Below are 57,671 nucleotides of genomic sequence, written 5' to 3'. Positions count from 1 at the left end.
ATATTCATCTCTTCGGGTGATCTCTTTAAACTTCTGTCGATCCAGACAGTCCAGACTTACATTGATATCCTTGACCCCAAGTCTTTCCAGCTCATCCAAATGTGGACGGATCAATGTCAGGTTAGAGGTAATGCTGATTTTTTCCAGATAGGGCTTTTTAGACAGCTCATTAATGAAATACATCAGATCTGCTCGAACGAATGGCTCTCCCCCTGTCAACCTAATTTTATTAATGCCCATTTCACCCATCAAATCAGCGAGCTTCAGCAACTCCTCATAGGATAAAATATGTTCTTTGGGCTCGAACACCATTCCCCGTTCCGGCATGCAATAAGTGCACCGTAGATTACATCGGTCGGTCACCGATAGCCGGAGATAATTAATCTCCCTTCCAAATTTGTCTTGCAGCTTCTTCATCTTACTACTCGATTTAAAAAGCCTGAATACCTAAACAAAAAACCGTCATTCAGAGGCTTTAGCAAGGAATATGGGCTGGAAAGCCGTAGGAATCTCCCGAATAAGGGGACTCCACGCCCTCTTTTCTTACAGCTCTTTGAGGGTAAGAGGGCTCTGAGTGACGAGATAACGGTTTTTTGTGTTTGCTTCATGGCACTCAGGTAATTCAAGGTGTAGGTGAAACCCAATGACTACTGTCGGTAAAAAATTCCTTCTTCCAGATGGGAACCGATTTCTTCAATTCATCAATCAGAAACTGACAGGCCGGAAAGGACTCTTTGCGATGTGAGGAAGCCACTCCTACCACTACAACAGGCTCCCCAACTTCCTTCTTGCCTATTGCATGGATCATAACTGCTTGATGCAGTCCCCATTTTTCGATGGCTTGTTGCCGAATCTTTTCCATTTCAGCCAGTGCCATTTCATCATACGCTTCAAAACGCAAATCAGTTACCTCCGCATCTTCGCGTTGCGGGGTGTGGTTTCTCACCGTACCCACAAATACACACGTACCCCCTGCTTTTGTATCAGCAAGCAGCTTATACACCTCATTAAGGTCAATATGTTCGACTAATTGTACCAATGTTTTACCCTCCGGATACTGGTGGTATCAGGGCGATTTCATCGCCGGGGCTAATGGGGTCCGGATCCTGCACATACCGCTTGTTTACGGCTATCGCAACCGTGGACCATACAATGGTGGGGTACTCGTTACCTAAGTAATCTCGCAGTGATTTTACATCGATCAACTCCCTATTTACCAACAACTCAGATCCCAATACCTCCTTCACATGACCAAAAGCTTTCACCACTATCATATAAAGTAAAAATAGACATTTACTTTATAAACAACATCCCAATTCCCTTGCGATGCAAGGGACGAGCGAGACTTGGGAATCCCATGATTCAAATCTCCATTAGAAGAGAACAGACATCAAGCGTCGGAACAGGCGCTCCCGCTATCCGTTGTATCTTTTGCATCTCCCACTCCCCAACCCAAATGCAAAAGGATGCCACTCCTATCGGGTCTAGGTGGAAAGAGTGGTGCTTCGAGCGATTGTTAAAATAATCCCAATTCCCATGCGAGCAAAGTATGAGCGAGACTTGGGAATCTTAATGAACTTTACTTCTATCCTTCAAGAGATTCCCATGACTCAAATGGCTGGCGCCATTTTCCCAAGGGAATACCGAGAAGAAGAAGGGGCACCATATAACCACTTCCCCTATTCCCTTGCGAGTGAGGCACGAGCGAGACTTGGGAATCTCATAACCATTTAGACAATCAAGGAGATTCCCATGACTCGACCTCCTTTCTGTCGGTCTCCCAAGGGAATACTGTGCTTATTGCAGATCACTTACCTCCTCAAAAAGATCTTTAAGAGTTGGATTAAAATCTTTAATTAATTTGTCCTTCCAAGCACGATTCCACTTTTTGATCTTATGCTCCCGCTCCCTTGCTATTTCAATACGTTCATAAAACTGATAATAGATTAGGTCTGTACAGTTATACTTTTTCGTAAACTCCGAACCAAAACCATTTTTATGTTGGTAGGCTCGGTTGTAAAGATTATCCGTGGAGCCGACATAAACCACACTTCGACTCTTGTTCGACATGATATAAACGTATCCACCTTTAACCATTTGTATCCTAAAACTAAAAATTCTTTCCTTTATTCCATTGTGAAAACATGTCCCTATTCCCTTGCGAGCGAAGTATGAGCGCGACTTGGGAATCTTAAAGTCTTATATCCCTGTATAAAGGGATTCCCATGACTCAAATGGCTGGCACCATTTTCCAAGGGAATACGGTGAAGAAGAAAGGGGCACCATATAACCACTTCCCTCATTCCCTTGCGAGTGAGGCACGAAGGAGACTTGGGAATCTCATCATCCAGACTTAAGAGATTCCCATGACTCGACCTCCTTATAGTCGGTCTCCCAAGGGAATACGGATATTTGACAGACTCTCCCCAAGGATTCCTATCTTTATATCCAATGCCAACTCACAACCATATACACATAAAAGACAAACCCAAAGTCTCTGTCGGACCAACATCAGTGGCCAACGCCAGCAGGATGATCCTGAAAGCTATGCCGCCTTGGAAAGCACTGAAACTGTTGCGAAAACTGAACCAAAAAAGGGGTATTGACTGTCCCGGATGTGCCTGGCCTGATCCTGATAAGCGATCGAAATTGGGCGAATTCTGCGAAAACGGGGTAAAAGCCATCGCTGAAGAAGCGCAACATAAGCTGGCGGGTGAGGCATTCTTTAAACAGTATACCATTGAGTCTCTCAGAAAGCAAAGCGATTACTGGCTGGGTCAGCAAGGCAGACTTTCCCAACCGATGATCAAAAAAGAAGGAAGTACCCGGTACGAGCCTATTGAATGGAATGAAGCTTTCAATCTTATTGGTGAACATCTAAAATCTCTCCCACATCCCGATGAAGCTGTTTTCTACACCTCCGGAAGAACAAGCAATGAAGCTGCTTTTCTCTACCAGCTCTTCGTTCGAAAGTTTGGAACCAATAACCTCCCCGACTGCTCCAACATGTGCCATGAATCCAGTGGCGTGGGACTGACTGAAACCTTAGGCATAGGCAAAGGAACGGTGACCCTTGAGGATTTTGAGCATGCAGAAGTCATTCTGATCTTCGGTCAAAATCCTGGCACCAATCATCCCCGAATGCTGAGTTCGCTGGAGAAAGCGAAGCGAAATGATGCCAAGATTATAGTCATCAACCCTTTGAAGGAAGTGGCTTTGATGAAGTTCAAAAACCCTCAGAAAATCAAGAGTTGGATCAGCAAGGGAACCGATATCGCTGATCTTTATCTCCAGATCAAAATCAATCAGGATGTTGCCTTACTCAAAGCCTGGCTGAAGCTGCTTTTGGTAGATAAAAGATGTTTGGATCGAAAATTCATTGCTGCTAACACCGAAGGATTTGAAGCTTTGAAAGCTGACCTGGAGCAGTATTCATTGGATGATCTGATTAGTCAAACTGGACTCTCTAAAGAAGATGTACTCTTAAGTTCTCATTGGCTGGCAGCCAGTAAAAAGATCATCGCCTGTTGGGCCATGGGGCTCACACAACATGTCAATGCGGTGGATAACATCCGCGAGATTGTAAATCTGCTTTTACTGAAAGGAAGCATTGGTAAAAAAGGAGCTGGCACCTGTCCGGTCAGAGGACACAGCAATGTACAGGGTGACCGAACCATGGGTATCTGGGAGCGTCCAACAAAAGCGTGGACCAATAAGTTGAGAGACACCTTCAACTTTGATCCACCTGAGTCACCCGGATATAATGTGGTGGAAGCCATTGAGGCCATGAATGATGGAAAAGTGAAGTTTTTCATGGCACTGGGTGGGAATCTCCTTCCTGCAGCACCAGATACTTTGCTCACGGAGCAGGCCTTAAAAAAATGTGACCTGACCGTTCACATCAGCACTAAGCTTAACCGAACACATTTAGCTCCCGGCAAAACCTCGATGATCTTACCTTGTCTCGGTCGAACGGACAAACACATTCAGAATGGAAAGGAGCAAGTTGTGACTGTAGAAAACTCCATGGGTATTGTTCATGGTTCGCATGGCAGCCTTACTCCTCCATCTAAACATTTAAAGAGTGAGCCGGAAATTGTGGCTTCTATGGCAGCAGCTACATTGGGTAACGATGATATCAACTGGTCGGGATTGATTGAAGACTATGACAACATCCGTGATTTAATTGCGAAAGCCATTCAGGGATTCGAGAATTATAATGAACGACTAAAGAACGATAACGGCTTTGAGCTACCGAATGGTGCTCGAAAAGGAGAATTCAATACGCCTTCTAAAAAGGCTGTTTTCTCTATCAATCAACTAGCAGAATCCATTCCGGAAGGACATAAATATGTGATGATGACGATCAGAAGTCACGATCAATTCAATACCACTGTGTATGGATTAGATGATCGCTATCGTGGCATCTTTGGCGGACGAAATGTAGTCTTCATGAACGAAGAGGATATGAAGGCAGAAGGACTTGAAAAAGAAGATGTCGTTGAACTTTCCAACCATTACGGGTTGGAACGGAAGGTCGCCGGATTTACCGTAGTGCCTTATGAAATACCGCAAGGTTGTGTGGCAACCTACTTCCCTGAAGCCAACCCATTGGTACCGCTACACTTGACCGCCAGAAAAAGTCATACACCGGCATCTAAGTCGGTGGGAGTGAATATTCGAAAGATCGTCAAATGACAAAAGGTGACATTTTTATAGTTGGAGTTATTACCATTTGTATTGGGATAATAATTTGGGCGAATACTATTAAAGAAGAAACTAAGCTGATTTTTGTGGATTGTAGTGTCACTTTTGATACAGTATTAGTTACAAAAGACTGGACTAGAGGTGCCTATCCACATCTAATTAGGGATTCTATTATTCTTTCGGCAGGCTATAAAGCATTTGATACAACCTACTGTCATCAATCTTTGACCAAGAAATACAAACCCTTCATCCTGACTGAAGGAGTCATTTACTATTGTGATTTGGGTGATCTATATCCTCCATTTAAAATATACAAAAAGCACTCTATCGGATACACTCACTGTCGTAAAGAATGAGAAAGTTTTGTATTTCCAAATACCTTCAAATGATGATAGTGGATGGTAGTTATTGCTATTGTCATGATATGGTAGAAGTTATACACTCGATCAAACAATTGATTTTAATATCATAAGATTTGACATGAACGAACTAGTTCTAAAGATTGCAGATGAATCCGACTTGCCAGCTATGATAAAAGCTGGAGATTCGCTGTTTGATTATCTAATCAAACTCGACAGAGCAAAGGAGTTTTTACAAGACCCAAGACACCATTTAATCTTGGCATATTTTGATGAAAAACTGGTCGGCATGGTGTCCGCTTTTGATTATGTTCACCCTGATAAAGATCCGACACTATTTATCAATGAAGCAAGCGTTTTAGAAGATTTTCAAGGACAGGGTATTGGTAGAAAGCTTATTAAATCCATGTGTGAACATGCTAAATCAATCGGATGTAAAGAAGCCTGGGTTGCCACTGAAAAATCGAACATGGCAGCCAGAAAAGCTTATGTAAACGCCGGAGGTAAAGAAGACGCAGAAGATGTTGTGCTGATTGAATTTGATCTAAATAGTTGATTCAGGCCTGATTCCCATATCCGATCTGATCGCCATCGTTATCAAATAGGTTATAAGCCGGCCCATCTTTTCTGATTCCGTGTGAAGTGAGATTACCATCCATGTTATAAATATTAAAACGATGTTTATCAATCATTTTCCCATAACCTAACTGATTTCCCTCCTGATCATAAACGTTTAATTTCTGATCTTCGATCATGCGGATATAGGAGACAAAATCTCCGTCCATATCATAATTATTGTATCGTTCTCCGGTTTTCATCTGATCTATTAGAGAGTTATAACACTAAAATCAAAAAATAAGGAGAATAAAGATATGAGCTAAATCAGTTCTTTAGCTCATTTATTTCATCTGAAGGTTTTATCAACCAATTATCAGAGTGACCGCAAGTATTGCTAAATAGACAATTAATAGTATCTGTTTTGCCTTCATGAGTTTTCGTTTTTTAGTCCTGTTTATGTGTCTTTCTAATACGAAAACCACCAAAAGAGTTTCATTTTTATTTTGAAAGGTTGATAACACCGGTAATCTGTCTGCTCCACATAAGCAGACTTGAATTATTATGAAAGTGCACTTCACACTTCATCACGTGTTATTGCGAAGAATAAAACTATCCACAGTATTTCAAAATGGAAAAATCACCTTCTTTCGATTATCACATTCATTTCTGGCATCATTTTTTCCTATATCATAATCAATAGGTCAAATGTTTCACCAAAAATGAATCACAATGAAAAGGCTATATATACTCTTACTTTTTGCATTAATCGGACTTTCAAGTTGCTACCGTGGAGAAGGCATACCCGGCCCAAGAGGATATGATGGAAGAGACGGAATTGATGGGCTAGATGGTGAAGAAAGCTATGCATTTGAATATGAATTCAGCTTCACAGCGCCTGAATATAGTGTTCTATTGAATCTTCCTAACGATTTTGAAATGCTAGATTCAGATGTGATGATGGTCTACTTTCTGTGGGAGGTCACCAATGACGGAGTAGAGGTCTGGCGGGCATTGCCTCAGACACTTTTCTTCACTGACGGCATGCTCCAATACAATTATGACTATACAAAGTTTGATGCCCAGGTATTTTTAGATGGGACAGTAAATCTTAATGGATTGGGTGCAGACCTTACAGATAATTGGATTGCTCGCGTGGTGGTAATCCCTGCTCAATTTTCAGGAAGATCAGGCATTGATTTAACAAATTATGATGAAGTAAAAGCTTATCTGAATCTTTCTGACTCAAGGCTAGCCACCAAAAATTATCGTAAAAGACCCTCCGAATAAAAAATATTAGGCGGAAATCAAGTCATTTGATTTCCGCCTATATAACATTCAATCAGCCTTCACGTTCATTTTTCAATGAATCGCTTAAAAGAATTTTTCTGGCTATGTGCCGGAGTGAATAAATCCATCTTGTCCAACTGCCCCTCTGAATCCAGCAAATATGTGGGCATTGGAGCTACTATCTTTTTCACCGGTGTATTTGCAGCGCTGGCCGGCGGTTATGCGCTTAACACCATTTTCGATAACTATTGGATTGCTGCAACATTCGGCATTATCTGGGGACTGATGATCTTTAACCTTGATCGGTTCATCGTATCCAGCATGCGGAAGAATGGTGATGTCAAACAGGAATGGATCAGTGCCATCCCACGACTTATCCTTGCCATTATCATTTCCGTTGTGATCGCTAAACCACTTGAACTTAAAATTTTTGAAAAGGAAGTGGAAGCAGAAATATCTCATATGATCCAGGAGGACTTAGCTGCACAGGAACAAACAGTGAAAATGCGATTCAATGAAACAAGGGAACGGTTGAATGCTGAAATTCTAGTGCTTAAAAACGAGATAGCTGAAAAAGCTAATAAAAGGGATGAATTGAGAAAAATCGCTCAGGAGGAGGCTGATGGAACCGGAGGGTCAATGCAGCGTAATGCCGGGCCTATCTATCAAATCAAAAAAGCTGATGCAGACAAAGTAGAAGCTGAGTTGAAGGAATTGACGGCTTCAAATGGGCAATTGATCAATGAAAAAGAACTGGCGTTGGCGGAGTTGGACGAACAACAAAAAGCAGCTCTTGGAGAAATGAAAGAAAGTCAGCTAACAGGATTAGCCTCGCGAATCGAAGCACTGGATCGACTGACAGATAAAAGCAGTGCAATACGGGCCGCTCATTGGTTTATCATGCTTCTATTTCTTGCAGTAGAAACTGCTCCCGTGTTTGTGAAGCTTATTTCTCAAAGAGGCCCTTATGATTTTGTGCTCAAGAAAGAAGAGTATGGCTATGAAGCAGCCTACTACGAAGACCTGGCAAAAGTCAATGCAGTAATCAAAAAACGATCATCCCGACTTACAGAAGAAGAAAATGAATATGTTCAAAATCGTTTGCAGCTAAGTCTTGAAAAAACTTAATTGGGCATTGAGATGGTCTTTCCTGCTTACCTTTAATAGAAATAAGATCTTCTCACCATGAAAAAGCTCGACAAAAAAGACATTGACCCTAAAGTATTTAAGCTCTATGATGATTATGCTCACAATCGGATGGAGCGAAGAGAGTTTATTGAAAAGCTTTCACTTTATGCTGTTGGAGGACTGACGCTCACTTCACTCATGAGTTCAATCATGCCTGATTATTCCGCCATTCAGGTTTCCCAAGACAACCCTAAGCTAAAGACAGAAACAATATCATACGATTCACCTAAAGGTGGCGGAACGATCAATGCTCAACTTTCCCGACCGAAAGACGCGAAAGGAAAACTACCCGGTATTGTCGTAGTTCATGAAAATCGAGGACTTAACCCACACATTGCTGATGTTGGGAGAAGAGCGGCCATGGCCGGTTTCATTTCAATTTCGCCGGATGCATTAACTCCACTGGGTGGCTATCCGGGCAATGATGATGATGGCAGAACTATGCAGCGAAAAAGGGATCGAAATGAGATGTTGGAAGACTTCATTGCAGCATTCGAATATTTAAAGGATCATTCGGAGTGTACAGGGAATGTGGGAGTTGTTGGGTTTTGCTTTGGTGGGTGGATTTCTAACATGATGGCAGTGAAGGTGCCTGAACTGAAAGCGGCAGTCCCATTTTATGGAGGACAGCCTTCAGCTGACATAGTTCCAAATATCAATGCTCCATTACTGCTTCATTTCGGAGAATTGGATGAACGAGTAAATGCCGGATGGCCGGCTTATGAAAAGGCTTTGCAGGAAAATGATAAAAAGTACAAGGCCTACATCTATCCGAATGCAAATCATGGATTTCACAATGATACCACTGCGCGTTACGATGAAAAAGCGGCAAATCTAGCCTGGGAAAGAACGGTAGCTTTCTTTAATGAACATTTGAGGTCGTAAATCAATAGAGAACATCCGAAGTATCAGACTGCCAATATTCTTTGGTGTCAATATCCATAATGGTCAGTTTACCATTCCAACCAGCACCGGTATCCAGATTCCAAAGATTAAACGCCTGCATTGGACTCTCCTGACTCCACTTGATTGTTGGAGTATGACCAATAAATACTTCATTGAATTGTGAAAGCAAATCCGGTTGCTGCCCAACTTTTAGTGCGTCTAAAGAATGCATCCATAAACTCCTATCCCAATAGCAATTACTGGATGGTTCTTCGCTTGCCGGTCCATCCGAATGTGTAAATCCTGCATGAACAAATACGCGGTTTTGATTATCAATGTGAAAGTTCTTTTGACTCTTCAAAAATTGTAAATGTTTTTCCCTATCAATTGAATCAGCAGCGTCTACATATGATTGAACCGTTGGTATTCCTCCATTTTCAGCCCATCCTGCTTGCATGCTATTGGTTTTCAACCAATGAGAGAGCCATGGATCATGATTCCCTCTTATAGCTATAAGCTTTGGGATTGACAATAGTCTTTCTATCACTTGAGCTGTGTCCGGATGCCGATCACCGACATCACCCAATTGGATCAAAACATCTTCCTCTCGATTGAACTCACTTCTTTCGAGGCATTGATTCAATGCTTTCAGATTACCATGAATATCACCCATTACCAGGTTTCTGCCCCGCTTCTCTTTGGCCATTTTGTACCTCCCTGAAACAATTTCTGACTATTTGTCCTTATTAAAAGGTAAGCAAACAAATCTTATCCTATGGAACATAAAGTAGAAATTACAGATATATTATCTCTCACCCACGATGTGAAACGGATTACCACCACTAAGCCTGAGGGATACACATTTGATCCGGGACAGGCAACAGAAGTGGCCATCGATCTCCCAGATTTTAAAGATAAAAAGCGTCCATTTACATTCACTTCACTACCTCAAGATGACCACCTGGAATTTATCATAAAATCATACAGAGACCATGATGGTGTTACCAACGCACTCGATTCATTAGTATCAGGAGGTTCGCTAATTATAGGTGATGCATGGGGAGCTATAAGCTACAAAGGAAGGGGTACATTCATTGCAGGGGGTGCAGGCATCACCCCATTTATTTCCATTCTAAGAGACCTTGCTGGTAAAAACGAACTGGTAGGAAACAGCCTATTCTTTTCTAATAAAACCGGCAAGGATGTCATTTTAGAGTCTGACTTGCAAGAAATGCTAGGAGATGATTTTACATCTGTACTAACGAGGGAAAAAGTAGAAGGTCACGAACATGGTCGTATCGATATGAAGTTTCTAAAAACTCATATTGAAGATTTCTCTCAAAACTTCTATGTATGCGGTCCTGATAAAATGGTGAAGGATGTCAATGAACTATTAGAAAAAATGGGAGCCAATACTGACGCATTGGTATTCGAAAAATGAGCTGACCGGTCATTTATCGAAATACGCTGGTCTATTGGGCAGATTTAAATATATTTATGATACATCGTCTGGCCCTGTAAACCTTCCATTTTGCGCAGCTTTTTACTACTTATGACCCTAATAACAACCTTATGCTCAACCATAAGTGCTGTTAGTCAAAGCTATTTCTACAAGAGATACGGTGTTCAGGAAGGATTACCTACAGAAATAATCAAGGCTGTTGCTCAGGATTCTCTAGGTTTTTTCTGGATAGCAACCGATGAAGGGCTGTCCATTTACGATGGTATTAAATTCAAAAGCTACACTGAAATCCTGCATAGCAATTATGTGAAAGGGTTTATCGAAAAATCCAATGGAGGCTTGTTGGTTTTTGGTGACCTGGATCTTTATGAAATAAACAATACAGGTGACACGATAGCTTTTGATGCTGTTTGCCCTGTTTCCCGAGTTTTAAACGATAGCTCCGTCACCTATCCTAAGCAAATTTATGAGGATCAGAATAACGCATTATGGCTGAGTGAAGCTCAGTCTGTAGTTCGTCTGGAAGAAAATGGTTTTAAGCGTTTTGAGTTTGATTCCAAAGACAGAACTACCCAATTTCTTCGATCCTTCTCGATTTTTGAGGACTTGGTGGGCAATCTATATGTTGTTTCATTCCAAGGAAACGTATTTCAATTAAATGCTAAAAATGATGTATTTGAAAGTTATAAAATTTCGTTTCCAAGTCAGGTTGAGTATGTTGGTGTATTTGATCAGAAACTGGTGATAGGAGCTAGTGAAGGGCTTTTTGTGTCCGAACTTGATGCCGATGGTGGTTTTGAACCGATTGATTTAGCAAAATCAATTCAATCAGTATCATTCGTAAAAGCAATAAACGATGATCAATATTTCATTGCAACAAGAGGAAAAGAACATTACATAGCCAATTCAGATTTTAGCGCATTTGAAGCACTCCCATATGAAATTAACAATATAAATCACGTCTATGTGAGTGGTGAAAATGATATCTGGATTTCCAGTAACGAAGGTTTGATCCTACTCAAAGAAAATCTCTTTCAGACGGTCAGTGATCAGGATGTCTTCATGGAATCAGTAACAGAAGACCCGGAAACTGGTAATATATATTATGCTACAGACCAATTCTTATTTGAATACAATCCTCAAACAGCTAAAAATACCGAATTATTAGATTTTGCAAATGGCTATTTTCAATCCCTCTCTTTTACCGGCGATGGTCTTTGGGTTGCCAATGCTTTTAAAGCCTTTTTGTATGATCAGGGGGTAATTGAAAAAGAGTTCGATTTTGGGGAGCAACGAAGATTTGTAACCGAAATCACCCAAGATTCATCTGGGAATGTCTGGCTTTCTATACCGGGTCATTCTTATTCTTATCAAATTGATCAAAACTACGATTTAAAAAAGTACCCCGTTCCTCTGGGAGAGGATGGTGTAATCAACCTGGTGAAAGAAGGTGACAGAGGGATTTATATTGCTTCTTCGGGTAATGACAGTTACTTATTTCATAAGTCTCCTGAAGATTCCATGTTTAGCAACATCAGCGCACCGCTTGGATTTGAAGTAAAATCAAATATTGAAATTACAGGGCTGACTTCATTAAATGATAAAATATACCTGGCTTCTTCGGTCGGGCTGCTGGTGCATGACGGCAATACGCTGAATAAGGTGAATTTAGGAGAAGAATTTCAAGACCTGCCTGTACGTTCCATAGAGGAGTATGTAAACGGAAGAATACTAATTGCCAATGCCTATGGACTTTTGATGTATGATCTGAAAAATGGCACTGTCGATCTATTCAATGAAAGCTATGGCCTCTCTTCCCGAACTATTACCGCAAATGGGATCATGGTCAGCAGCACCAACGATGTATGGGTGTGTACTTCCCAGGGCTTGTGTTATAGTTCCTATGCGCTGACTCAGTCTAAAGAAACCTTAACTCCAAAATTCATTGAAGTATCTGTAAATGGTGAGCCTTCTGCAACCAATAAGGAGGTACAAATGGACTATGGATCATTTATTTCAATGGAAGTTTCTTCTATTACCTTCCCGGAAAGCGATGTAAACTACCAGTATCGTCTGGATCCATCTAAAGACTGGATCAATACGGATCAGGAAATATTAATTTCAAATCTCCCCTCAGGAAAGCATGAACTTCAGGTAAGGGCCAAAAAATATGGTCCTTTTACGTGGAGCGATGTAAACTCTGTAATCATAGATGTAAACCCGCCGTATTGGCATAGCGGTTGGTTTGTGGTCATCGTTGTATTGGGAATACTTGGACTCATAGCCTTAACGTACTCATACGTCGCTATCCAGAACAGACGTAAGAACCACAGGCTTCAAGTGCTAATCAATGAAAAGACAAGTGAGCTACTGAGTGCCAATAAGGACCTAAAGTTGCTCAATGACGAGAAAAACAATCTGATTCAGATCGTTGCTCATGACTTGAAAAGTCCTCTAGCCCAAATCATGTCGGCTTCAGATTTAGTGAAGAAAGAAGACTTGAATGAGACAGATAAAAAGCTGACGGAAATGATCAAACTATCTTCCTCACACCTGATGGAAATGATCAATAAAATCTTAGATGTTAGCCAGATTGAATCGAAAGAACTTGATCTGAATATACAATCTGTTAACCTCACTCATACGATCCTGCAAGTTGCCAACCAATATGAATCTTATGCTAAAAAGAAGGAAATTCAGATCATCAAAGAGGTTGAAATGGATGTTTATGGAAATGTGGATGAGGGCTTCACAAAACAGATAATTGATAATCTTATTTCAAATGCACTGAAGTTTTCACCGAAAAAATCTAAAGTGATTATCAAACTAATTGAAAACCAACATAAGGCAATTCTTGAAATAAAGGATGAGGGACCAGGGTTGTCTGCCGATGATAAAGAGAAATTATTTGGGAAATTTCAACGCCTAAGTGCCAAGCCTACCGCTAATGAATCATCCACAGGACTTGGTCTCTCGATTGTGAAAAAATTTGTAACCGCCCAAAAAGGTGATGTTTGGGTAGAGAGTGAAAAAGGCAAAGGGGCTAGCTTTTTCGTGGCTTTGCCAAAAGCCTGAATCAGTCAAAATCCAAATGATGAATATGTTCATCAATAATATCAATACGATAGGTGATGCTATTCAGATACTTGACTAGTTCTTTCTCAAATTTCCGAATATCCTTCTCGTATTGCTTAACCGTCTTTTCATCAAAACTGTCTTGAATCACTTTTAACACACTGCATTCATCAGAGATGAATGCTTTAAAGTTAGCAGTGCTATACTCTGTCTCCAGTTTTTCAATATCTGACAAGGTAGCTGCTGCTTCTTTATCCTTACTGGTATCAAACTTTTCCTGCACAATGAAATAAAGAGTGGTATCCCAATGATGAATATTATCGAGCAGCTCAATGGTTTCCTTTCGATATTCCTCTGTTAGGCAAAACTCCTGAATGCCCTGATAGTTTTTTAATCGTATGGCCGTTTCATCCCAACGGACCGTCAAATCATCAATAACTGCTACGATATCAACATTTTGTTGTGCAGCGCCAACGAGGCTTAGGAAAAAAAGGAATAGGCCAAATAAATTTTTCATGATATGTGACTAATATAAAACAATAACAGTGCATAGCACCCTAAAACTTACTTTGCCAGAATTTGAGGTAATGATCATCGTATCGATATGGGTTATTTTCCTTGACCAAAGCATTGTATTCATTGGCGATACGTATAAAATCATCATCTTCTTCCCTATAGCCAATTATTCTATCTTTTATTTTTTTTGCTAGTCTTGGATAGTCTTGAACGAGCTTCATAGCTTTCTTTTCAAACTTACCCAGATAAAAGTCATCAACTAACTGGCTCTCCTTATAAATAGCATAACCTGACTCGATGTTTTCCCTGGTGATCGGGTTGGTATAATATTCCCGATAAATACTAATAGGTCCCTCAGCATAGGTTAACATAAAATCTCCATCTATCGCATTTTCCACCTTTGGATTTTTAAAAAGATACCCATCAAAAACTATATACACTACATTTTCTTTCTCATAGCGCTCAAAATCCATATCCTCAAAGGCTTCCTTTTTATTGATCAAACTTGCCAACCCACTATACGACCAATCAATTTCAATAGCACCACCATCAGCATAAATTAAGAGTACCGGATATGCCGTATAATAAGTATACCTGGCATCTACATCCCAAAAAGTTTCGTCATCTATTTCGAGTGCTTTTTCTAAATAGGGTCGTTCTGTAAAAAATTCCACCCACTTTTCAGACTTCAACAGGTCTTGTGTATATGCCGAGGTGATGATAAATAACAGAGCGCAAGGCAGGACAAATCTCATCTTAGTCAAGTAGGTGATTATGTCGGCTTTTTAATTAAAAGTCTCTTTTCAAAAGTAATACCTGAAAATTATATATTTTTCATACATGACTCATCGCTTTTCATTCATCATTGCATTGGCATTTCTGACTTCATGTACTTCTGATTTTGACAATGAATGGAAGCGTTCCTCCTACGAGGGTACGCACTTTAACAAGCTGGTAGTAGTTGGTCTGTCTCACGAACTGGATACCAGAAAATTCTATGAAAATGAAGCGGTTACTGAGCTAAAGAAAGCTGGATTTGAGGCGATTGAAGGTCTTCACATATTTCCTCAGGAAATAACAGAACTTGACCACAATCAGGATAGTATCTCCCATCTTATTGTTGAAAATAATGTAGATGCAGTGTTGGTAATTAAGATTCTGCACGAAAATGATGATGAATACATGATGCCTGAAGACTATGGTAGGTTTAAAAAACTATACTTCAGAAGACGCTCTTTTCATACGTATAATGCAAACTACTATGAGCGACCGGACAAGTATTTTATGATCGGCACGCTTTATGATCTCAAAGAAAAGCACGAAGAAAATGAAGAAACGGTTATATGGCGAGCATCAAGTACGATTATTACCCGGCAGAGAATATAGCCTTCAAAAAAGAGTTCATTGATAATGTGGTCAAACACATCACTAACCAGCATTTAATTGAATAACTACGCGGTAGGTAATTCAACGACAAAAGTGGCTCCTTTAGCATCGCCTCTTTCGAACCAAACCTTACCCCCGATTTCTTCAACGTATCGTTTTACAAGTGATAGTCCTAATCCGGAAGAGCTTTCTTCTCCTGTAGGTCTGGCACTGAGTTTTGCGAATTTCTCAAAAAGTTGATTTTCCTCCTCCGGTAACACTCCCGGACCCTCATCCATTATTTTCACCCTTACCTTGTCCTGATCTGCGGAAATATTGATAGTTACATTTTTTCCTTGAGGAGTGAACTTTACCGCATTAGAAACTAAGTTTTCAAAAATCAATTGCAAGTATGTCTGGTCCGTGTTAACCATCGCATCAACGCCATGAACGAACAAATTGATGTTCTTCTGCTTTGCCGGCTCCCTGAGTAAATCCAATGCTTGATTGACCACCGTCTTCACAGAGAGCATCTCTGCTTTCAACCTGATTGCTCCTTGCTCCATGGTAGCCATATCTAACACATTATTAACCAGACCCTGTGCCTGAGCAGAGACTTTCTCAATCATAGCGATAAATTTTCGCTGCTGATCCAGTTCCTTTTCCTCTTTCAAAATGTTGGAAATCGTCGTGATATTAGCTAACGGATTTTTTAAGTCGTGCGCTAAAATTCGAATGATGTGATCTTTGTCATCTATTAGTTTTTCGAGTCGCTTAGATTGATCACTGATGGTCTCTTTTTGTTCTGCCAACTGCTGATTCTGCTTTTGAAGGCTTTTTAGAGCATTCGTTTGTGTGGATTCAAATACGACAGAAATGACCAATATAATGAGCAATAATCCAGGCAAAACGGATACAAACCACTCTGCTTTCATATCTGTATTGTATTGAAGTGGTAGTTGCTCTCCCTGTATCTCCAGCCAACCGAACCAGACCATGACCAAAAAGGACAAAATACCCCATGCAATACCAAAATTTCGGTTCACCACCAGTAGTGCTAATACCGGAATAGAGATAATCCAGGGATAAATGGCTGACCAAATACCTCCTGAATAATAGGTGAGGGCCACCACTGCCACAGCTCCAACAAGTACATAAAGGTTAGTAATTAGAAGTATGGGTGTTCGCGTTCTAACGAGCAGAGCTAGTAAAACAAATCCCAAAACGTTAAAGATCATCAGGTATATCCCTAACTGGAACTCAAAGAGCACGCTAAACCAGATGTAGGAATTAGAAAATAGACTGGTAAGCAGTGTTGCACGAACAAATAATCTTGCCTTACGCAACGAGAGTTCATCTTCATGATATGAAGGATGAATAAAAAAATCTACTAAGGAGGCAAAATTCATTTCGGTAATCCTAATAAAGCTACTGCTTAATTAGCAATAGTAAAAGCAATATAAGCACTTGCCAAGATCCAGATACCTTCTATTATTCCTAGGTATACGGTACGCTGCAATTTATTACGCTCTGAGTAATAAATTAAAATTGGAAGAGATAATGATATCAATGCTTCACAAACAATAACGTATACAGGGGCATTGAAAATCATTGTTACATTTTGATGATACCACCACCATCCGGCATCTTTTGCCAAATGCTCATAAAGTGGAATGTACATTCCCCCGGCAATACACAAAATGATAGAAGCAATTAAGAGACCTTTCTTTTGAGTGAGTAAAACACCTACAAAACTTAATTGCAACAACACGTTTGACCATGCAAAAGGCATATACATTGGACTGCTCCAGACCATGAGTTCATTACCGGGATAAACCAAGCTATCAATGGTGCTAACCAGGTAGTGATCAGTCGCTAATTCCAGGATTCCGGCTACCGTCCCAAATACAATTAATCGCAATACCAGAGGGTTTTTGAACTTCAGCGCATAAAACCAGTAAAAAAGGTATAATCCATAGGTTATTATACTAGCCGATACAGGTCCGGCTTCAAAAATAGAGGCTCCCAGGGACCACAGAATAAGGACCCCTGATGATGCTAAAATCGATCGGGTTGTTTGCTTATCTAAGCCCGGAATGTTGTTTTGCTTATTCATGGTTTTGATCTTTTTTGCAGTGCCAACCTTGCACCCAATACTCCCGGAGTTGCAAGTCTCGTCTCCCAGGAATCTACTAGCTCCCAGTCTGCCTGCAAAGATGGCGGGATAAAAAACTGCACCTGTTTGCCATCATTGAAATGATGGATGATGCCATTCAACAGCTTCTTGTTGAAATGAGATGAAAGTTTCCTTACGAACTGATGTTCTTCCAGGTGACTGAGTTTTCCTGTAATAAATCGGGTCACGGCCAATAGGATGCGCTCTTTCTTATCCTCTTTGTTTTCTATGCCCACACATTTAGCCAGATTTATCCCAGATGATTCAGTGAAGTCCTGTAAGAAATACTCAATAAAGTAAGGCGGCACCTCATTGAAAGCATTTCCGGGAATCAAGTAATTCATAAATGCTATACACGAATCCGTCAACGCTGTTCCTGCCTCTGACTCCTCTGCCTGATGCATCAATATTTTGGTTGCCAGCTCAAACCCGTCTTCATATGAATCCGGAAGCAATCGCTGGTCAATTCCCATGAGATGGCCTACCACCTTCCAGCAATGCATGTAGTTATCGATTTGGGTATCAGATAGCTCAATGTTGAGTCGCTTCAACCCGGCAATGATCACCGGCCCAAATGACATCAGAGTTCCGGACAAATCTTCTTGATTGATGGGCTGGCCAAAATGACTCACATCCCAACTCTTTCTCTGATATTGCCCTGATTGAAGAAAATGCCTGATAGAGGCATGAATGAGTCGTACCTTTTGTAAGGTTACTATTCCTTTACCTCCTTCATCAAGTCCTCCCTCAGCCAATACATTGACTACCATCTGGGCAGTCTCCATGAGTCTCCGAGCCAAGGGGTCGATATTGCCATTGTGTGAAAGTAGACGGCCCGTCTCGAAGAGCACTTGAGCTCCTTTCCCACAGGTATAGCACATGGGCAAAGAACTTACATTCAGAAGCATGAAAATTTCAGGACCGTATAGCGAAAACAGCTGTTGTCCATCCGCGATTTTAGCACGATCTGTCCATGCAGGGAGCACTGCAGTTTTCTCAATATAATTATCCAGTAATTCTGATAAATCAGCCCCTAGTGATGAAAACATTCCTTTCTTGAAACTGGCGTTTCTGAAAAGCATCATCATGAGCTCATTTACTTTTTTCTCGTCACCTGATGAGATAATTGCCGCTACTGTCTCATCTGCTAATGGATCTGTTTGATCTCTGAAAGTTTGTAATGTCTCTGAGGTTATCTCAACAATTGAAAAGGCATTATTCATCCTTTAAGAAGATAGGTTAGTTACGTTCAGACCGTAATCTAACACCTTTACTTCTTTGATAAAAGTGAATGTCTTGTTGGGATGATTAGCTTATTAAATGGTGCTTATGACCGTTTTAAGTCCATCATATGTCCAGGGTTTATCTATGAATCGATCAATGAGTTGTTTATCAATCGCCTCGCTTACTTCTCCCTCAGCTGCATAGCCTGAAATCATTACTTTTTTTACAGATGTGGTAACGTTCATCGCCTCCAACTCTTTTAAGAATTCTACACCTGACATCAAAGGCATTCGCTGATCTGTAAAGACGTACTCTACATCGTTATTTTTGATAAAATCTATAGCCTCTTCAGGGTAGGTAGTAGTGAAGACTTCAAAGTCCTTTTTAAACATCTCCTTAAACAAAAGAAGGTTTATTTCTTCGTCATCTAGGTAGATTACCGCAGGTTTTTGCACACTCATTATATTCATTCTGGTTGAGGAACAAATTTAAATCAATCCCCATTTAGTTTGAAAAACAATCATTTCCATTTCGACGAATTACACCTGGGTACTGAGCAAAAGGTCTTTTAGGTTTTGATATGACCAAGGTTTACTTACAAAATGATCAATCAGTTTGGTTTCAAGTGCCTCATCCACATCACCTTCCTGTGTGTAGCCCGAGATAATCACTTTGGTCGATTGACTGGAAACACCCAGTTCTTTGAGTTCTTTGAGGTACTCAACACCCGTCATAACCGGCATCAACTGATCCGTTAGGATGAAGTCCGGCTTATTACTTTTTACATGCTCAATGGCATCATTTGGAGAAGTGGTGGTCACAATATCAAAATCCCTTTTAAACATTTCTTTAAAAAGGATCAAATTGATCTCTTCGTCATCCAGATATATTAATGAAGGCTTACTTTCATTCATTGCTTTCTTCGGCTAGTGGTAATTTAATCGTAAATTCTGCCCCTTCTTCCGGTCGTGAGTCCACAGCTATTGTTCCTCCATGTCTTTCTACTATACCATATGTTATGGCTAAACCCAATCCTGTTCCTGCGCCCACATTTTTTGTGGTGTAGAATGGGTCAAATATTTTTTGTTTCTGCTCTTCTGACATGCCTACCCCATTATCCTTAACCTTAACCTCGACATGCTTTCCGTTCATATTAGTGATGATATCTATTTTTCCGTCTTTACCTTTTGAAATCACTGCGTCAATAGAGTTATTGATGATATTCAAAAACGCCTGACTTAATTGTCCTTTAAACCCATCAATTTCAGGAATGTTCTCAGCAAATTTTTTATTAATCTTCACAGAGTCCCGATGACGGCTATTGAGCAACAGTAAAGCCACATCCAGGTCATTGTGTATATCAATTTTTGTTTTCTTCTCTGTTTCAGATCTGGAAAAAATCCGCAATCCTTTTACAATCTCAGTGGTTCGTTCTGCACCTACTTTGATACTTGAGATCATCTGATCAATTATTCCTTGAGCCTCATCATACCCGATCTCTTCTCGCTTTTTAGACAAATCCTGAATCGATTGCTTGAGGTCACTGTCATCTTCTTTTAACTCAGTAACCTGAGATATCACCGGCCGTATTTCTGCAAACCTATCACTGAGCACATGAATACCTGAATATACGAAGTTGATCGCATTATTGATTTCATGCGCAATGCCGGCAGTAAGCGTACCCAAAGAGGCCATCTTTTCGGATTGTACCAGTTGAGACTGTGTTTCCTGAAGCTCTTCCAACAGATTCGCAAGATCTTCTTTTTGCTCTGCCAATTTTCTGGCAGCCCTCTTTCTGGCACGATAAGCTGTGAAAATAAGAAATAAGAAAACGACAACCACGACTAAGAACAGAATCAAAAAGACCAGCGCACTTTGTTGAGAGTTGACCACATTGGACATCTCATCCAGCCGTTCCTCACGCTGAGCTATTTCTTCATTCTGCTTTGCAATACGTTCCTGTTGTTCATCAAGTGTTTTATTTCCTTCTGCTACCTGATCTTTTTGAATATTAATTTCTTCTGTCAATACATCTAGTTCTTGTTCTCGTTCGTCCAATTGCGTGGTTAAAGCAATCAACCTTTGTTCTGATTCAGCAAATTCATCCCTAAGACTATCCAGTAAGCTATTTTGTTTCTCAATTTCTTTTTCTTTCTGATCTATCTCCTCGTCTTTTTCGGCCATCAACAATTGTTGTTGTCGACCAATTCTTTGAGCAATTGCAACATTCATATTAAGGGTATCGAATTGCTCTTTTAATGCTTCCGCTCTCAACTCCATGGCCCGAACTGAATCCCTGACCTGCTTGAATATCTTCGCCAGATCTACTTCCGACCCTCCCAGGTCGTTCATTCCCGGCTTTATCTTCAATCCCTGATTGATCACGTTAGCGCGATTGATTTCAAACGTGAGCCCTCCGGCAGCACTATTCAGGAAGTTGATCATCACATCCCGCTGTTTATCGTATCGGTCTGTGATCAGAAGCATTGATTTGCCTCCTATTCGATCGAGCAGCGTAGGTATAGTAGCATTGTATCGATTTGTTACGAAAATCACATCCGCATCCTGCGGGATTATCACATAGCTGGTAAATCCTACCTGAACATCTCTTCCAGCCAGTTTCTGAGTTTGACTCGTACTTCTAAACTCAGTTTTCAGATCCTCATCTGTAGTGATGACATGAATTTTAAATGGAGTCGATTTTTGTGGCCATTCAATATTCTTAATGATTGAGTAGGTGCTTGCCACTAGTTGCTTTTGACGATCCGTCTGAGCATGAGCAATTTGACCCACCAAAAGCGTTGCAAGTAAAAATATTATTGCCTGTTTAACCTTCATTATAGGACTGGTGACAAAGCGAAATATAGTGATTTTATACGGGTTCATACCAGCAATTAGATAAGACAAGCTCAAGATTAGATAAATAACGGATTCTCATAGAGATACATTTTACTAAAAATATTAGTAATTTTGATTTATGGAAAATTCTTTCATTCTGCATATGGATTTAGACACATTTTTTGTGTCTGTAGAACGATTACGTGATCGTCGTTTGAATGAAAAACCAATTTTGATCGGTGGTTCAAGTGATCGAGGAGTGGTAGCAGCGTGCAGCTATGAAGCCCGAAGGTTTGGTATCCACTCTGCCATGCCAATGAAATTAGCAACACAACTATGTCCCGAGGCGATTGTCATCAAGGGAAGTCATGCTGATTACACCAAGTTTTCCATGGAAGTATCTGAAATCATTAAAGAAAATGTCCCCGTATTTGAAAAGACATCCATTGATGAGTTTTATGCGGATCTCACAGGAATGGATCGCTTTTTTGGATGCTTCAAAATGGCTTCAGAACTGCGGGAACGTGTGATTAACAATACCGGTCTTCCTATTTCATTCGGTCTCTCTATCAACAAAACTGTGTCAAAAGTGGCCACAGGAGAGGCAAAGCCAAATAATAAAATTTGGATCCAGTCCGGAAAAGAGAAATCCTTCCTGGCACCTCTGCCGGTACAAAAAATCCCCATGATTGGGGAAAAAACCTATCAAACACTTCGGGGACTTGGTGTAAGAAAGGTACAAACCCTGCAAGAGATGCCACGCGACATGCTATTCCAGATTTTCGGAAAGAATGGTGCGATGATGTGGGAAAAGGCCAATGGTATTGATCATTCTCCGGTCGTTCCTTATTCTGAACGAAAGTCCATATCGACCGAGAAGACTTTCAATAAGGACACCACGGATGTTCATCGACTGAAGGAAATCATTTTGGCCATGACAGAGCACCTCGCCTATCAGTTGCGGGAAGAAAGTAAGCTGACAGCCTGTGTTGCAGTAAAAATTCGTTATTCAGACTTCAACACTCATACGCAGCAAATTCGCATCTCTTACACCTCTGCTGACCATATTTTGATTCCCAAGGTGATCGAGCTTTTTGAAAAACTGTACGATCGCAGGCTGCTCGTGAGATTGGTAGGTGTGCGCTTTAGCAGTCTGGTGCATGGCAACTACCAAATCAACTTGTTTGAGGATACCGGTGAGATCATAAACCTGTATCAGGAGATGGATTGGCTCAGAAAAAAACACGGAGACCGATCTGTGGTACGAGCAAAATCGCTCGGTGTAAATGCCATGCGGACATTTAATCCTTTCAAAGGAGATATGCGGGTTTCGAAGGTAGGGTGATGTGGGGATTAACTCTCCCCCTCCCCTCTCTAAAATTAGAGAGGGGTGCCTTTCGAAAGAAAGGCGGGGTGAGTTCTTAAAATTTAAATAATGAATAAAAACTACTGGAACACAATAAAATCTCTTGCCAGAGAGCTTAGAAAAAATCAAACTCCATCTGAGAATCTACTCTGGAGAAACCTAAGAAACAGAAACCTTAGCGGAGTAAAATTCTTCAGACAACACCCAATCACATATCAGCAATATGGAAAAGACTATTTCTTTATTGCAGACTTCTATAGCGCAGAAAAAAAGGTTGTAATCGAGATCGATGGGAAAATTCATGATTTTCAAAAAAATTATGACCAACAACGTGATCTCATAATTTTTGCAAAAGGTTTGAAGGTATTGAGATTTAAAAACGGTGAGGTAGAGCAGGATATAGAATCAGTTCTAAAAAAAATTAAAAACTCTTTTAACGCTCCCCCTTCCCCTTCTAAAATTAGAGAGGGGTGCCTGACGAAGGAAGGCGGGGTGAGTTTTCAATTATATGTACCTCAACACCCACACATATTACAGTTTTAAATTTGGCACTCTGTCTGAGGAAGACCTCCTTGCTACCGCTCGGAAATGTGGGATCAATGAGTTTGTACTTACAGATATCAACTCTACTTCGGGGTGCCTCAATTTTGTGCGATTAGCTCCGGAATTTGATATTCGCCCAATACTTGGAATTGACTTTAGAAATGGAGCAAAACAGCAGTTTGTAGGAATTGCAAAAGATAATGACGGTTTTCAGGAGCTGAATGAATACCTGTCGTACCACCTGCACCACAAAACAGACTTTCCCGGTCAGGCGCCATCGTTCAAAAAAGCCTTTGTAGTTTATCCCTTTCACAAATCATTTAACCTTCCTCTCCGAGAAAATGAGTTTTTGGGTGTGAGACCCAAGGACATTATCAAGCTACCCAGAACACCATGGGTGAATCAGTTGAACAAACTCGTGATCCTGCAAACAGTCTCTTTCAAAGGCGGGGATGAAAATAAGATTCATTTTAACATGCATCGGTTACTCCGAAGCATCGATAACAACACGCTACTCAGCAAACTACCTAAGAGTGAAGAAGGTGATCCTGATGACACCATGTACCCGATTGGTCGGCTCTTTGAATCTTACAAAGATTACCCAGAGATCATCGTAAACACAAAAAAACTACTTGCACAATGCTCCATTGAATTTCATTTTAACGACCCGGTAAATCACCAAAACCTCAAAGTATACGGAGAATCAGAGGAAGATGACATTCGAAAAATCACCGAGCTATGCCATGAAGGACTGCCTTACCGATACGGAGATAACCCTAAAAAAGAAATCCTCGACAGACTGGATATGGAGCTTGACCTGATCAGGTCTAAGGGGTTTGTTTCTTACTTTTTGGTGAACTGGGACATCCTTCAATACGCTCGTAAAATGGGGTATTATTATGTGGGGAGAGGAAGTGGCGCAAACAGCATTGTCGCCTATCTCTTGCGTATAACAGATGTAGATCCTGTGGATCTGGATCTATATTTTGAGCGATTTATTAACCTCTTCAGACAAAATCCACCTGATTTTGACATTGACTTCTCATGGAAAGATCGGGACGACATCACACGGTACATCTTTGAGCGCTTTGGGGCAAACGGCCAGGTATCACTTCTTGCCACCTATAGCACATTTCAAAGCAGGGCCATCATCCGGGAGCTCGGTAAGGTCTTTGGCTTGCCGCCTCACGAGATTGAGAAAGTAGCGCAAACAGAAGAACGAGATTTAGACCACATTGGAAGGTTGATTAGAAGGTATGGTGAGCGATTGATTGATTTTCCCAGCCATCTCAGCATTCATGCGGGAGGCGTACTTATCGCTGAAAAACCGATACACTATTTTACCGCTACCTCCTTACCTCCAAAAGGCTATCCGGTCACTCACTTCGATATGATAGTCGCAGAGGATGTGGGCTTGTTCAAGTTTGACATCCTGAGTCAGCGTGGACTAGGAAAGATTCGGGACACACTTGATGTGATCAAACGAAACTGCCCGGATGATCCGGAGGTAGATATTCACAACTTCAAGTCGTTCAAAAACGACCCCAAGCTCAACTACCGATTACAAAACGCAGATGCGATCGGATGCTTTTATATCGAGTCGCCAGCAATGCGCATGCTCATGAAAAAGCTGCAAGTAAATGAATACCTGGGGCTTGTAGCTGCAAGCTCTATCATCCGACCGGGAGTGGCAAAATCCGGAATGATGCGAGAGTACATCCTTCGCTACCGACATCCCGAACGAAGGAAAGATGCCCATCCGGTGCTTCAGGATATTATGCCGGATACGTATGGCGTGATGGTTTATCAGGAAGATGTGATCAAAGTGGCACACCTGTTTGCGAAGCTGGATCTTGGTGAAGCCGATATGCTCAGACGAGGAATGTCGGGTAAGTACCGTTCGCGGGACGAATTTCTGAAAGTAAAGGATAAGTTTTTTCAGAACTGCAAAGACTTAGGGCACTCCTATGAGCTTTCCGCAGACATCTGGCGACAAATAGAAAGCTTTGCCGGATATGCGTTTGCAAAAGGACACTCCGCATCCTACGCTGTAGAAAGCTATCAGGCATTGTATCTCAAAACATATTACCCGCTGGAATACATGGTGGCTGTCGTTAATAATGGAGGTGGCTTTTATCGAACTGAATTTTACATACATGAAGCACGAATGTGTGGCGCACAGATTGAAGCTCCGTGTGTAAACCATAGTGAAGAACTCACGGTGATCTATGGAAAAACCATCTATCTCAGTTTTGGAATGGTTAAGGACTTAAACCACACGACAATGGATGCGATCATTGCAGAGCGAGAAAAAAACGGAATATTCCAAGATCTGGATGATTTCATTAATCGTGTTAACCTGTCGCTGGAGCAAATCAAACTCCTCGTTCGGGTAGGTGCTTTACGAGCATTCGGCCCAAAGAAAGACATCTTATGGCAAGTGCATTTCACCATGGGTGCCGGTGTTAGCCGAGCCAAAGGTGGCCTCTTCAATATGCCTATCAAAAAGTGGGCGCTCCCTCCTCTCCATCATGATAACAGAGAAGACGCCTTTGATGAGATGGACTTACTCGGATTTCCACTATGCAATCCATTTGACCTGGTGGCATTGGATCGAGTGGGCGTATTATCTAAAGATCTGGCTAAGCATGAAAACCAGCAAGTGGAGATGTTTGGGTACCTGGTCACCATAAAAAATACGGGTACATCCACAGGTAAGCGCATGAACTTTGGGACTTTTATTGATCGAGAGGGTCAGTTTATTGATACGGTACATTTTCCTCAAACAGCTGCCAGGTATCCGTTTCGAGGCAGGGGAATCTACCGCTTGATTGGCAAAGTGGTAGAGGAGTTTGATTTCTATAGCCTGGAGGTAACCTTTATGGAGAAGATTAATTTTGTCAATCTGGAGGAAGTTTCTAAGGGTACGGTAAGGGCTATTTCGAAACAGTAATTCGATGAATATCAATTAATTACCTATTTAAAACCGATGTTTTTGAGTAGTTTTAGTGGCACTAACTGCCACTACTATGCTTAGCTTTCGCCAGCTGCTAACTATTTGTATCGCATTGTACGCCCTCAATGCTACTTCCCAGAGGGGTCAAATCATCACTGCTGCTAGTACAAGTGTGATGGATCCTAATGGGGATGGGTATGTTTCCCTCGATACAGATGGATTCTCCAATGATGGTTATTACCTAGATGAGTTTGAATTTACCATGTTTGCATTGCCAATCTTCGGAGATGGAGACGCGTTAAATGATACACAAGCAGGACCCAATTGCGGCTCCACTGATCTAACCGTAGACTCAGAAGGCCAGGCTGCATATGCTGTACTAGATGGAAACAACAACCTTATTTTTAGGTTGCGTCTGGCTGCCGAAAACCCTGCTGTAAAGGCTTACACCGTTTTAATTGATACAGATGGAGCCATTGGGTCTTCAGATGATAACTTCAATACATCAAATCTAGGATTTGAAATAGATATAACTCTTATAAAGAGTAACTCTAAAGGAATTCTTGTGTATGACATTGATGGAGCCACGGGTTGTCCTACCGAAGTGTTACAATACGATCTATCGAGTAATTTTCAGCTATCAATTGCGGATGAAGTAAGTTGTGGCGATGAAGATTACTTCTATGATTTCTTTGTCCCGTTTGGGGATCTTACCACTGAATTTGGTATTACAGTCAATAGTGAACTTCAGTTTGCCGTGCTCACCAACATTTCTGCAACCTGTGCACTTGGTGGTAGTGTATCAGACATAGGAGGAGTAAACGATGATGATTATGCCGGCTGTATCGAATGTGCATTTGAAGATCTTGCATCCAATCAATGTCCGGTTCCTTTTAGTGAGCTCCAGGACGGTGGAGGCGGATTTGCATCTGGGTCAACCCCGGAACCTGAACTTGAAACCCCGCTGAAAGAAGGGGATAATGTAATTTCAGGAAAAGCAGCCCCTGAAGCTGATGTATATATTGATGTATATGATATCAACGATGCATTAGTTGAATCTGACACCTCTCAGGTTGATTCAGACAGTCTTTGGAGTGTGACCTTGACATTACCTCTAAGTCAAGGGGATTCTGTTGTTGCTGTAGCAGAAATACCTGGAAATTGTGACTCCCAAGCATCCGGATCTCAAGTCAGTTTTGCTGTAGTCGTTCTCAATACAAAACCAACCATTGGTGGTACTGCCATAGCTTTGGCATATACTGAAAATGATGGAGCTGTACCTGTAGATCCTGGAGTTACGGCAAGTGATAATGAAGATTTGGATTTCGTGTATGCCACTATACAAATATCAAGTGGTTATGAATCGACAGAAGATGCCTTGACTTTTACTAACCAATTAGGCCTTACCGGAAGCTATGATGCCGGAACTGCCACCATGACAATAACCGGTGATGCTACAGTTGATGATTATAATACAGCACTTCAAAGTGTAGCATATTCTAACAGCAGTGAAGATCCCGTAGAATCAACCAGAACCTTGACATTTATTATCAATGATGGAACGGAAGATAGTGATCCCTTTTTACGGGACATTATTGTTTCTGCTGAAAATGATGCTCCGGTAATAGCGGGTACAAGCGGCTCTACCGAATACCCAGCATCCCCTCCACTTAATGTAAATTCAACCATGTCTATTACAGATGCTGACGATGCTCAATTGACTGCTGCAACTATTCAGGTAGTGCTTTCTTTAGATAGTTCTTTTGTCGATGGCGATGAGTTACTATTTACAGATCAACTGGGCATAACTGGATCTTACAATTCCACAACCGGGGTTTTATCACTTTCAGGCACTGCAGATTTAGCAGATTATGCAACGGCTCTCAATAGCATTGATTATGAGTACAATCCTCCTGGCACTGCTGACTATGATTCCCGAAGAGTTCTCTTTTGGGTATCTGATGGCACTAACTCTAGCTCTCATTTTCAGCATTTCATCACTTTTGCAGATGATGTCAACCTTCCACCTGATGTAGTGGATGAAAATGGAGATCCTATTGTAGATGGAATTGACGTCACCACGAATGAAGATTCAACAGTTGAAGTTTGTATCACAGTAAGTGATCCAGATGGGGATTTGGTAACCATTGATAACATTTCCACTCCTTCGAATGGAAGTATTTCAATAACCGGAGACTTATGCTTCGAATACACTCCCGATGATGATTTTAATGGAACAGAAACAGTCACAGTAACCGTGTGCGATGCAGTTGGTAACTGCGATGCAACTCCAGTAGATATTACAATAACAATTGATGAAGTCAATGATCCTCCTGTAATAACTCCTTCAACCGAATCTGCCGACGAAAAGACAACTACCCAACTATGTATTGATCCTTCAGATATTACGGATGTGGAGGGTGATACACATGAGTTTACTTCAGGAACCTCTGCGAATGGAGGAACTGTGGCTGATGGTACTGCCGATGATCTTTGCTTTGATTATACTCCTCCTGATGATTTTATTGGGACTGATCAAGTGGAAGTAACCATATGTGATAGTATTGATCCCACCGTCTGTGCCACAACCACGATTGACGTAGAAGTAATAGACGTCAATGACAGTCCAATTATTTATGTGAAGGGAATCGATTCTGAAACCATGACTGTTGAAACATTCGAGGATTCAGTGAAGGTTTTCTGTTTTTCTGTAGTTGATGAGGACGGTGATAATGTAAGTACCAAATCAATTGTTAATGTATCAGGAAATGGAACATTAGTAGCAGATGCAACAGAGTTCTGCTATGAATATACACCAGTTGCTGATGAAAATGGAATTCCATCTGTATGGACAATCACTATTGAAGACGATGGCACAGGAAATTTAACAGATATGGTTACTGTAACCTTAAATATTGAGGCTGTTAATGATTATCCTACACTCAGTACGATTACTGATCCTACAGCGATCGATGAAGATGCTGCCGAACAAACGATTAATCTTTCAGGCATTTCTGCAGGTGGTGGAGAATCTCAAACTTTGACAGTAGCTGCTACTTCCAATAATACCGCCTTAATCCCGCACCCTACGGTAACATACGCTAGTGCTGATGCAACTGGATCTTTAGCATACACTCCAGTAGCTGATCAGTCTGGAACGGCAGTCATCACGGTAACCGTTGATGATGGTGTTGATTCACTAAATATTGTCACTCGAACATTTACTGTGGAAGTCAATGCCATCAATGATAAACCTGTAATCACTGCTCAGTCTACTTTGAGTACGGATGAGGAAACAGATTTGACCATCGGGTTGGGTGATTTAACCGTCACCGACCCGGACAATACCTATCCCGATGATTTTACCCTGACAGTAAATACCGGAACCAATTACACCGTGGCTGGCAACACCATCACTCCTGCCGATGATTTCAATGGAACACTAACAGTCCCTGTGACCGTAAATGATGGAACAATAGATGCTGATCCGTTCAACCTTTCGATTACCGTAAATGCCATCAATGATGTACCGACGCTCGCAGACATTGCCGACCCGGCAGCCATCGATGAGGATGCAGGTGAGCAAACGGTTAGTCTAAGTGGTATCACCCCTGGCGGTGGTGAGTCGCAAACACTCGCTGTAACAGCCACTTCTGACAACACGGCTTTAATCCCGAACCCGACAGTGACTTATTCCAGTCCCAATGCAACGGGATCGCTGGCTTACACCCCGGTATCCGATCAATCGGGAACTGCTACCATCACCGTAACCGTCAATGATGATCAGGCAAGCAACAATACCGTTTTCAAAACTTTTACAGTAACCGTCAATGCCATCAATGATAAACCGGTCATTACTGCTCAGTCTGCTTTGAGTACGGATGAAGAAACGGATTTGACCATCGGGTTGGGTGATTTAACCGTCACCGATCCGGACAATACCTATCCTGATGATTTTACCCTGAACGTAAATACCGGAACCAATTATACCGTGGCTGGTAACACCATTACCCCTGACGATGATTTCAATGGAACACTAACAGTCCCTGTGACCGTAAATGATGGAACAATAGATGCTGATCCGTTCAACCTTTCAGTTACCGTAAATGCCATCAATGATAAACCGGTCATCACTGCTCAGTCTGCTTTGAGTACGGATGAAGAAACGGATTTGACCATCGTGTTGGGTGATTTAAACGTCACCGACCCGGACAATACCTATCCCGATGATTTTACCCTGAACGTAAATACCGGAACCAATTATACCGTGGCTGGTAACACCATTACTCCTGCAGATGATTTCAGTGGAACACTAACAGTCCCTGTGACCGTAAATGATGGAACAATAGATGCTGATCCGTTCAACCTTTCGGTTACCGTCAATGCCATCAATGATAAACCGGTCATTACTGCTCAGTCTGCTTTGAGTACGGATGAAGAAACAGATTTGACCATCGGGTTGGGTGATTTAACCGTCACCGACCCGGACAATACCTATCCCGATGATTTTACCCTGAACGTAAATACCGGAACCAATTATACCGTGGCTGGTAACACCATTACTCCTGCAGATGATTTCAGTGGAACACTAACAGTCCCTGTGACCGTAAATGATGGAACAATAGATGCTGATCCGTTCAACCTTTCGGTTACCGTCAATGCCATCAATGATAAACCGGTCATTACTGCTCAGTCTGCTTTGAGTACGGATGAAGAAACGGATTTGACCATCGGGTTGGGTGATTTAACCGTCACCGACCCGGACAATACCTATCCCGATGATTTTACCCTGAACGTAAATACCGGAACCAATTATACCGTGACTGGTAACACCATTACCCCTGACGGTGATTTCAATGGAACACTAACAGTCCCTGTGACCGTAAATGATGGAACAATAGATGCTGATCCGTTCAACCTTTCGGTTACCGTCAATGCCATCAATGATAAACCGGTCATCACTGCTCAGTCTGCTTTGAGTACGGATGAAGAAACAGATTTGACCATCGGGTTGGGTGATTTAACCGTCACCGACCCGGACAATACCTATCCCGATGATTTTACCCTGAACGTAAATACCGGAACCAATTATACCGTGGCTGGTAACACCATTACCCCTGACGATGATTTCAATGGAACACTAACAGTCCCTGTGACCGTAAATGATGGAACAATAGATGCTGATCCGTTCGACCTTTCGATTACCGTCAATGCCATCAATGATGTACCGACGCTCGCAGACATTTCTGATCCGGCAGCCATCGATGAGGATGCAGGTGAGCAAACGGTTAGTCTAAGTGGTATCACCCCTGGCGGTGGTGAGTCGCAAACACTCACAGTAACAGCCACTTCTGACAACACGGCTTTAATTCCGAACCCGACAGTGACTTATTCCAGTCCCAATGCAACGGGATCGCTGGCTTACACCCCGGTATCCGATCAATCGGGAACTGCTACCATCACCGTAACCGTCGATGATGGAGAAACTAGTAATAACACCGTTTCTAAGACTTTTACTGTGACTGTTGATCCTGTTAATGATGTTCCTATTGTTGATGAACTGACCTTACAAGTACTCGAAAAAGAAACAACCACACTATGCGTAACTGTATCTGATATAGAAGGTGATACCCACATATTTAAATCTGGAACATCTTCTACCAGCGCAACCATTGCCAATGGCACAGCAGATGATATGTGTTTTGAGTACACCCCCGCTGATGATTTTCTTGGAACAGATCAAATAGAAGTAACTATTTGCGATGCGAATGATCCTTCTATTTGCGCAACTGGTACGATCAACGTTGAAGTACTCGATGTAAATGACCCTCCAATTTTTATTGAAAATGGTATTGAGGTTAACAGTATAACTATAGATGCTATGGAAGATACTCCTCTGGATATCTGCCTGGAATACACTGACCCGGAGGGTAATAATGTTTCCACGACAGGAATAACGAATTTATCCGGTGGTGGACTATTAACGGAAGGAACAACAAGTCTTTGTTACACATTTGAACCTAAAGAAAATGTATATGGCGCTGTTTTGTGGCAGGTTGATGTGCAAGACGATGGCACCCCTCCTGCAGCCGCAACAGTTTTTATTAACATCAATGTGGCAAACATTAATGATGCACCGGAAACACGACCCGACACTTTGATGGTCATGAGAAAGGAAAGCAAATCCATAAATGTGCTGCTGAATGATTATGACTTAGATGGTGACGAATTACAATTACGTACCACACTTGAGAAACAACCTATGGGGGGAGTAGCCACTATTTCTCAGGATGGAACCATTACTTACGTTTCCGATGCGAATTTTAGAGGCATAGACTCACTGATTTACATTGTGGAAGATTTAGGTAGTCCATCTCTCACTGCGTTTGGAAAAATGATTATTAGGATTGACGATAATCCCTTCACAATTTATCAAACGGTTTCACCTAATGGAGATGGCATGAATGACTACTGGCACATAGAGGGTATTGACTTTTATCCCGACAATACAGTGACACTTTTTGATCGATATAATAACCTGGTTTTTGAAATCAACGGTTACAATAATGAGGACAAGGTTTGGATTGGTAATTCAAATACCGGTTCAAATAACACACTGCCAGAGGGAACGTATTTTTATCGAATCTCTGCTGGTGAGGCGGGGACGTTTGGAGGATTTGTTGTACTAAGAGGGACTGAGAATTGATTAGAAAAAGCATATTAGCAGGCCTTATTCTATGTGTGAGCTATTTAGCAATAGCGCAGCAAACAGCCAGTCTGGCTCAATATATGTTCAATCCTTTAGCTATAAATCCAGCTTTTGCAGGTGCAAACAACTTACTAAGCGCTTCATTCATAAGCAGGTTTCAAAATATTGGCCTGGAAGGTGCTCCCAACACCCAAACGCTTTCTATACACTCACCTTTATGGCAAAAAAACATATCGGGAGGGGCTTTAATAATTCGCGACAAGATTGGAATTATTAACAATACCGGAGTTCATGCCGCCGGCGCATATAGAATATTTTTTGATAATGATGGAGAACACTCATTATCATTCGGTATGCAGTATGGGCTTATTAATTACAATGCAAACTATACCAAGTTAAAAAGCCTCAACCCGGATGATCCATATTTCAATACAGACATCAATCAAACCCGGATGAATATTGGTGCGGGTGCTTTTTACATGAATAAGCTCTTTTTTCTGGGAGTCTCAATGCCTCATATGATGAACAATGTATTCGATGGTCAGGAAGATTTCGCTACGGTATTTCAGTCAGTCCCTATGCTTTTTCACGGGGGATATATTCATGTTGCGAATCCATCTATAAGGATCAAACCTAACTTTCTTGTGAAAGTTACGGATGGAAGAATTTCTGACCTGGATATTAACTGCAACGTGCAATTAGAAGAATTACTTTGGGTTGGTCTCTCCTACAGGTTCCCCGGAATAAATTTTCTTTCAGAAATAAAACTCTCCGATCAGCTATTATTAGGGTATGCCTATGGTATAGGAAATAGTTCATTACGGGGCGTGGGAATAAGTACCCATGAGTTGCTTTTAAACTTTAGGTTTAAATTCACCAAGTACAAATTAACCAGCCCAAGATATTTCTGATATGAGAAAATTAGGAATCTACCTTGTGCTTTATCTGACTTGTTCTTTGCTTCTGGCTCAAGGGAAGACTGCACTTGATTTGATAAAAGGTGATCGAGTCATAGGTAATGAATACTTTGACCGGATGGATTATAGAAGCGCCATTACTCACTACAAAAAAACCTTAGATAAACACCCCGATGACAGTGAGGTTAAACTGAAAATTGCTCAATCTTACCTCAAACTTAATGAGCCAATTAATTCTGAGATATGGCTCAGGAGTCTTGCATCCTATCCCGATGCTTCTAAAGAGATGATTTTTCTCTATGCAGAAGTGCTTATGAGGAATGGTAAATTGGATCAGGCTAAAAACTGGTATGAAAACACTTTGCAAAAGAGTTGGGACGCAGAAGCTGCTTCAAAGCTAAGTTTCATCAATGAAATTGATTTATATAGAAAAAACGCACAATACAAGATTGAAAACCTTGATATCAACTCTAAAGTAGCTGATTTTGCTCCTCATCCATTTTCAGAGGGAATGATATTCCTTTCATCTCGTCAGGCAGATATATACATTCAATATCAGCCTTCGAATGCAGCTCATAAAGATGAGGGCATGATTCGCTTTTTTATTAAGAAAAATGTTTCTGATGTAATTCCCCTTGAATATAGTGAAGAGGTGAAGCCTTTCTACCATGATGGCCCATTCTCATTCTATAAGGACGATAAAATGGTTGCATTCACTCGAAATGACCTTAGTTCAAAGTCTAAAGATCAGGGAATTGTGAAGCTGAAGCTTTTCTTCGCAGACTGCAGTGATTTATCAAACTGGAAAAATATCACTCCTTTTCAGCATAACAATAAGAAATATTCGGTTGGACATCCTACTCTTTCTAATGACGGTAAAATCCTTATTTTTTCATCTGATATGCCCGGTGGAAATGGTAACGCAGATCTATATATTAGTTATAGAGAGGGCAACTCATGGACAGATCCTACTAATCTTGGTGCTGAGGTCAACACTTCGGGAGCCGAACTATTCCCTTACTTGCACAATGACTCCATACTTTACTTCTCATCGACTGGTCTTGGAGGTTTTGGAGGACTTGACATCTTTAAAGCCGTTCTTAAAGACTTTGAAGCTAAGGAACCGATCAATCTGGGTCAGCCAATCAATTCTTTTTCTGATGATTTCAGCTTCTATTTGAATGAGGATGGAAAGAGTGGTTACTTTTCATCCAATAGAGAGGGAGGAAAAGGGTTAGATGATATTTATGCTTTTAAAAGCACTTCTTCGCAGCTAATCATAAGACTTATTGCTGAATCTTCTGATCAGCCCTTACCTGATATCAAGATGGCAATTTCATCGTATGAAAATGCTTATAAGCAGGTTGACATATCCAATGAACTTGGTTATTTAAAATTTGATATTCCTGTAGAAAATGATTTCCTTCTTAATGTAGAAGATCAGTATTACTACGCTACCGATAGTATTTTTTATTCTAATAAGAATTCAGATTTAGCAATCGATACGCTACTAATTAAACTGAATAAGCATGAGCTACTAGCACAGGGACGTGTAGTCAATGACGAATCAAAACCGGTATCAAATGCAATGGTCATTCTAAAAAATCAAAATAAGGTTGATTCAATGCGAACGAACGCAGAGGGGACCTACTCTTTTCAGATTGAACCTGAAAACAACTATGTAATCACTGCCTCAAGCAACATTCATTTTAAAGGTCGAGTTGAATTCAATACCTCGAATACTTATTCTGGAAAAATCATTAATGACTTCATTCTTGAAGACTCTGTCACGAAACAAGTAATCTATAATTTATTTGTTATGGGAAGGCTGTATAGCAATGAATCGCATGAACTGATACCAGGTGCACTTGTACTTTTAGATAATATGTCAGCAGGTACCAGAGATTCTGTCAGAACAACTTATGATGGTTCTTATTCTTTTAGGCTTGCTCCTGACAAGCAGTATAAGATAACTGCATTAAGTGATGGTTTTATACCTAATGGGTACTCTATTAACACCCATGATCTTTATGAGGGTGAATTGTTAAATGACATCCTATTAGAAGAAGAATATGAAGATAAACTCATCGCATTTTTTGATTTTAACTCAAGAGAGTTAAACAATAATTATGAAGAATCACTTCAGAATATGCTGAAAATCCTATTGGAGAACCCAAAATCTACTTTGAAAATAACAGCTCATGCAGACACCAGAGGTTCCGCTGAATACAACAAGCAATTATCGATAGACAGACTAAACTCAGTCAAACAATATTTTATCAAAAGAGGGATTTCAGAAAATCGATTGGAAGGAGTTTCTTTTGGAGAAGAACTCCCGCTCAATCAATGCAGTAGTGGGGTCGATTGTGAGGAAGAAGATCATTCTCAGAACAGACGGGCCGAACTTAAGGTACAGATGCATGGCATGAATTAATCATTCTTTAAATCTAAACTGCTACTTACTTCGTAAATCATATACTTTTCACTAACTGTGATGGGTTTAAAATGATAACGGCTCCTTTGAGGGGAGCCGTCTTTTTTTTTGCATCATGAGTGGTCATACGTTGGGCTAACAGCTTTTAAATAAAAAAGAGTGACCCCTCAACAGAGCCACCCTTTTACTAACCACCAAAAAACACATACCTTCAATGCTGCAAGCAAAACAAATCCTTCATTGGTGTTTAGCTTCATTCTGCGCTTGTTTCACATTGCATATGTATGGTGCCGGAGGTTATCTCAACACGAAGTGGTAAGCAGGTGACTCACTTCTGAGCCACCCTTTACTAACCACCAAAATCATTACTATTTCACCCAAGGGATTAGAGAAAGCAACTCTTGCTTGTTGTTTCTGCTTATGGGAATATGTGTGTCATCAATGTGCACATGAGAAGTGGTTACTCCTTCAATTTTGTCTAATCGAATAATGTACGATTTATGAATTCTATAGAAATCTGAAGAAGGAAGAATCTTTTCCAGGTTTTTCATGGTGATATGTACGGTATGCGATCGCTCCTTACATTTCACTTTCATATAGTCTCCGTAACCTTTAATGTACTCAATGCTTTTTAGAGAAATACGTTGAATTCTTTTACCGACATTCAGGAAAATGCTTCCTTCGAATTGCTCGATTTTGTCATTAATATTTAGTGTTTCTGTTTTATGTACTTGCATGGTGGTAGTCATTTAAGTTCTCGTTTATGTTTTTTAATATTTTGTTAGAATTTGAATTAGTATGTCGTGCGGGGCTACTTCATTCCCACCGAAGTAGGGAAAGAGCATATAGTAAAGTCCTTTACTACATGGCGCCTCACGCGTGATCCTGACAGGATCGTATCCTTGCAGATAGAAGACGTATTCATCTTCAGTAATCTGCAGTTGATAATCATTTGGTTCGTTTAGTGCTACATCCCCGATGTATTGGGTGATTCGCTCTCCCGCTACATACGCGTATGCATGAATCTCCAACTTGCCATCCAGCCATCTCCAGCCAAAACGGGCACTATTATCATGGTGTGTAGAGTTGCAATCTGAAAAACCCATCAGCTTATGAATGTCGTGCTGATTCTCTTTCGTTGCAGCCTGATAGATTGCAGATTGATCAAAAATGACAGAGAAATTCAGGGCCTTCGATTGAAGGGACTGCATCTTCCACAATCCTGAATGCTTACCTGCCGGAATGATGAATTTTTCATAAGGATCCTCTAAAGCCGGCTCGCAGGCAAATAGCGTAGCGACCAGGACAACTACTAAAAATCTCACGATGGTGTTTAGTATACTTTTCATGCCATATCGCTTATAAATGAACCAGTAGTTTGACACCTGTAGCAGATTCCCTTGCTCGGATACCGGCCGTAATCGCAGCAGAAAACATGTCTGTGATTCTGATTTCTGTTTCCACCTCCGGTATCAGTATGAAGTAATCTTCATTCACAAAGCCAGCTTTTGGTGTTAGAAAGAGCCTCATGTTTCCACATTTCGTTACCGGAATGACCGTCTCTACTCCATAGAATGGATACTTTTCGTCAAGACCTTCTTTCGTAGACTTTAGGTTTGATTGGAAAATCATCCCTAAACCCAGACCTTTTTCTGTTTGCGCACGAAGGCCAAAACCTTTTTGGAGCCCCATGACTGTGTTTTGCAAAAAGGCATTTCCAGTGAGTGTCTGTGCTGTTGCAGAGAACTTCGCTCCGATGAGTAAAACGCTTATAATGATTAGCTTTTTCATGACAATGCGGTTATGAGATCCTTTGGCTTATGCTTTGGTGATTTGAAATTCGAAATCACTCATTCCTGCCATATCCAGCCCCGTATCAACCATTTCTTCTCCACATGTTGCTGATGAGCACCTCCAGTAAACCTTCACTTGCTTACCGTCTGTATGCGCTTCATTTAGTCGTTTTATTATCTTGAATAGGTACCCGACGGAAGTAGCATTAAGTATTTCAAGATTGAAGTAGATCTTTAATTCATCCTGATCTTTTAGATGTGTTTCAATGTCAGCAAGCATCTGGCAGTATTTGATCCAGGCATCTTCTGTAGCACTCCATCCTGTTGCCGTAATCAAACTGATGGATTTCAAATAGCCTACAGAAAATTCTTTGAGCTTACTTTTAGTCACATAAAGTGGTGATACTTCTTGCTGGTAATCCATATCTAATAGTTGAGCATTCATGACAGTTTGATTATTGCGTTTTTAAGATTTTTAGAAGACGAAGGATAAAGATCCCTGAAGCGTAGGGCGGAAAGCTCTGGAGCCCAGCCCCATGCCTACTCGTATGTGTTCGGCAAGCTTGTAATCAGCAAGTAGCGATGGTGTGATGACAAAGTTTTCACCGTTAGATACACCTGTTCGGACATTTGCTTTCACTACAAATTGCTCTCTGAGCATTACCGGCACTGCGAAGTAGAGTCCGTAAAACTCCTTTTCATAGTGTCTGGGTAAGGCTGCTTTATCTGCCTCGCTCATCATAAAAGATTCTACTAAAGAGGTCTCCTGAAAGAAGGCACCATACTCCCATTGGTATTGATTTTCAAACCCAATGGCAGTTCCTGTTTTCGGACTCATGTGAGTCTTTTCTACATACGTTTTTACAACCAACTCTTGACCGGAGGCAAGCCCCATCAGCGTCAAAAGAAATACGACTAATAAGAATGGCTTTTTCATGTTTATCTGTTTTTTAGTGTTTTTTGATAATACAAAAGTCAGCGAATGATCCAGCCTGTGTGAGAGGGATTCTCTGGTTTGAAAAGATTCAGAAAATCGCGCAAAAACGTCCGTGAGATGCGTATAGAGGATGTACTTATCAAAATAAGTGAATCACGCAGCGGAAAATACGGACAGATTGTTAGGGGTTTTAAGTAATGATTTTTTATATGCAAAATAAAAAGCCTACCACGCATATGGCAGGCTTAATAACTAAGAGGATTTACTAAATATTTTATATTCCGTTATATGTGTGACTACCACTAACAACTGATGCTGTCAGTACGGTCTTGATTTCCTGACACGCATAATAATAGACGATTCGGTCACCGATCTTATTAATTTCCAAGCAATCTGGAGCCATCTCCGGTCGCTCTAACACATATACATAACTATTGTGGTTTCGGCGTACGACCTTTAATATTTTAAGAGATACTGAATCGTTTATAAATAGATACTTTGGAGTAATGTCAAGGGTGTTATGCTCTGTTGTCATACATTCATCAAATAATTGAACGGTTTGACTTGTTTCCAATCGAGCATAGGTCGGGTTATAGATGTTTCTAGAAGACATGCATGATGAGAGTAGAATGACTAGCGTAAATGGTATGATTAGCTTTTTCATCGCCTTGACTTTTTTGTTTTGATAGTTCAAAAGTCAGGATATGGCGAACCGATTATGAGAGTGAAACTCGGGTTATAATAGATTCAGAAATCTCCGCAGAAATCTCCGTGAGACGCGTATAAGGGATGTGCGTAGCTATTTGAGTGAATCACGTAGGAGTGCAGGTTTTGATTTTAAGTACCGCAAAAGCAAACCCTGAATGGAGGAAAAAGAGCGTATCATGTACTCGCTTTCGCAATTAGGTGACTATCCTATCTTAAAGGGAGGAGCGACCAGTCGCTTGCTCATACGATTCATCGTAATCATCTCTGATAGTACCAAACACTCGATCCCAAATGAGTGTGTATAGACCATAATTACCATGAAACTTCGCATGATGCTGATTATGCGCAACCGAGGTGTTTACGTACCTCCCAATTCGTGTTTTATGAAATCCTTTGGGAAATAGCTCATAACCTAAATGGCCGTACACATTATAAATGATCTGAAAGATCATAAACAGCATAATTACAAACGCATGCGTAGGAACTGTAAATGCTAATATCAAGATAATGGCAGCTTCAATGAATGCTTCTAACGGATGAAATGCATAAGCCGTCCATGGTGAAGGATTCGTGGAAAGGTGATGGATCTTATGTACCCTTCTGAAGAGTGCCGGGTGGTGCATCAACCGATGTGCCCAGTAAAAATAAAAATCATGGATAAAGAACATTGGAATGACAGTTAACAGCCAATACCAAACGGATTTATCGGCGAGAGAATCATATAACAAATTGTAAGGCTTCAATACATAAAAAGTGAGTAGTGAAATGATGGTAAAGAAAAAAACGGTTAGCAATGAATACCCTAGGTCGCGCCTGTAGTCTTTGGATTTAGGAAATGTAGCTTGTATTCTCCTTATCGAAAACCGAGAACGGAATAACATGTAGAAGATCAAAAAAGCAAGCCCGGCGGCCAACAGGTATCGGATACCGATATTAAAATAAATAAAGGGAAACAGGTTTTTCAGCTCCTCTAACATAGTGTAAACGAAGTTACTAAGTCAGCAGAATTTAATTTCGTTTAGTTAAGAGAAGTTTTTAGCATTAGATTGAAACCCCTGTCCCCTAACTGGGAAAATGACTTAAACCTGTAGGTCATCCATATAGAGACTGAGGGTATAAATGGTACTGATTCCTACTTAACGTCTTGGATAACCTTATACGAGTTATACACGACTATTGAGATTCAGAGATCTACAATGGCAAAAAGTGACCCATGGAATTTTGGTGTTGTGAAGAGTTCGAAGCATTGCAATAAAAAAACCCACCGCTCTCGCGGCAGGTCCTCACCTAATCACTGCCTCCGCGTAGAGGCAACTCACTACTAAACCTAATCACATACTTTTTTACTAACTAACTGGCATTTTAACTACCACTTTCGTTCCTTGACCTTTCTTAGAATTGATGTCTATCAGTCCATTGGATTTTTTTACTCTGTGAGTAATATTCATTAAGCCATTGCCCAGCTCATTGCTCTCCAGTTCAAACCCATTGCCGTCATCCTCTACGATCATACTCAAAATGCTGCCTTCATGCTGGAGTGATATGTTCAGGTTTTGTGCATTGCTGTATTTGATTGCATTATTCACTGTTTCCTGTACCACCCTAAATATTTGCTGCTTCACAAATCGATCGATTCTGGACTCATCGATTTCACAGTTGAAAGTAAGGTCCATTTCTACTGGGAGATAAGATGTCAATTTCTCGAGCGCATAATTCAGGGAAATGTCATCGATATGCTTTACTGAAATGTTAGACAGCAATCTGCCAAGGTCATCCAGTCCTTCATGGAGCAGATCTGTACTTTTTTCAATGATCTCTGAACAATCACCACAGTTTGAAGCTTTGCTCAAATACATGGATACTGCGTTTAGCTTCTGTCCAAGATTGTCATGTAATTCACGAGCAATCTCATTAGTTGATTCCTCCTGATGCGCTATACGTGATCTACTTTCTCTGGACTCACGGGTTACATCCAAGATTGTTCCATAAAACGTGTTTCCGGTTCCATCTTTATAGTCCGGTCGAAACAATATCTCAAAATACCCCTGGTTCTTTTCATTGATCATGTATCGGTGTTCCATCCGATACTCTTTTTTCTTTTCGATGCTTTGATTGATGCCATCCAAAAACATGGTTCTGTCTTCCGCCTTGATCAATCGAATCAATCTTCCCAGTGAAATCTGGTTGGAATGGATGCCCAGCATTTTCACCAGGTTCTTTGAACAAGAAACCAAATCCAGTTCCACATCATATTCGAAGCTACCGGATAATGTCAGCTCCTCTGCCTGTTGTAAAATATGCTGGGACCTTTCCATTGTAGATATGGCATCTTTTCTTGCAGTGACATTTTTGGCCTGCCCCAGTATCCCTGTGATGGCGCCATCAATAAATATTGGATTTTTGGTAACCTCTAACCACACTCGCTGACCGGCATCATTGAAGTAATCCATCTCATATTGTGATGAAATCCCCCTGTTCAGGATATTTAAGTCATCCTGATATGATTGTATGTTATGATGAATCCAACCTATTTCATCATCAGTTTTGCCTATTAGCTCGGATTCACTTCGCTCATAAAGCTTTATAAAAGCGGCGTTCACACGCACATACTTTCGATCACCATCTTTGATGAAAACAGGGTTCTCCAGTCCTTCAAAAATCGTATCAAACATCTGAGAAGTCTCCTGATACTTTTTCTGGCAATCTTCAGATATCTTTTTGTATCGCTTGTTTGCCAAAACATTCTTTATCACAAAAGGCAGCTTTTTCAGGTTGGACTTATTTACAAAGTCATCTGCACCCGAAGACAATAAGTCGCAGCAAAGCTCATCTCCAATAGATCCTGAAACGATTATAATGGGAATTTCTGTTAACGAATTGATATATTTTAATGCACTTAGACCATCATAGCCTTTAAGGCCATAATCGCAAAGTACCAAGTCAAAACCATCCAGACTCTCAGCTTTCAATTGTACTTTTGACTCTATTTCCTTGAAAGAAAATTTAAAGGAGGACTTTTTTAGTTCTCTTTTTATCAACACCACATCATCAGGATTATCCTCTAGCAGTAGTACCCTGATTGTTGCATTACTCTCTTCCAATTCTCTCATAGCCGTTCGCTCTTACTTTGCGTTTTAGTGTTTTTGAAACTTGATGGTGTGGTGTCCTCTTTGACTTGCGAAAGCCATTCCTTTGCTCGCTCTACTGACTGAAAAACCATTGCCGGAAATTTCAAATCATTTAGTCGAATGTGTTGTTTTATGAAAATCAAATCAGAAAGTGATTTAACAATATAGGCTTCAGCTACACGGTATTCATTTAAGAGTTCGCTTTGACCCCATTTTTTTAGAGCGTCGAAACTCAGAATACCTTCAGAAGAAGTCATATCATTAAGAAAGGGGAGCCTATTTCCACTTAAAACAGTGACGGCACTTTCAATGTGATCCAGTATCATCCTGCTATCCACCATGAATCTTCCTTCCGGAATCCAAAATTCAGAACACAGCATGCCTTTTTCACATAGCCAGTGCTTGCCCGTTGTTAATTCAATTTGATTTTTCACTTCTAACACGAAAAACCACTCACCAACAGGTGTGCCAGTTATTTTAAAGGGGAAATTTTAAGCCGTAACTACTTGTATATCAGATATATTAAATTACAGTAGTCACAATGCTTATATAAGAAAAGTCACGAAATACCGAGGGTAAAACCGCTATAAACATTCAGAATCACGAAATACCGAGGTTGTTACCTGGGACGTTTTATGTTAAACTTTTTCATCTTATCTCGAAGAGTGCTTGGTTTGATCTTAAGTTTTGCCGCCGCGCCATCATCACCTTCGATCTTCCAGTTGCTCTCCTTCAGCACTGTTCTGATATGGTTTTCCATGATCACATCCAGTGAATTGTCATGCTCCCATTGCTCCTGTGAAGTGGTACTTTCTGTTACTTCCGGCAGATCCAGTTTTTCGTCAGTAGACAAAATCACTGCTCGCTCTATGGTATTCTCTAATTCACGCACATTACCCGGCCAGGTATAATTGCGCAGATAATCCATGACTGTTTTCGGGATTACATTGATTGGGTTGCTATGTTTCACCGAATATTTTGCCACAAAATGCTCTACAAGGATGGGCACATCGTCTGGTCGGGTACGAAGGGGTGGTATCTCTATAGGAAATACTTTTAACCTGAAATAAAGATCTTCTCTAAAGCTACCATTCGTTACCGCCTCCTCCAGGTTTTTATTGGTGGCAGAAATGATACGCACATCTATTTTCTTGGTTTTGGTACTTCCCAGCCGTTCTACCTCTCCTTCCTGCAATACACGCAAGATTTTCACTTGCAGATCCATGGGCATATCTCCTATTTCATCCAGGAAAATGGTGCCGCCATCGGCGAGCTCAAACTTACCAGGCCTCTCTCCTGCTGCACCCGTAAATGCCCCTTTTTCATGGCCAAAAAGTTCACTCTCGATCAGATCCCTTGGGATAGCCGCCGTATTTACTTTGATCATTGACTTCTCTGATCGCTTGCTCACGTTGTGAATGGCCCGAGCTATCAATTCCTTCCCTGTTCCTGTCTCTCCCGTTATCAAAACCGTTGCATCGGTTTTGGCCACCTGCTCTACTTTTTGTAAAACCCCTCTAAATTCCTTACTCCTAAAGACCATGTTCTCAAAGTCATTGGCTTGCTTGATTTCTTCCTTTAGGTAGATGTTTTCCTGCTCCAGCTTTTCTTTCAATTCCCTTACCTCATCCAGTGCATTCTCAAGTTCTTTTCGTGATAGTACAATTTCTGTTATATCTCTGGACGTGGTTAATAGGTAGTTCGTCTCATTTGATTCCTCCACCGGGGTGATCTTTGTTTCAATGGCAAAATAAAGATCGTTGACCGTGTTATCCGAGATGTAAGTAATGGTTTCTTTATTTTTCAAAGCTTCCTTATACTTTTCCATGTGAAAAGCCATGGTATTTTCATCGTACCCTACGACCTTCTGAAAGTACTCTCTAATCTCCAACCCAACCAGGTCATCCTCTGACATTTCTATGCCAGAATTTTTGAAACCCTTTATGGTTTCCTCATTTACACTTTCAATAAATAATTGGCTACCCTCAACTCTGAATAGGATCATAAAGTCATTCGCATTATCAAAGATCAGGGATAGTTTCTTTTGTCGATCTTCGATTTCCCTTTTAGCATTTTTAGCTTCCGTAATATCCAAGGCTTGGACCAGGATATTTTCTGCTTTTCCTTTGTTATTGGCAATTACATTGTAGGAAGCATTTGCATATCGGATTTCTTTGTTTTTTCCATAATAGGGATCTTCAACAATAAGTGTCTCCCCGGTTTTCTTTGCAAAAAGTACCTGACTTTTGATCTTCTTTTCCCATTCCTTGTTTCCTTTCCAACTTGGAGACTCCCAGAAGTATTTTCCAATATAATCCTCTCTGGATACCCCCTGAGTTTGAAGCGGTAAGTCATTTATCAGTACGACTTTTCCTTCAATGTCTAGAAGAGCTGTAAACTGGAATTGCTGATTGAAAACATTGCGATAACGAAGCTCACTTTCCTTCAGTGCTTTTTGAGCTTCAATTATTTCTGTCTTGTCTGTCGCCTGAACCAGGATGTTCTCTACTTCTCCATTTGTGTCTTTAATCAGGCTGTAATGTGACGTTGCATACCGGGTGTTTCCTTTAGGATCAACATACTGGTCTTCCACCATTAGTTGATTTCCTTCTTCTTTTAACTTCTTGAGATGATCTTTAACACGCTGTTGATATTTCTTTTTCTCACCGAATCCGGGAGCTTTCCAGAACAACTTTCCAATGAAGTCTTTCTTTTCCAGACCGTGTACCTGCAGCGGTAGATCATTGATTTGCACGATCTTTCCATTCAGATCCAGCAGTGCGGTAAATTGAAACTGTTGATTGAAGACATTCCGGTAGCGTCTTTCACTTTCTTCAAGCGCTTTCTGGGCATTTACAATTTCTGTTATATTACGCCCAACACTTTGGAACTCTTTTACCTTTCTATCCTCATCAAAAAAAGCGCGATCAGTCCATTCCTGCCAGCCTAGAGAACCATCCGGCAATTTGACTTTATGCCTTTTGCTTCTGGTAGGATTATCCGGAGTGAGTTGTTCAAACTCCTTCATTACCCATGGCAAATCCTCCTCATCAATTAAATCAAAAAAAGAAGATCCTATCACCTCGTCCTCTTTTAGGCCGAATGTATCCATGTAAGCTTTGTTGGCAAACGTCCGAACCCCCTCTCCCGTCCATCTAACAATCATTTCGGATTGATCCTGAACAATGGATCGAAATAGTTGCTCACTTTCCTTTAATTGCTCGCGAGATTTTATCAGGCTGGTGACATCCCTACCTACGCTTTGGTACTCTACCGCATTTCCCTTTGCATCAAAATAAGCCCGGTCGGACCATTCCTGCCATACCTTCTCACCACTGGGAAGTGGATTATGTACCGTATAGCTCCTAACCGGGTTGCCCGGAGTGAGTTTTTCCACTTCTTCTTTGTATTCCTCTAGAAAGGATTTTTCCAAAAGCGGAAAAAAACTTTTTCCTATTGCTTCATTCGGGTTTAAATCAAAGGTTTCACAATAGGCTTTGTTTACAAACGTACGGTAACCTCCGGGCTTCCACCGAACGATCATTTCTTTTTGATCCTGAATGACAGACCTTAAGAGCTCCTCACTTTTCTTGAGTTTATCTTCTGATGCTCGCAATGGTGTGATATCCTGAATCGTACCGACTATCCGTATTACCTCGCCTTTCTTATCCCTAAATACCTGTCCAAATCCAAGTATATGTTTAACCTTTCCTTCAACCACTATGCGATATTCGAGATTGATGTCGTTTGGCCCATTTTTCTTCAGTCTGCTTTCATAATGACCTCTTACAAACTCCAGGTCGTCCTCATGAATTCGACTAAAAAAAGCTTCTGTTAAATGACCTTTCTGATTTTGATCTATCCCAAATATTTCGCGAAAACGATGATCAAAATTTGCTTCATCTGTCTTTGGGTGATTTGAGAATGTGCCAATACCTGCTGAATCCAGAACCAACTTCATAAAGTCCTCTGTTTCTCGCAAGTCAGTGATATCCTGTGTTGCGCCCAACATTCGGATGACATCTCCTTTATCATTCCTGATTATTCGACTATGGGCTAAGAGGTGCTTTATTTTTCCATGTATAATCACCCGATACTCAATTACCTTGCTATCAGGTCCTTCCGGGCTCAAAGATTTCTCAAACTCAAGGCTTACTCGTTCTTTATCATCGGGATGCAGGGCATCAAAAAAATGAGCATTCAGGTCAATTTGGTCTCCCAATTTCAAGCCGAAAATCTCATATAGACGCTGATCCCAGCTCAGTTGATCTACTTGCGGATACCAATCAAAAGTTCCAATATTAGCCGACTCCAGTGTAAGAATCAATCGGCCCTCGCTTGCCCTTCTGAGGATCCGATCCTTATCGTTTTTATCAATGATGGTACCTCTGACTAATCGTCGGTTATAAGGCGGAATCCGTATTAAGCGAACCTCACAGGGAAGCTTTTTTCCTTTTTTGTCCAAATGAACCCAATCAAATGATGGATTATCACCGGCCAGTGCTTCTTGTATGAGCTGGCGGCTGTATGCCTCAGCTTCATATCCAAAGACATTTGCCGGGCTAAGATCATATGGACTTTTTTTCAGTAGTTCTTCTTTGGGCAAACCGAAAAACTTTACTGCGGCATCATTGCAATCCGCGAAATGCCCCTGATCCATGTCCAGAATAACTATCGGACGATCAATGTATTTTATTAACTGGTGGTCCATACGTCACTATCTCATTCCTCCAAGAGACCGTTAAAAGTTAACTAAAATATCTTCAATTCTCTAATGAAGTTTCTTTTACACAAGATTTCGCTCTACTGCATACATAACTAGCCCAGCCACATTTTTGCAACCGGTCTTTTCCAGTAGATTTCTTTTGTGTGTTTCTACCGTGCGTATGCTGATAAAAAGCTTATCTGCGATTTCCTGGTTGGTGTATTCATTGGCAATCAATACCAGCACTTCTTTTTCACGATCAGACAGCTCTGCCTCTAACGTAAGTCGCTCTTTTGGCTTGCGTCCTGCTATATTTCCAATGATCGTTTTATAAACTTCATCCGAATAATGATCTTGCCCGTCCAATACCTTCTTAATTGCACTTACAAGCTCTGCTTTATCTGATTTCTTTAGCACATAGCCATTGGCACCCAGGGCAATCATCTTATTGATATATCCTGCTTCATTGTACATGGATAGCACGAGTACCTTTTGTTCAGGATGATCTTCTCTGAGTTGCTTCATGAACTCAATACCATCCATGGTGGGCATGTTGATATCAGTAAGGACGATATCGTAGCTGTTATTTTTCAAAAGCTCTAAGGCTTCCAAACCATTTTCTGCCTCATCTTTAATGACGAACTCATCATCGCCTTCGAAGTAAAAACGGATGCCATCTCTTATAATCTGATGATCATCAACAAGTAGTAATGTGCGCATTTTTCTAAATTTAGCTTATTGGCATTTTTACGATGATACGGGTCCCTTTTCCTATGGCTGAATCAATATTGATCAACCCGTTACTCCGTCTGACACGATGCGTGATATTTTGAAGCCCATTTCCATTGAGTACTTTCTCTACAACAAATCCTTTCCCATTATCTCCGATATTCAGACTCAAAATCCCCCCATCTTGTTGCAAAGTTAGGTCTACTTTGGAAGCTTCACTGTATTTGACGGTATTGTTTAGCACTTCTTGTATTACACGATAAACCTGAGACTTCACAAAAGGCGAGAGTTGATCCTCTTTTACATCGAATATTTTATTGACTTTCATCTTTTCCGGCAAATAGCTGATTAGTTTATCAATAGCATATTCAAGTGAGTGCTCTTCTATCTGCTTTACAGAAATGTTATTAATGAGGTATCCGAGATCATCAATCGTCTCATGAGCAAGTGCTTTCACTTTTTTCAAATCCTTGTTATCCGGTATATCATCAGATATTTTACTGATATACATGGATATGCCATTCATTTTTTGCCCTAGGTTATCATGAAGCTCACGGGCCAGTTCTTTGCGATCACGCTCTTGTTTTTCCATCAGGTAGATTTGATTTTCATGCTCAGCTGTTACATCTACGATGGTTCCATAAAATCTCCCTCCCTTATCATGCTTATAGTCAGGACGTAAAACAATTTTGAAATAACGGACAACTAATTCATTATTTGATCGAATGACAAAGCGGTGTTCATTGTGATATTCTTCATAGTTATCAATTGCAGCATTTACTCCCTCATTGAAAATCTCCCTGTCATCCTCTTTTACCATTTGAGCCAGCTTTCGAAATGAGATGGTATCTCCTTCTATTTGAAGCCTTAAAATATGCTTCAAGTGAGAACTACAATTGATGAGATCCAAATCAGCGTCATACTCGAAGCTTCCGGATCGTGTAAGCCGCTCGGCCTGGCTAAGGATGGATTTCGACTTAATGACGTCTTCCAACAAAAGTTTATTAGCCGTTATATCGAGACATTTCCCTACGATACCCGTTACCTCTCCATCAATAACAAGCGGCCTTTTATTGATCTCAAAAATAGTTCGTTGGCCAGTCGTTTTCACTTCAATCTCATAGGTAACCGGATTCCCGGAAAGCCTTGCAAACTCATCATTTTCAGTTGCCCTGTCAGCCACCTCCTTAGGGAACAGATCGTAATCAGTCTTACCAATGATTTCAGCTTCATGTAGCTGGACATATTCACAAAATGCACGATTAACCTTTAAATATCTTCCATCCGCATCTTTTAAGAAAATCTGATCCCCTGAGGTATCAAAGATGGTATCAAGGATCAGATTTTTCTCCACCAGCTCCTTTTGGAATTTTTTTCGTTCGTAGTTGATGGAAGTTTCCCTCAAAGCACGCTCAATGGCAAGAGGAACTTTTTTTAGATTTGATTTGAGAATGAAATCATTTGCGCCAGATCGCAAAAGATCAACTGCCATTTCCTCTCCAACTGTTCCTGAAAGAATAATAATAGGAATATCCGGAGATTTTGAACGAACATACTGAATAGCAGATAGCCCGTCATAATCTTTGAGATTATAATCCGTTACCAATATATCATATTCAGTAAGCGACATCTTGACAAACTCACCCTTGGTTTGAATGCTATTTAGTTGACAGTTTAGTTTGGACCGCTTCAAGGCTATATCCAATAACTCTACATCGTCCTTATTATCTTCAAGGTGAAGAATCTTAATCACTTCTTTCCCGCTAGCCATATCGTCTGATTTACTCTGTCTTTTCGTACATTTTAAAGCACTCTTATGGTATTTGGTTAATCATGGTCCAGTACTGGCTGACAGTAGCCGTGAGATTTCTGAATTCAGAATAATCAATTGGCTTGACTACATAGCTATTCGCCCCCAGCTCATAGCACCTTTCCAAATCTCTGTTTTCTCCGGATGATGTCACCACTACTATTGGCACCTCATCATAGGTGCTGTCTATCTTTAATTCTGCCAAAACATCTACTCCTGATATTTTAGGAAGTTTCAAGTCTAAAAATATTAATTTAGGCTTAACTGACAAATCTCTTTTTTCATAGGCACCTTTACCCTTAAAATAATGGAGCGCTTCCTCTCCATCCTTCAACCACACAATTTCCTTAATGGACTTCAATTCCTTAAATGATTTCATTGCCAGTTTCGCATCATCTTCACTATCTTCTACGATCACAATGTGGTTTTTATCAGACCAATTCATAGCAATTACTTTTTAAATCTCAGATAAAAAGAAGACCCCACCCCCTCTTTTGATTCCGCAAATATTTCACCATCATGTGCCTTCATTATCCGGTCGCAAAGCGATAGTCCTACTCCGGTACCTTCAAATTCTGCTTCTGAGTGCAGTCGCTCAAAAACTTTAAATATTTTGTCATAGTAGTCCATATTAAAGCCGGCTCCATTATCCGTTATGACAATTAAGTATGTATCCTGCTCTTCTTCATACGATATCTGAACTTCCGGTGATTGTTCTTTGGAAGAATACTTGATAGCGTTGGAAATCACATTGGTAAAAACCTGGCTGATCATTTCCGGGTCACCAATAATCGTGGGTAGCGGTTTCAATTCAATGATGTCTTTTGTACCGGCAAAAGTATCATTGATTATTCCTTCCGTCAGGTTTTGTAGATCTATCTTCTTGTGGTCAACCTTTTGCCTATTTAGCCGACTAAACTCAAGCAAATCATCGATTAGCATTCCCATTTTCTTACTATTTGCTGCTATCCGCTCCATATATAATCCGGCATCCTCTTTAAGCTCATGACTATACTCCTCAATAAAGGCTTCTGAGTAACCATTAATGGCTCGCAAAGGGGCCCTCAGGTCATGCGAAATGGAGTAAGAAAACGATTCCAGTTCTTCAATGCTTTTTCGTAAATGTTTGGTTTGTCTATCTACCTTTTTCTGTAGATTCCTATTTAGATCTTTGATCTCCTTTTCCCGAGCAACCTCTTCGGTGATATCCCAGTTTAACCCAATCATGCGTGCAGGCTTACCCTTTTCATCTCGTATTACTTTACCTCTGGCTCCCAAATATTTGATTTCTCCGGAAGGCCAAACCACTCTAAAACTGGTATCAAAAATTTTTTCCTCCGCCAGGCATTTTTCTACTTCATCGTTAGATCGCTTTCGATCATCTGGGTGAATACCTTGTTGCCATGCCTCATAGTCACTCTCAAAATGATCTCGCTTGACTCCATATAAATCATACATTTGATCATCCCAAACCAGTACATCGTTTTTAATATCCCAATCCCAAACGCCCAGCTCAGCTGTTTCTTTAGCGAAGGTAAATCGCTCATTTAGTAACTTTATGTAAGCATTTTTTTTCTCTAGCTTAATTTCTCGGTTCCTTTTGTCGTCAATGTCCTGAAATAAGCCTCTTAACTTCACTACTTCGTCATTTTCAAAAACAGCTTGTCCAATGGCTCTTGTCCAAACCTCCCGGCCTTTTGCAGTGATAAGTTTTAGCTCTAAATCATATGGTTTTCTTTCCTTTATTGCTTTGTCGACTGCCTCTTGAAGGATTTCCTGATATTCCGGATGGAAGTATTTGATGCCGTCCTCTACTTTTATCTCTTTCGAGGGGTCTTCTTCATGTATTTGATAAACCACGTCACTCCAATAGCATTGCTCCGTTTTAACGTCGATCTCCCATGTACCTATTTTGCCTAATTGTGAAACCTCCTCAAATAGCTGATTGAGCTTTTTAAGTTTTTCTTGTGTCTTTACTTTTTCGGTAATGTCTCGAAAGATGGTAGCAAACTCACCCTTAGCGGGACTGTAAACGTTCATCCGAAACCACCGATCCAGCACTACAGAGTATTCTTCGATCTCTTGCGATTTACCGGTGGTAGCTACATCATTGAAAATATGAAGCCACTTGGGGTCTGCCTCTATCGCTCCGGGTATGGCATCTGTAACTGTTTTGCCTACTAGCGTTTCAGGTGGAACCGGCACATAGTGCTCCAAGCCCTTTCCTACATTCAGATACAGCCAATTTACTGGATTTCCTTTGTCATCATGGATAATACGGGCATGAGCAAAACCATCCTCCATTTCGTTGAGTAACGTACTCAGCACATTATTATGCTCCTTGAGACGCTGCGCCTGTACCACTTCTTCCGAAACACGCTCTGTGATCATAATGATCCCTCCGATGGAATCGTCTGCCTCGTACCAAGGAGATAATTTCCATTTGATATAGGTAGTATCGTCTTCCTGCTCAAAGGAATCCAGATCAGAACTTAACGTTTCTCCGGCTAAGGCACGCTGATGAAGATTGAGCCATTCTGGCATTTTTTTAATTTGGGGAAAGATCTCATAATGAGACTTGCCTATGATATCCCTCCCCTCTAACCCATAATCCCGATACCATTTTTCATTGGCAAGTACGTACCTCATTTCACTATCAAACATAGCTATGGCACCCGGAAAGAATTTGACCATTGATTCCAAGTGATTGAGCTTTTCCTTGCTGTCTAATTCCTCTAATCCGATTAATTCTTCTTCTCTTTCAGTCATTCCAATTTTTAAAACTTTATTAAATCGCTGCACACCCTGATTTATGAATCTTCCGGGATCTTATTAACCAAGACCCAGTACAAGCTGATATCCTTGATCACTTTTGAAAACTTAGAAAAACTGATTGGCTTGACCACATAACTGTTCACACCAAGTTCGTAGCATCTTTTTAGATCTACGTTCTCCTTTGATGAGGTCATCACCACTACAGGAATGTTCTTCAGGTTATCGTCTTTTTTAATTTTTTCCAGTACTTGCACTCCTCCGATTTTTGGCAACTTTAGATCCAGGAGGATTACCCGTGGCTTGATGGATGTATCCCTGCCCTCATACTTACCTTCTCCCTTGAGGTAATGAATGGCTTCCTCACCATCCTTTAGCCAAACAATATCATTGATCACATTGGCATTCTTAATTGCTCTCATTGCCAGATCGGCATCATCCATGCTATCTTCTACTAGTAACAGTTGCACGTCTTTACTAATTGTCATAACTGGTATTTTTAAAAAATCTTAAATAAAATGTGCTTCCTTGCCCTTCTTCAGACTCAGCCCAAATGTCTCCATCGTGGGCGTCCATAATTCGTTTGCAAATGGAAAGTCCGATTCCAGTTCCTTTGAATTCCTCGTCGTTATGCAGGCGCTGAAAAACCTGAAATAGTTTTTCGTAGTAGTCCATATTGAAGCCTACACCATTATCCCTAAATGCTATCACATGTGCATCCTCCTCCTCTTTGCTTGTAATGGTTATTTTTTGCTCCGGATTTTTTGAACTGTATTTGATGGCATTCCCTAACAGGTTCATCAGTACCTGTTTTATCATCTCTTTATCTCCATAAATTCGGGGTAAATCTTCTTTATGAATATTGCCCTTATATGTTTCAAATGATTCATCAATGATTTGATCAATTTGGTGATTGACATCAATTTCCTGATAGTTTACTTTCTTACGATTAAGTCTGCTAAACTCTAATAGGTCATCAATCAGGGCTCCCATTTTTATGCTATTGGATGAAATTCGCTGTATGTAATGAGAGGCATCCTCAGGCAATTGATCAGCATAATCCTCAACCAGCGCTTCTGAATATCCATTGATTGCGCGCAGAGGAGCTCGTAAATCATGAGAGATGGAATAGGAAAAACTTTCCAGTTCTTTATTGGAGGCCTTCAGCTTTTCTGATGATTGCTTTAATCGCTCATGTGCCAGTTTCCTATCTGTGATATCTTCAGTAAGTCCTTGTAATTCTACCGCTTCGCCTCCTTGAAAAACTGCTTTACCCACAGAATGTATCCACTTTTCCAGTCCATTGGCATCTGTAATTCTTAATTCAAGATTCCAGGGTGTTTCCGATTCAATGCTTTGGCTTACTGCTCGCTGCACTCTCTCCCATTCCTCATCCGAATAAAATTGAGCTATCTCTTCATTTGATAACTTTTTCCCTCGCTTCAATCCATGGATATCATATACCTCATCATTCCAGAAAATCTCATCTCGTTCAATGTTTGAACTCCACACCCCAATCTTTGCTGTTTGACAAATCTCAGTGACCAGTTGCCCATATTTATTCCCCAGTCTTCTAAACTTTAGCTCTTCCGTGAGGTCATCAATGAAAATAATAATACCTCCAATCTCCCCATTATCGTGCCTCCAGGGCTCTACTCTTCGTTCAAACGGCACCTTCCTGTTGCCATCCATGAAGCTGTCTTCCCTGATTGGGACGGCATTTCCCTGAAATATCTCAGATACATCCTCAACCCACTGAAGATACCCTTCCGTTTTAGGAAATGATTCTTCATAGTAGGTGCCGGTGATTTTTTCATCATACTTTACAAACTGTTTCCACTGCTCATTGACCAGCATGAACTTCATTTGCTTATCCAGCATAGCAATGGCACTGGGTGAATATTTGAGCAACGTTTCAAAATGATTCTGTATGCGTTTTCGCTCATCTATCTCTTGCTGCATATCCTCCGGACTTCTATACATCAAAGCACGTGGAATGGCCACTCCAAGTACAAAGAGTGCACCCATGGAAACCAAGCCAGTGAGCAGTTTTACAAAACCACTAAATCGATAAATCGGCTCCCAAAAAAGAATCACATCGATCAAGTGGGTAAAGCCACAAAAAAGAATAAAGCCACTGAAGAACAGAAAAACACGCTTAATGCGACCCAGTTTTTGTTTGCGTAAGTACCAAAACAGTAGCACGGGTATCATGAAATAAGCCAGCGCAATCATAAGGTCTGCTCCAATGTAGAGCCAACCTTCTGTTTCTGACCACTCACCACACGTCCATCGGGCCGGCCATTTATCGGAGCTCAGTAAGCCTTTGAAATAGGAAGCAAACGTAAGTTTTTCGCTCGCTTGACCGACAGGAGCTGCACAAACGGCCGTAGAATTTGTTTCAATGAAAGGTTCTTCTGCCCTATAGGTAAAAGATGCAAGCGCTATGAAAGCAATACAAGACGCTGCGATTATTACATGTCTATTCTTCATAATAAATCGATTAAGCGAACAAATAAAACGTTATAGGCAAAGAACTAGAATGAATCCAAAATAAGCTAAGAAAATCTACAAAAATTAAAGCGGAAAATGAAATAGAATTTATTTAAAATAAAACTTATGAAAACCGATATAGCTTATAATGGTGTTTAAACAGAGACAGAGTGATTTTTCTCCTTTTTTGCCTTCACATAAATCATCCCAAGCCCTATAAAAATAAGTGTTCCAGTAGGTATTTGTGTAAGCAAACCATTGGTGTAGCTTGCCACACAAACACCTGCGAGTCCACAATAGAATGCAACTAATGTTTGCCTGGTCAGTGAGTCTTCCATTATCCAAAGTAGCTTGCCTAAATAAAAAAGGATGGTAGCAAGAACCATTAGGTATAGATAAAGACCGATAATGCCTGTTTCCATCCAGATTCGGGTGTAGTGTCCATCCGTTCCTAACTCGGCCAGGAAGGTTCCTGGAGTAAAACGTTTTCCCCAGTATCCGGCACTGCCAATTCCTCCTCCAATAGGCTTATCAGAAAGATAGCCTTCCAGTATTTTTTCGCGCTCTTTGCGAACCATGAGAGAAGGATCGTTGGAGTCCAATGCTGTTCGCATCCGGTTGATCTGATAATTGGCCTGACCAATGGTCGTGAACTTGAGAAAACAGAAGAACAGAACACCCACCGTTGTTCCGGCAATCACCCACTTAAACTTCTTGGATAGAATCAAATAGGCAAAACCACCTATGGCAGGAATAGCCAGTGCTCCTCTGGTTCCAGAGATTAGCATCCCATAGCAGGATAAAAGTGCAAAGCTCAAAATCAACCATCGATGCTTCAATTTTTTGTCATATAATCCAATGATCCCGAATACCAGTGCTGAATGTGCCTGACTGGCTCCAAACTGGGCCGCATCACTGTAGTATGAAAACACCCGTAACTTCCCGAAAAGTACATGTGTACTTGCAGCCCCTGCATTTAGCCATTGTTGCTCAACCTGGCTTACTCCAAAAAACAATTGCTTCATCCCCCAAAATGTCCCAAAAGCAGACAGAACTGCCCAGATGATTAGAAAATTTTTCATATGCTGATCCTTTTTGTAGACATACATGGTAACAATGGTCAGCAAAAAAGGATAGAACGAAAGCCCTCGGTTAGCGTAAAACCACGCGATTTTACTTTTAGCCAGAGGATTGAATAGCTCCACAAAGGAAAACATCAGCCACACTAGCAGGGCAATCATCAGTGGGTTAGTCAAATATTCCTTCCTCCATTTAATCTTCTGATCGAAAATCAAAATAAGAATGAGCAAGACCAGAAAACCATCAATACTCAATCCAAATGGGATACCTGGCACATACCTACTGAGCAGCGAAATAAGGAAAGCCATTGCAACAAGGGAATGCATCAACAACTCCGGCTTTCGGAAAGCAACGATCAGGAAAAGTATGACCGGAGGCAAGATCAAAAGGACAATGCTCAACTTCACTCCTCCCTGCACCATGAGCCAACTCGCGCAAACGGTGATGAGTGCAAGCAGGAAGAATTTGAGATAGCGATGCATTGCCTAGCTGAAAGATTCTTTTCGCAAGTTAATTTTTAAAAGCAACGTTTTAGGAGATATCTCTTTCAATTTCAAAAATGGTTTCTCCAGATAAACGAATGAAAGGTGAGAGATACCTAATGTCATGCCTACAGTAGAAATGTACAAAATTACATTCCCCAACACATCCATTTCCAATCCAACTAACTCTACAATGGAAAGATTGATAGCGATTATCAAAGCATGCCACATATATATGCTATAAGAAATATTGCCCAAGTGTGTAAGCCAAGGTTTCTCCAGTATTTGGTAAATCACTTTGTGATGAATCACCTGAAAGATCAAAATACAAAACATAATTCCCTGCAGGTAGGACATTAAAAAATGATGCCAACCCATCACCCCTATCAATATGCTAATGGTAAGGGCAAACACTCCGGCTAAAGGTGTTGTCATGAGTCTGACCCATTTTACCTTTTCATGAAAGAGA

48 protein-coding genes (2 of these 48 only partly in view) are annotated in these 57,671 nt (G+C 40.8%); 16 read left to right on the top strand and 32 right to left on the bottom strand.

The features are described from left to right. The 3 genes from moaA to ACQK2H_RS06950 form a co-directional block, all read right to left on the bottom strand. Nucleotides 1-417, bottom strand: the beginning of a protein-coding gene (gene moaA, locus ACQK2H_RS06960) for a GTP 3',8-cyclase MoaA (RefSeq protein ID WP_425390735.1). It extends 564 nt beyond the left edge of the window; only the first 417 of its 981 coding nucleotides appear in the window; its start codon is at nt 415-417; its stop codon lies beyond the left edge, outside the window. Nucleotides 418-622: 205 nt separating this feature from the next. Next, complete coding sequence (locus ACQK2H_RS06955; RefSeq protein WP_425390734.1) at nt 623-1,039, bottom strand: molybdopterin synthase catalytic subunit; 417 nt, start codon at nt 1,037-1,039, stop codon at nt 623-625. Between the two features lie 4 nt (nt 1,040-1,043). After that, entirely contained in the window at nt 1,044-1,274 is a 231-nt protein-coding gene (locus tag ACQK2H_RS06950; RefSeq protein ID WP_425390733.1) for a MoaD/ThiS family protein, read from the bottom strand. 262 nt (nt 1,275-1,536) lie between these two features. Here ACQK2H_RS06950 and ACQK2H_RS06945 point away from each other — a divergent pair, with 262 nt between their 5' ends. Continuing rightward, nucleotides 1,537-1,734: a hypothetical protein gene (locus tag ACQK2H_RS06945; protein WP_425390732.1), complete on the top strand. Its 198-nt coding sequence runs from the start codon at nt 1,537-1,539 to the stop codon at nt 1,732-1,734. Between the two features lie 63 nt (nt 1,735-1,797). Here ACQK2H_RS06945 and ACQK2H_RS06940 read toward each other — a convergent pair whose 3' ends face one another. Further along, nucleotides 1,798-2,097, bottom strand: coding sequence for a GIY-YIG nuclease family protein (locus tag ACQK2H_RS06940; RefSeq protein ID WP_425390731.1), 300 nt, complete (start codon nt 2,095-2,097; stop codon nt 1,798-1,800). A gap of 354 nt (nt 2,098-2,451) precedes the next feature. Between ACQK2H_RS06940 and ACQK2H_RS06935 the strand changes: the two genes are divergently transcribed. The 3 genes from ACQK2H_RS06935 (at nt 2,452) to ACQK2H_RS06925 (ending at nt 5,622) form a co-directional block, all read left to right on the top strand. After that, the gene (locus ACQK2H_RS06935) at nt 2,452-4,698 is read left to right on the top strand and encodes an FdhF/YdeP family oxidoreductase (protein WP_425390730.1); all 2,247 of its coding nucleotides are present in this window, start codon (nt 2,452-2,454) and stop codon (nt 4,696-4,698) included. After that, nucleotides 4,695-5,063, top strand: coding sequence for a hypothetical protein (locus ACQK2H_RS06930; protein ID WP_425390729.1), 369 nt, complete (start codon nt 4,695-4,697; stop codon nt 5,061-5,063). Before ACQK2H_RS06935 ends, ACQK2H_RS06930 begins: the two co-directional genes overlap by 4 nt. A gap of 124 nt (nt 5,064-5,187) precedes the next feature. Then, complete coding sequence (locus tag ACQK2H_RS06925) at nt 5,188-5,622, top strand: GNAT family N-acetyltransferase (RefSeq protein ID WP_425390728.1); 435 nt, start codon at nt 5,188-5,190, stop codon at nt 5,620-5,622. Nucleotide 5,623: 1 nt separating this feature from the next. On the opposite strand, the gene ACQK2H_RS06920 is transcribed toward ACQK2H_RS06925, so the two are convergent. Beyond that, nucleotides 5,624-5,884, bottom strand: a complete 261-nt coding sequence (locus ACQK2H_RS06920) for a hypothetical protein (protein ID WP_425390727.1) — start codon at nt 5,882-5,884, stop codon at nt 5,624-5,626. A gap of 469 nt (nt 5,885-6,353) precedes the next feature. Between ACQK2H_RS06920 and ACQK2H_RS06915 the strand changes: the two genes are divergently transcribed. From ACQK2H_RS06915 to ACQK2H_RS06905, 3 genes are all read left to right on the top strand, one after another. After that, nucleotides 6,354-6,911, top strand: coding sequence for a hypothetical protein (locus tag ACQK2H_RS06915; RefSeq protein WP_425390726.1), 558 nt, complete (start codon nt 6,354-6,356; stop codon nt 6,909-6,911). A 75-nt stretch (nt 6,912-6,986) separates the two neighbouring features. Next, nucleotides 6,987-8,039: a DUF4407 domain-containing protein gene (locus ACQK2H_RS06910; RefSeq protein WP_425390725.1), complete on the top strand. Its 1,053-nt coding sequence runs from the start codon at nt 6,987-6,989 to the stop codon at nt 8,037-8,039. A 57-nt stretch (nt 8,040-8,096) separates the two neighbouring features. Further along, nucleotides 8,097-8,984, top strand: coding sequence for a dienelactone hydrolase family protein (locus tag ACQK2H_RS06905; protein ID WP_425390724.1), 888 nt, complete (start codon nt 8,097-8,099; stop codon nt 8,982-8,984). A gap of 1 nt (nt 8,985) precedes the next feature. Here the strand turns inward: ACQK2H_RS06905 and ACQK2H_RS06900 are convergent, their stop codons facing one another. Next, the gene (locus tag ACQK2H_RS06900; protein ID WP_425390723.1) at nt 8,986-9,690 is read right to left on the bottom strand and encodes a metallophosphoesterase; all 705 of its coding nucleotides are present in this window, start codon (nt 9,688-9,690) and stop codon (nt 8,986-8,988) included. A gap of 69 nt (nt 9,691-9,759) precedes the next feature. On the opposite strand from ACQK2H_RS06900, the gene ACQK2H_RS06895 reads away from it, so the two are divergent. Then, the gene (locus ACQK2H_RS06895) at nt 9,760-10,425 is read left to right on the top strand and encodes a flavodoxin reductase (RefSeq protein WP_425390722.1); all 666 of its coding nucleotides are present in this window, start codon (nt 9,760-9,762) and stop codon (nt 10,423-10,425) included. Between the two features lie 111 nt (nt 10,426-10,536). Continuing rightward, nucleotides 10,537-13,521, top strand: coding sequence for an ATP-binding protein (locus ACQK2H_RS06890; protein WP_425390721.1), 2,985 nt, complete (start codon nt 10,537-10,539; stop codon nt 13,519-13,521). 1 nt (nt 13,522) lies between these two features. Here ACQK2H_RS06890 and ACQK2H_RS06885 read toward each other — a convergent pair whose 3' ends face one another. Continuing rightward, nucleotides 13,523-14,038 carry a hypothetical protein gene (locus ACQK2H_RS06885; RefSeq protein ID WP_425390720.1) on the bottom strand — a complete coding sequence of 172 codons (516 nt, stop codon included), beginning with the start codon at nt 14,036-14,038 and terminating at the stop codon, nt 13,523-13,525. A 40-nt stretch (nt 14,039-14,078) separates the two neighbouring features. After that, nucleotides 14,079-14,792, bottom strand: coding sequence for a hypothetical protein (locus ACQK2H_RS06880; RefSeq protein WP_425390719.1), 714 nt, complete (start codon nt 14,790-14,792; stop codon nt 14,079-14,081). A gap of 85 nt (nt 14,793-14,877) precedes the next feature. On the opposite strand from ACQK2H_RS06880, the gene ACQK2H_RS06875 reads away from it, so the two are divergent. After that, entirely contained in the window at nt 14,878-15,423 is a 546-nt protein-coding gene (locus ACQK2H_RS06875; protein WP_425390718.1) for a hypothetical protein, read from the top strand. A gap of 65 nt (nt 15,424-15,488) precedes the next feature. Here ACQK2H_RS06875 and ACQK2H_RS06870 read toward each other — a convergent pair whose 3' ends face one another. The 6 genes from ACQK2H_RS06870 to ACQK2H_RS06845 all read right to left on the bottom strand — a co-directional run bounded on the left by ACQK2H_RS06870 (nt 15,489) and on the right by ACQK2H_RS06845 (nt 21,640). Next, on the bottom strand, nt 15,489-16,811 hold the full coding sequence (locus tag ACQK2H_RS06870) for a sensor histidine kinase (protein WP_425390717.1): 1,323 nt from the start codon (nt 16,809-16,811) through the stop codon (nt 15,489-15,491). A gap of 26 nt (nt 16,812-16,837) precedes the next feature. Next, the gene (locus tag ACQK2H_RS06865) at nt 16,838-17,518 is read right to left on the bottom strand and encodes a DUF6989 domain-containing protein (protein ID WP_425390716.1); all 681 of its coding nucleotides are present in this window, start codon (nt 17,516-17,518) and stop codon (nt 16,838-16,840) included. Then, nucleotides 17,515-18,801, bottom strand: a complete 1,287-nt coding sequence (locus tag ACQK2H_RS06860; RefSeq protein WP_425390715.1) for an oxygenase MpaB family protein — start codon at nt 18,799-18,801, stop codon at nt 17,515-17,517. Before ACQK2H_RS06860 ends, ACQK2H_RS06865 begins: the two co-directional genes overlap by 4 nt. Nucleotides 18,802-18,894: 93 nt before the next feature. Further along, the gene (locus tag ACQK2H_RS06855) at nt 18,895-19,263 is read right to left on the bottom strand and encodes a response regulator (RefSeq protein WP_425390714.1); all 369 of its coding nucleotides are present in this window, start codon (nt 19,261-19,263) and stop codon (nt 18,895-18,897) included. 78 nt (nt 19,264-19,341) lie between these two features. Next, nucleotides 19,342-19,716 carry a response regulator gene (locus tag ACQK2H_RS06850; protein WP_425390713.1) on the bottom strand — a complete coding sequence of 125 codons (375 nt, stop codon included), beginning with the start codon at nt 19,714-19,716 and terminating at the stop codon, nt 19,342-19,344. After that, nucleotides 19,709-21,640: a YfiR/HmsC family protein gene (locus ACQK2H_RS06845; RefSeq protein WP_425390712.1), complete on the bottom strand. Its 1,932-nt coding sequence runs from the start codon at nt 21,638-21,640 to the stop codon at nt 19,709-19,711. Before ACQK2H_RS06845 ends, ACQK2H_RS06850 begins: the two co-directional genes overlap by 8 nt. Before the next feature lie 139 nt (nt 21,641-21,779). On the opposite strand from ACQK2H_RS06845, the gene dinB reads away from it, so the two are divergent. From dinB to ACQK2H_RS06815, 6 genes are all read left to right on the top strand, one after another. Further along, nucleotides 21,780-22,985: a DNA polymerase IV gene (gene dinB / locus ACQK2H_RS06840; protein ID WP_425390711.1), complete on the top strand. Its 1,206-nt coding sequence runs from the start codon at nt 21,780-21,782 to the stop codon at nt 22,983-22,985. A 90-nt stretch (nt 22,986-23,075) separates the two neighbouring features. Continuing rightward, complete coding sequence (locus ACQK2H_RS06835; RefSeq protein WP_425390710.1) at nt 23,076-23,549, top strand: endonuclease domain-containing protein; 474 nt, start codon at nt 23,076-23,078, stop codon at nt 23,547-23,549. Then, complete coding sequence (locus tag ACQK2H_RS06830; RefSeq protein ID WP_425390709.1) at nt 23,515-26,502, top strand: DNA polymerase III subunit alpha; 2,988 nt, start codon at nt 23,515-23,517, stop codon at nt 26,500-26,502. The genes ACQK2H_RS06835 and ACQK2H_RS06830 overlap by 35 nt, the downstream gene beginning before the upstream one ends. 76 nt (nt 26,503-26,578) lie before the next feature. Continuing rightward, nucleotides 26,579-33,211 (top strand): tandem-95 repeat protein, encoded by a 6,633-nt coding sequence (locus ACQK2H_RS06825; protein ID WP_425390708.1) that lies wholly within the window; start codon nt 26,579-26,581, stop codon nt 33,209-33,211. After that, nucleotides 33,208-34,125: a PorP/SprF family type IX secretion system membrane protein gene (locus ACQK2H_RS06820; RefSeq protein ID WP_425390707.1), complete on the top strand. Its 918-nt coding sequence runs from the start codon at nt 33,208-33,210 to the stop codon at nt 34,123-34,125. The genes ACQK2H_RS06825 and ACQK2H_RS06820 overlap by 4 nt, the downstream gene beginning before the upstream one ends. A 1-nt stretch (nt 34,126) precedes the next feature. Continuing rightward, nucleotides 34,127-36,565, top strand: a complete 2,439-nt coding sequence (locus ACQK2H_RS06815) for a carboxypeptidase regulatory-like domain-containing protein (RefSeq protein WP_425390706.1) — start codon at nt 34,127-34,129, stop codon at nt 36,563-36,565. 368 nt (nt 36,566-36,933) lie between these two features. Here ACQK2H_RS06815 and ACQK2H_RS06810 read toward each other — a convergent pair whose 3' ends face one another. The 18 genes from ACQK2H_RS06810 to ACQK2H_RS06725 form a co-directional block, all read right to left on the bottom strand. After that, nucleotides 36,934-37,302, bottom strand: coding sequence for a LytR/AlgR family response regulator transcription factor (locus tag ACQK2H_RS06810; RefSeq protein WP_425390705.1), 369 nt, complete (start codon nt 37,300-37,302; stop codon nt 36,934-36,936). A gap of 33 nt (nt 37,303-37,335) precedes the next feature. After that, nucleotides 37,336-37,914, bottom strand: a complete 579-nt coding sequence (locus ACQK2H_RS06805) for a hypothetical protein (RefSeq protein ID WP_425390704.1) — start codon at nt 37,912-37,914, stop codon at nt 37,336-37,338. A 10-nt stretch (nt 37,915-37,924) separates the two neighbouring features. After that, nucleotides 37,925-38,356, bottom strand: a complete 432-nt coding sequence (locus ACQK2H_RS06800; protein ID WP_425390703.1) for a hypothetical protein — start codon at nt 38,354-38,356, stop codon at nt 37,925-37,927. A gap of 27 nt (nt 38,357-38,383) precedes the next feature. Further along, nucleotides 38,384-38,803, bottom strand: a complete 420-nt coding sequence (locus tag ACQK2H_RS06795) for a SiaC family regulatory phosphoprotein (protein WP_425390702.1) — start codon at nt 38,801-38,803, stop codon at nt 38,384-38,386. 30 nt (nt 38,804-38,833) lie between these two features. Next, nucleotides 38,834-39,295 carry a hypothetical protein gene (locus ACQK2H_RS06790; RefSeq protein WP_425390701.1) on the bottom strand — a complete coding sequence of 154 codons (462 nt, stop codon included), beginning with the start codon at nt 39,293-39,295 and terminating at the stop codon, nt 38,834-38,836. Nucleotides 39,296-39,569: 274 nt separating this feature from the next. Next, nucleotides 39,570-39,959 carry a hypothetical protein gene (locus ACQK2H_RS06785; RefSeq protein ID WP_425390700.1) on the bottom strand — a complete coding sequence of 130 codons (390 nt, stop codon included), beginning with the start codon at nt 39,957-39,959 and terminating at the stop codon, nt 39,570-39,572. Nucleotides 39,960-40,215: 256 nt separating this feature from the next. Then, nucleotides 40,216-40,980 carry a sterol desaturase family protein gene (locus ACQK2H_RS06780; RefSeq protein ID WP_425390699.1) on the bottom strand — a complete coding sequence of 255 codons (765 nt, stop codon included), beginning with the start codon at nt 40,978-40,980 and terminating at the stop codon, nt 40,216-40,218. Nucleotides 40,981-41,349: 369 nt separating this feature from the next. After that, complete coding sequence (locus ACQK2H_RS06775; protein WP_425390698.1) at nt 41,350-43,113, bottom strand: PAS domain S-box protein; 1,764 nt, start codon at nt 43,111-43,113, stop codon at nt 41,350-41,352. Further along, nucleotides 43,110-43,565 carry a hypothetical protein gene (locus ACQK2H_RS06770; RefSeq protein ID WP_425390697.1) on the bottom strand — a complete coding sequence of 152 codons (456 nt, stop codon included), beginning with the start codon at nt 43,563-43,565 and terminating at the stop codon, nt 43,110-43,112. Before ACQK2H_RS06770 ends, ACQK2H_RS06775 begins: the two co-directional genes overlap by 4 nt. Before the next feature lie 185 nt (nt 43,566-43,750). Next, the gene (locus ACQK2H_RS06765; protein ID WP_425390696.1) at nt 43,751-47,842 is read right to left on the bottom strand and encodes a PAS domain S-box protein; all 4,092 of its coding nucleotides are present in this window, start codon (nt 47,840-47,842) and stop codon (nt 43,751-43,753) included. Nucleotides 47,843-47,917: 75 nt separating this feature from the next. Continuing rightward, entirely contained in the window at nt 47,918-48,556 is a 639-nt protein-coding gene (locus ACQK2H_RS06760) for a response regulator (protein WP_425390695.1), read from the bottom strand. Between the two features lie 10 nt (nt 48,557-48,566). Then, nucleotides 48,567-50,336 (bottom strand): PAS domain-containing protein, encoded by a 1,770-nt coding sequence (locus tag ACQK2H_RS06755; protein WP_425390694.1) that lies wholly within the window; start codon nt 50,334-50,336, stop codon nt 48,567-48,569. Between the two features lie 43 nt (nt 50,337-50,379). Continuing rightward, nucleotides 50,380-50,820 carry a response regulator gene (locus tag ACQK2H_RS06750; RefSeq protein ID WP_425390693.1) on the bottom strand — a complete coding sequence of 147 codons (441 nt, stop codon included), beginning with the start codon at nt 50,818-50,820 and terminating at the stop codon, nt 50,380-50,382. 5 nt (nt 50,821-50,825) lie between these two features. Further along, nucleotides 50,826-53,144, bottom strand: a complete 2,319-nt coding sequence (locus ACQK2H_RS06745; protein ID WP_425390692.1) for a PAS domain-containing protein — start codon at nt 53,142-53,144, stop codon at nt 50,826-50,828. Nucleotides 53,145-53,185: 41 nt separating this feature from the next. Next, nucleotides 53,186-53,635: a response regulator gene (locus ACQK2H_RS06740; RefSeq protein ID WP_425390691.1), complete on the bottom strand. Its 450-nt coding sequence runs from the start codon at nt 53,633-53,635 to the stop codon at nt 53,186-53,188. Beyond that, complete coding sequence (locus tag ACQK2H_RS06735; protein ID WP_425390690.1) at nt 53,625-55,640, bottom strand: sensor histidine kinase; 2,016 nt, start codon at nt 55,638-55,640, stop codon at nt 53,625-53,627. Before ACQK2H_RS06735 ends, ACQK2H_RS06740 begins: the two co-directional genes overlap by 11 nt. Before the next feature lie 155 nt (nt 55,641-55,795). After that, a complete protein-coding gene (locus ACQK2H_RS06730) occupies nt 55,796-57,202 on the bottom strand; it encodes an O-antigen ligase family protein (RefSeq protein ID WP_425390689.1) in 1,407 nt (468 codons plus the stop codon). A 3-nt stretch (nt 57,203-57,205) separates the two neighbouring features. Beyond that, a protein-coding gene (locus tag ACQK2H_RS06725; RefSeq protein WP_425390688.1) for an acyltransferase family protein crosses the window boundary here: on the bottom strand, nt 57,206-57,671 show its 3' end. The gene runs 689 nt beyond the window's last position; only the last 466 of its 1,155 coding nucleotides appear in the window; the start codon falls outside the window, past its right edge; it ends in the stop codon at nt 57,206-57,208.

This window comes from Ekhidna sp., assembly GCF_965228795.1.
In the GTDB taxonomy this organism is placed as follows: domain Bacteria; phylum Bacteroidota; class Bacteroidia; order Cytophagales; family Cyclobacteriaceae; genus Ekhidna.
The sequence above is the reverse complement of the archived record's forward strand: the minus strand, read 5'-3'. Positions and strand labels throughout refer to the sequence as shown.

Coding starts and splice junctions, on each gene's coding strand:
- ACQK2H_RS06915 (WP_425390726.1), top strand. CDS start 6,354: ATGAAAAGGCTATATATACTCTTACTTTTTGCATTAATCGGACTTTCA.
- ACQK2H_RS06885 (WP_425390720.1), bottom strand. CDS start 14,038: ATGAAAAATTTATTTGGCCTATTCCTTTTTTTCCTAAGCCTCGTTGGC.
- ACQK2H_RS06830 (WP_425390709.1), top strand. CDS start 23,515: ATGTACCTCAACACCCACACATATTACAGTTTTAAATTTGGCACTCTG.
- ACQK2H_RS06765 (WP_425390696.1), bottom strand. CDS start 47,842: ATGGACCACCAGTTAATAAAATACATTGATCGTCCGATAGTTATTCTG.
- ACQK2H_RS06805 (WP_425390704.1), bottom strand. CDS start 37,914: ATGAAAAGTATACTAAACACCATCGTGAGATTTTTAGTAGTTGTCCTG.
- ACQK2H_RS06785 (WP_425390700.1), bottom strand. CDS start 39,959: ATGAAAAAGCTAATCATACCATTTACGCTAGTCATTCTACTCTCATCA.
- ACQK2H_RS06910 (WP_425390725.1), top strand. CDS start 6,987: ATGAATCGCTTAAAAGAATTTTTCTGGCTATGTGCCGGAGTGAATAAA.
- ACQK2H_RS06850 (WP_425390713.1), bottom strand. CDS start 19,716: ATGAATGAAAGTAAGCCTTCATTAATATATCTGGATGACGAAGAGATC.
- ACQK2H_RS06860 (WP_425390715.1), bottom strand. CDS start 18,801: ATGAATAATGCCTTTTCAATTGTTGAGATAACCTCAGAGACATTACAA.
- ACQK2H_RS06815 (WP_425390706.1), top strand. CDS start 34,127: ATGAGAAAATTAGGAATCTACCTTGTGCTTTATCTGACTTGTTCTTTG.
- ACQK2H_RS06925 (WP_425390728.1), top strand. CDS start 5,188: ATGAACGAACTAGTTCTAAAGATTGCAGATGAATCCGACTTGCCAGCT.
- ACQK2H_RS06930 (WP_425390729.1), top strand. CDS start 4,695: ATGACAAAAGGTGACATTTTTATAGTTGGAGTTATTACCATTTGTATT.
- ACQK2H_RS06905 (WP_425390724.1), top strand. CDS start 8,097: ATGAAAAAGCTCGACAAAAAAGACATTGACCCTAAAGTATTTAAGCTC.
- ACQK2H_RS06835 (WP_425390710.1), top strand. CDS start 23,076: ATGAATAAAAACTACTGGAACACAATAAAATCTCTTGCCAGAGAGCTT.
- ACQK2H_RS06845 (WP_425390712.1), bottom strand. CDS start 21,640: ATGAAGGTTAAACAGGCAATAATATTTTTACTTGCAACGCTTTTGGTG.
- ACQK2H_RS06810 (WP_425390705.1), bottom strand. CDS start 37,302: ATGCAAGTACATAAAACAGAAACACTAAATATTAATGACAAAATCGAG.
- ACQK2H_RS06880 (WP_425390719.1), bottom strand. CDS start 14,792: ATGAGATTTGTCCTGCCTTGCGCTCTGTTATTTATCATCACCTCGGCA.
- ACQK2H_RS06945 (WP_425390732.1), top strand. CDS start 1,537: ATGCGAGCAAAGTATGAGCGAGACTTGGGAATCTTAATGAACTTTACT.
- ACQK2H_RS06795 (WP_425390702.1), bottom strand. CDS start 38,803: ATGAATGCTCAACTATTAGATATGGATTACCAGCAAGAAGTATCACCA.
- dinB (WP_425390711.1), top strand. CDS start 21,780: ATGGAAAATTCTTTCATTCTGCATATGGATTTAGACACATTTTTTGTG.
- ACQK2H_RS06890 (WP_425390721.1), top strand. CDS start 10,537: ATGACCCTAATAACAACCTTATGCTCAACCATAAGTGCTGTTAGTCAA.
- ACQK2H_RS06750 (WP_425390693.1), bottom strand. CDS start 50,820: ATGAATTGGTCTGATAAAAACCACATTGTGATCGTAGAAGATAGTGAA.
- ACQK2H_RS06940 (WP_425390731.1), bottom strand. CDS start 2,097: ATGGTTAAAGGTGGATACGTTTATATCATGTCGAACAAGAGTCGAAGT.
- ACQK2H_RS06900 (WP_425390723.1), bottom strand. CDS start 9,690: ATGGCCAAAGAGAAGCGGGGCAGAAACCTGGTAATGGGTGATATTCAT.
- ACQK2H_RS06740 (WP_425390691.1), bottom strand. CDS start 53,635: ATGACAATTAGTAAAGACGTGCAACTGTTACTAGTAGAAGATAGCATG.
- ACQK2H_RS06745 (WP_425390692.1), bottom strand. CDS start 53,144: ATGACTGAAAGAGAAGAAGAATTAATCGGATTAGAGGAATTAGACAGC.
- ACQK2H_RS06760 (WP_425390695.1), bottom strand. CDS start 48,556: ATGCGCACATTACTACTTGTTGATGATCATCAGATTATAAGAGATGGC.
- ACQK2H_RS06825 (WP_425390708.1), top strand. CDS start 26,579: ATGCTTAGCTTTCGCCAGCTGCTAACTATTTGTATCGCATTGTACGCC.
- ACQK2H_RS06875 (WP_425390718.1), top strand. CDS start 14,878: ATGACTCATCGCTTTTCATTCATCATTGCATTGGCATTTCTGACTTCA.
- ACQK2H_RS06895 (WP_425390722.1), top strand. CDS start 9,760: ATGGAACATAAAGTAGAAATTACAGATATATTATCTCTCACCCACGAT.
- ACQK2H_RS06920 (WP_425390727.1), bottom strand. CDS start 5,884: ATGAAAACCGGAGAACGATACAATAATTATGATATGGACGGAGATTTT.
- ACQK2H_RS06870 (WP_425390717.1), bottom strand. CDS start 16,811: ATGAATTTTGCCTCCTTAGTAGATTTTTTTATTCATCCTTCATATCAT.
- ACQK2H_RS06755 (WP_425390694.1), bottom strand. CDS start 50,336: ATGGCTAGCGGGAAAGAAGTGATTAAGATTCTTCACCTTGAAGATAAT.
- ACQK2H_RS06735 (WP_425390690.1), bottom strand. CDS start 55,640: ATGAAGAATAGACATGTAATAATCGCAGCGTCTTGTATTGCTTTCATA.
- ACQK2H_RS06790 (WP_425390701.1), bottom strand. CDS start 39,295: ATGAAAAAGCCATTCTTATTAGTCGTATTTCTTTTGACGCTGATGGGG.
- ACQK2H_RS06935 (WP_425390730.1), top strand. CDS start 2,452: ATGCCAACTCACAACCATATACACATAAAAGACAAACCCAAAGTCTCT.
- ACQK2H_RS06730 (WP_425390689.1), bottom strand. CDS start 57,202: ATGCATCGCTATCTCAAATTCTTCCTGCTTGCACTCATCACCGTTTGC.
- ACQK2H_RS06775 (WP_425390698.1), bottom strand. CDS start 43,113: ATGAGAGAATTGGAAGAGAGTAATGCAACAATCAGGGTACTACTGCTA.
- ACQK2H_RS06855 (WP_425390714.1), bottom strand. CDS start 19,263: ATGAGTGTGCAAAAACCTGCGGTAATCTACCTAGATGACGAAGAAATA.
- ACQK2H_RS06865 (WP_425390716.1), bottom strand. CDS start 17,518: ATGAATAAGCAAAACAACATTCCGGGCTTAGATAAGCAAACAACCCGA.
- ACQK2H_RS06780 (WP_425390699.1), bottom strand. CDS start 40,980: ATGTTAGAGGAGCTGAAAAACCTGTTTCCCTTTATTTATTTTAATATC.
- ACQK2H_RS06950 (WP_425390733.1), bottom strand. CDS start 1,274: ATGATAGTGGTGAAAGCTTTTGGTCATGTGAAGGAGGTATTGGGATCT.
- ACQK2H_RS06800 (WP_425390703.1), bottom strand. CDS start 38,356: ATGAAAAAGCTAATCATTATAAGCGTTTTACTCATCGGAGCGAAGTTC.